At 68.2% G+C, this 53,057-nt stretch carries 66 protein-coding genes and 2 tRNA genes (2 of these 68 only partly in view); 36 read left to right on the forward strand and 32 right to left on the reverse strand.

The window, feature by feature from the left end:
* From rhaI to E0H45_RS12410, 6 genes are all read left to right on the forward strand, one after another.
* Positions 1–616, forward strand: the 3' portion of a protein-coding gene (rhaI, locus tag E0H45_RS12385) for an L-rhamnose isomerase (protein WP_131337159.1). The gene continues 548 nt to the left of window position 1, outside the view; only the last 616 of its 1,164 coding nucleotides appear in the window; its start codon lies off the left edge, out of view; the stop codon is at positions 614–616.
* On the forward strand, positions 613–2,652 hold the full coding sequence (locus tag E0H45_RS12390; RefSeq protein WP_131337161.1) for a bifunctional aldolase/short-chain dehydrogenase: 2,040 nt from the start codon (positions 613–615) through the stop codon (positions 2,650–2,652). The genes rhaI and E0H45_RS12390 overlap by 4 nt, the downstream gene beginning before the upstream one ends.
* 9 nt (positions 2,653–2,661) lie before the next feature.
* A complete protein-coding gene (locus E0H45_RS12395; RefSeq protein WP_131337163.1) occupies positions 2,662–4,062 on the forward strand; it encodes an L-fucose/L-arabinose isomerase family protein in 1,401 nt (466 codons plus the stop codon).
* Positions 4,059–5,483, forward strand: a complete 1,425-nt coding sequence (locus tag E0H45_RS12400; RefSeq protein ID WP_131337165.1) for a rhamnulokinase — start codon at positions 4,059–4,061, stop codon at positions 5,481–5,483. The genes E0H45_RS12395 and E0H45_RS12400 overlap by 4 nt, the downstream gene beginning before the upstream one ends.
* Positions 5,484–5,488: 5 nt before the next feature.
* Entirely contained in the window at positions 5,489–5,731 is a 243-nt protein-coding gene (locus E0H45_RS12405; protein WP_130386717.1) for a helix-turn-helix domain-containing protein, read from the forward strand.
* Positions 5,732–5,794: 63 nt separating this feature from the next.
* On the forward strand, positions 5,795–6,238 hold the full coding sequence (locus tag E0H45_RS12410; RefSeq protein ID WP_131337167.1) for a hypothetical protein: 444 nt from the start codon (positions 5,795–5,797) through the stop codon (positions 6,236–6,238).
* Positions 6,239–6,244: 6 nt separating this feature from the next.
* On the opposite strand, the gene ilvA is transcribed toward E0H45_RS12410, so the two are convergent.
* Positions 6,245–7,528 carry a threonine ammonia-lyase IlvA gene (ilvA, locus tag E0H45_RS12415; RefSeq protein ID WP_131337169.1) on the reverse strand — a complete coding sequence of 428 codons (1,284 nt, stop codon included), beginning with the start codon at positions 7,526–7,528 and terminating at the stop codon, positions 6,245–6,247.
* A gap of 231 nt (positions 7,529–7,759) precedes the next feature.
* On the opposite strand from ilvA, the gene E0H45_RS12420 reads away from it, so the two are divergent.
* Entirely contained in the window at positions 7,760–8,626 is an 867-nt protein-coding gene (locus E0H45_RS12420) for an HIRAN domain-containing protein (protein WP_131337171.1), read from the forward strand.
* Between the two features lie 199 nt (positions 8,627–8,825).
* On the opposite strand, the gene E0H45_RS12425 is transcribed toward E0H45_RS12420, so the two are convergent.
* On the reverse strand, positions 8,826–9,650 hold the full coding sequence (locus E0H45_RS12425; protein ID WP_131337173.1) for an NAD(P)H-binding protein: 825 nt from the start codon (positions 9,648–9,650) through the stop codon (positions 8,826–8,828).
* A 76-nt stretch (positions 9,651–9,726) separates the two neighbouring features.
* On the opposite strand from E0H45_RS12425, the gene E0H45_RS12430 reads away from it, so the two are divergent.
* The 3 genes from E0H45_RS12430 to E0H45_RS12440 are packed head-to-tail and all read left to right on the forward strand — an operon-like array spanning position 9,727 to position 10,981.
* Entirely contained in the window at positions 9,727–10,146 is a 420-nt protein-coding gene (locus E0H45_RS12430; protein WP_131337174.1) for a MarR family winged helix-turn-helix transcriptional regulator, read from the forward strand.
* Positions 10,147–10,160: 14 nt separating this feature from the next.
* Positions 10,161–10,391 (forward strand): hypothetical protein, encoded by a 231-nt coding sequence (locus E0H45_RS12435; RefSeq protein WP_131337175.1) that lies wholly within the window; start codon positions 10,161–10,163, stop codon positions 10,389–10,391.
* An 11-nt stretch (positions 10,392–10,402) separates the two neighbouring features.
* Entirely contained in the window at positions 10,403–10,981 is a 579-nt protein-coding gene (locus tag E0H45_RS12440) for a class I SAM-dependent methyltransferase (protein ID WP_131337176.1), read from the forward strand.
* A gap of 14 nt (positions 10,982–10,995) precedes the next feature.
* Here E0H45_RS12440 and E0H45_RS12445 read toward each other — a convergent pair whose 3' ends face one another.
* From E0H45_RS12445 to E0H45_RS12455, 3 genes are read right to left on the reverse strand one after another with little or no spacing between them, the layout of a single operon-like run.
* Complete coding sequence (locus E0H45_RS12445; protein WP_131337178.1) at positions 10,996–11,388, reverse strand: VOC family protein; 393 nt, start codon at positions 11,386–11,388, stop codon at positions 10,996–10,998.
* Positions 11,381–11,902: an SRPBCC domain-containing protein gene (locus E0H45_RS12450; protein ID WP_131337180.1), complete on the reverse strand. Its 522-nt coding sequence runs from the start codon at positions 11,900–11,902 to the stop codon at positions 11,381–11,383. Before E0H45_RS12450 ends, E0H45_RS12445 begins: the two co-directional genes overlap by 8 nt.
* A complete protein-coding gene (locus tag E0H45_RS12455) occupies positions 11,899–12,216 on the reverse strand; it encodes an ArsR/SmtB family transcription factor (RefSeq protein WP_131337182.1) in 318 nt (105 codons plus the stop codon). The genes E0H45_RS12450 and E0H45_RS12455 overlap by 4 nt, the downstream gene beginning before the upstream one ends.
* A gap of 263 nt (positions 12,217–12,479) precedes the next feature.
* Here E0H45_RS12455 and E0H45_RS12460 point away from each other — a divergent pair, with 263 nt between their 5' ends.
* Complete coding sequence (locus tag E0H45_RS12460) at positions 12,480–12,785, forward strand: hypothetical protein (protein ID WP_131337184.1); 306 nt, start codon at positions 12,480–12,482, stop codon at positions 12,783–12,785.
* On the opposite strand, the gene E0H45_RS12465 is transcribed toward E0H45_RS12460, so the two are convergent.
* The 4 genes from E0H45_RS12465 to E0H45_RS12480 all read right to left on the reverse strand — a co-directional run bounded on the left by E0H45_RS12465 (position 12,782) and on the right by E0H45_RS12480 (position 16,885).
* Positions 12,782–13,741, reverse strand: coding sequence for an acetylxylan esterase (locus E0H45_RS12465; RefSeq protein ID WP_131337186.1), 960 nt, complete (start codon positions 13,739–13,741; stop codon positions 12,782–12,784). The genes E0H45_RS12460 and E0H45_RS12465 overlap by 4 nt on opposite strands.
* Positions 13,742–13,745: 4 nt before the next feature.
* A complete protein-coding gene (locus E0H45_RS12470; RefSeq protein WP_131337187.1) occupies positions 13,746–14,204 on the reverse strand; it encodes a hypothetical protein in 459 nt (152 codons plus the stop codon).
* A gap of 34 nt (positions 14,205–14,238) precedes the next feature.
* A complete protein-coding gene (locus E0H45_RS12475) occupies positions 14,239–15,036 on the reverse strand; it encodes a hypothetical protein (RefSeq protein WP_131337189.1) in 798 nt (265 codons plus the stop codon).
* A 244-nt stretch (positions 15,037–15,280) separates the two neighbouring features.
* Positions 15,281–16,885 (reverse strand): LCP family protein, encoded by a 1,605-nt coding sequence (locus tag E0H45_RS12480; protein ID WP_131337191.1) that lies wholly within the window; start codon positions 16,883–16,885, stop codon positions 15,281–15,283.
* Between the two features lie 266 nt (positions 16,886–17,151).
* Between E0H45_RS12480 and E0H45_RS12485 the strand changes: the two genes are divergently transcribed.
* Positions 17,152–17,241: transfer RNA gene (locus tag E0H45_RS12485), tRNA-Ser, on the forward strand.
* Positions 17,242–17,292: 51 nt separating this feature from the next.
* Here the strand turns inward: E0H45_RS12485 and E0H45_RS12490 are convergent.
* Entirely contained in the window at positions 17,293–18,192 is a 900-nt protein-coding gene (locus E0H45_RS12490; RefSeq protein ID WP_131337193.1) for an LLM class flavin-dependent oxidoreductase, read from the reverse strand.
* 29 nt (positions 18,193–18,221) lie between these two features.
* On the opposite strand from E0H45_RS12490, the gene E0H45_RS12495 reads away from it, so the two are divergent.
* Positions 18,222–18,878, forward strand: a complete 657-nt coding sequence (locus E0H45_RS12495; RefSeq protein WP_238154933.1) for a phosphoribosyltransferase — start codon at positions 18,222–18,224, stop codon at positions 18,876–18,878.
* 58 nt (positions 18,879–18,936) lie between these two features.
* Here E0H45_RS12495 and E0H45_RS12500 read toward each other — a convergent pair whose 3' ends face one another.
* From E0H45_RS12500 to E0H45_RS42845, 4 genes are all read right to left on the reverse strand, one after another.
* Positions 18,937–20,814, reverse strand: coding sequence for a phosphoenolpyruvate carboxykinase (GTP) (locus tag E0H45_RS12500; protein WP_131337197.1), 1,878 nt, complete (start codon positions 20,812–20,814; stop codon positions 18,937–18,939).
* Positions 20,815–21,136: 322 nt separating this feature from the next.
* Positions 21,137–22,363 (reverse strand): hypothetical protein, encoded by a 1,227-nt coding sequence (locus E0H45_RS12505; protein WP_131337199.1) that lies wholly within the window; start codon positions 22,361–22,363, stop codon positions 21,137–21,139.
* The gene (locus E0H45_RS12510; RefSeq protein WP_238154934.1) at positions 22,363–22,956 is read right to left on the reverse strand and encodes a hypothetical protein; all 594 of its coding nucleotides are present in this window, start codon (positions 22,954–22,956) and stop codon (positions 22,363–22,365) included. The genes E0H45_RS12505 and E0H45_RS12510 overlap by 1 nt, the downstream gene beginning before the upstream one ends.
* A gap of 180 nt (positions 22,957–23,136) precedes the next feature.
* A complete protein-coding gene (locus E0H45_RS42845) occupies positions 23,137–23,691 on the reverse strand; it encodes a hypothetical protein (protein ID WP_202872264.1) in 555 nt (184 codons plus the stop codon).
* A gap of 169 nt (positions 23,692–23,860) precedes the next feature.
* On the opposite strand from E0H45_RS42845, the gene E0H45_RS12520 reads away from it, so the two are divergent.
* Positions 23,861–23,933: transfer RNA gene (locus E0H45_RS12520), tRNA-Arg, on the forward strand.
* An 18-nt stretch (positions 23,934–23,951) separates the two neighbouring features.
* Here E0H45_RS12520 and E0H45_RS12525 read toward each other — a convergent pair.
* From E0H45_RS12525 to E0H45_RS12535, 3 genes are all read right to left on the reverse strand, one after another.
* Complete coding sequence (locus E0H45_RS12525) at positions 23,952–24,494, reverse strand: nucleotidyltransferase domain-containing protein (protein ID WP_202872265.1); 543 nt, start codon at positions 24,492–24,494, stop codon at positions 23,952–23,954.
* A gap of 4 nt (positions 24,495–24,498) precedes the next feature.
* A complete protein-coding gene (locus E0H45_RS12530) occupies positions 24,499–25,476 on the reverse strand; it encodes a hypothetical protein (RefSeq protein WP_131337203.1) in 978 nt (325 codons plus the stop codon).
* Positions 25,477–25,569: 93 nt separating this feature from the next.
* Positions 25,570–26,106, reverse strand: coding sequence for a GNAT family N-acetyltransferase (locus E0H45_RS12535; RefSeq protein ID WP_131337205.1), 537 nt, complete (start codon positions 26,104–26,106; stop codon positions 25,570–25,572).
* A gap of 113 nt (positions 26,107–26,219) precedes the next feature.
* Between E0H45_RS12535 and E0H45_RS12540 the strand changes: the two genes are divergently transcribed.
* Entirely contained in the window at positions 26,220–26,885 is a 666-nt protein-coding gene (locus tag E0H45_RS12540) for a Type 1 glutamine amidotransferase-like domain-containing protein (protein ID WP_131337207.1), read from the forward strand.
* Between the two features lie 3 nt (positions 26,886–26,888).
* Here E0H45_RS12540 and E0H45_RS43630 read toward each other — a convergent pair whose 3' ends face one another.
* The 3 genes from E0H45_RS43630 to E0H45_RS12555 form a co-directional block, all read right to left on the reverse strand.
* The gene (locus E0H45_RS43630; RefSeq protein WP_272948962.1) at positions 26,889–27,020 is read right to left on the reverse strand and encodes a hypothetical protein; all 132 of its coding nucleotides are present in this window, start codon (positions 27,018–27,020) and stop codon (positions 26,889–26,891) included.
* Between the two features lie 290 nt (positions 27,021–27,310).
* Complete coding sequence (locus E0H45_RS12550) at positions 27,311–27,787, reverse strand: hypothetical protein (protein ID WP_131337209.1); 477 nt, start codon at positions 27,785–27,787, stop codon at positions 27,311–27,313.
* On the reverse strand, positions 27,784–28,365 hold the full coding sequence (locus E0H45_RS12555; protein WP_131337211.1) for a helix-turn-helix domain-containing protein: 582 nt from the start codon (positions 28,363–28,365) through the stop codon (positions 27,784–27,786). The genes E0H45_RS12550 and E0H45_RS12555 overlap by 4 nt, the downstream gene beginning before the upstream one ends.
* Positions 28,366–28,481: 116 nt before the next feature.
* Between E0H45_RS12555 and E0H45_RS12560 the strand changes: the two genes are divergently transcribed.
* Complete coding sequence (locus E0H45_RS12560; RefSeq protein ID WP_131337213.1) at positions 28,482–28,940, forward strand: nucleotidyltransferase domain-containing protein; 459 nt, start codon at positions 28,482–28,484, stop codon at positions 28,938–28,940.
* On the opposite strand, the gene E0H45_RS12565 is transcribed toward E0H45_RS12560, so the two are convergent.
* Together E0H45_RS12565 and E0H45_RS12570 are read right to left on the reverse strand one after the other, a co-directional pair.
* Positions 28,937–29,626, reverse strand: coding sequence for a hypothetical protein (locus E0H45_RS12565; protein ID WP_131337215.1), 690 nt, complete (start codon positions 29,624–29,626; stop codon positions 28,937–28,939). The genes E0H45_RS12560 and E0H45_RS12565 overlap by 4 nt on opposite strands.
* A 3-nt stretch (positions 29,627–29,629) precedes the next feature.
* Positions 29,630–30,064: a VOC family protein gene (locus E0H45_RS12570; RefSeq protein WP_131337217.1), complete on the reverse strand. Its 435-nt coding sequence runs from the start codon at positions 30,062–30,064 to the stop codon at positions 29,630–29,632.
* A gap of 29 nt (positions 30,065–30,093) precedes the next feature.
* Here E0H45_RS12570 and E0H45_RS12575 point away from each other — a divergent pair, with 29 nt between their 5' ends.
* Both E0H45_RS12575 and E0H45_RS12580 read left to right on the forward strand, forming a co-directional pair.
* A complete protein-coding gene (locus tag E0H45_RS12575; RefSeq protein ID WP_202872266.1) occupies positions 30,094–30,906 on the forward strand; it encodes a phosphotransferase enzyme family protein in 813 nt (270 codons plus the stop codon).
* Positions 30,907–31,170: 264 nt separating this feature from the next.
* Positions 31,171–31,815, forward strand: a complete 645-nt coding sequence (locus E0H45_RS12580; protein WP_131337219.1) for a nucleotidyltransferase domain-containing protein — start codon at positions 31,171–31,173, stop codon at positions 31,813–31,815.
* On the opposite strand, the gene E0H45_RS12585 is transcribed toward E0H45_RS12580, so the two are convergent.
* The gene (locus E0H45_RS12585; RefSeq protein ID WP_131337221.1) at positions 31,801–32,199 is read right to left on the reverse strand and encodes a cytidine deaminase family protein; all 399 of its coding nucleotides are present in this window, start codon (positions 32,197–32,199) and stop codon (positions 31,801–31,803) included. The genes E0H45_RS12580 and E0H45_RS12585 overlap by 15 nt on opposite strands.
* 62 nt (positions 32,200–32,261) lie before the next feature.
* Between E0H45_RS12585 and E0H45_RS12590 the strand changes: the two genes are divergently transcribed.
* Both E0H45_RS12590 and E0H45_RS12595 read left to right on the forward strand, forming a co-directional pair.
* Positions 32,262–33,143 carry an alpha/beta fold hydrolase gene (locus E0H45_RS12590; RefSeq protein WP_131337223.1) on the forward strand — a complete coding sequence of 294 codons (882 nt, stop codon included), beginning with the start codon at positions 32,262–32,264 and terminating at the stop codon, positions 33,141–33,143.
* Between the two features lie 77 nt (positions 33,144–33,220).
* Entirely contained in the window at positions 33,221–34,222 is a 1,002-nt protein-coding gene (locus E0H45_RS12595; RefSeq protein WP_131337225.1) for a hypothetical protein, read from the forward strand.
* 15 nt (positions 34,223–34,237) lie between these two features.
* On the opposite strand, the gene E0H45_RS12600 is transcribed toward E0H45_RS12595, so the two are convergent.
* Both E0H45_RS12600 and E0H45_RS12605 read right to left on the reverse strand, forming a co-directional pair.
* Complete coding sequence (locus E0H45_RS12600; RefSeq protein WP_165546418.1) at positions 34,238–34,822, reverse strand: histidine phosphatase family protein; 585 nt, start codon at positions 34,820–34,822, stop codon at positions 34,238–34,240.
* A 4-nt stretch (positions 34,823–34,826) separates the two neighbouring features.
* Entirely contained in the window at positions 34,827–35,171 is a 345-nt protein-coding gene (locus tag E0H45_RS12605) for a ClpX C4-type zinc finger protein (protein WP_130386756.1), read from the reverse strand.
* 106 nt (positions 35,172–35,277) lie between these two features.
* On the opposite strand from E0H45_RS12605, the gene E0H45_RS12610 reads away from it, so the two are divergent.
* From E0H45_RS12610 to E0H45_RS12635, 6 genes are all read left to right on the forward strand, one after another.
* Positions 35,278–35,685: a hypothetical protein gene (locus E0H45_RS12610; RefSeq protein ID WP_202872268.1), complete on the forward strand. Its 408-nt coding sequence runs from the start codon at positions 35,278–35,280 to the stop codon at positions 35,683–35,685.
* Positions 35,682–36,194 (forward strand): AAA family ATPase, encoded by a 513-nt coding sequence (locus E0H45_RS12615; protein WP_337590405.1) that lies wholly within the window; start codon positions 35,682–35,684, stop codon positions 36,192–36,194. Before E0H45_RS12610 ends, E0H45_RS12615 begins: the two co-directional genes overlap by 4 nt.
* 13 nt (positions 36,195–36,207) lie before the next feature.
* Complete coding sequence (locus E0H45_RS12620; protein WP_131337231.1) at positions 36,208–36,513, forward strand: hypothetical protein; 306 nt, start codon at positions 36,208–36,210, stop codon at positions 36,511–36,513.
* 32 nt (positions 36,514–36,545) lie between these two features.
* Complete coding sequence (locus E0H45_RS12625; protein ID WP_131337233.1) at positions 36,546–36,920, forward strand: hypothetical protein; 375 nt, start codon at positions 36,546–36,548, stop codon at positions 36,918–36,920.
* Between the two features lie 98 nt (positions 36,921–37,018).
* The gene (locus E0H45_RS12630; protein WP_131337235.1) at positions 37,019–37,861 is read left to right on the forward strand and encodes a DUF72 domain-containing protein; all 843 of its coding nucleotides are present in this window, start codon (positions 37,019–37,021) and stop codon (positions 37,859–37,861) included.
* 19 nt (positions 37,862–37,880) lie between these two features.
* Positions 37,881–38,339 (forward strand): hypothetical protein, encoded by a 459-nt coding sequence (locus tag E0H45_RS12635; protein ID WP_131337238.1) that lies wholly within the window; start codon positions 37,881–37,883, stop codon positions 38,337–38,339.
* 11 nt (positions 38,340–38,350) lie between these two features.
* Here the strand turns inward: E0H45_RS12635 and E0H45_RS12640 are convergent, their stop codons facing one another.
* The 3 genes from E0H45_RS12640 to E0H45_RS12650 all read right to left on the reverse strand — a co-directional run bounded on the left by E0H45_RS12640 (position 38,351) and on the right by E0H45_RS12650 (position 40,362).
* The gene (locus E0H45_RS12640; RefSeq protein WP_131337240.1) at positions 38,351–38,842 is read right to left on the reverse strand and encodes a methylated-DNA--[protein]-cysteine S-methyltransferase; all 492 of its coding nucleotides are present in this window, start codon (positions 38,840–38,842) and stop codon (positions 38,351–38,353) included.
* 37 nt (positions 38,843–38,879) lie between these two features.
* Positions 38,880–39,719, reverse strand: coding sequence for a carbon-nitrogen hydrolase family protein (locus tag E0H45_RS12645; protein WP_131337242.1), 840 nt, complete (start codon positions 39,717–39,719; stop codon positions 38,880–38,882).
* Positions 39,720–40,038: 319 nt separating this feature from the next.
* Positions 40,039–40,362: a hypothetical protein gene (locus tag E0H45_RS12650; protein WP_202872269.1), complete on the reverse strand. Its 324-nt coding sequence runs from the start codon at positions 40,360–40,362 to the stop codon at positions 40,039–40,041.
* 92 nt (positions 40,363–40,454) lie between these two features.
* On the opposite strand from E0H45_RS12650, the gene fgd reads away from it, so the two are divergent.
* Positions 40,455–41,459 (forward strand): glucose-6-phosphate dehydrogenase (coenzyme-F420), encoded by a 1,005-nt coding sequence (fgd, locus tag E0H45_RS12655; protein WP_131337246.1) that lies wholly within the window; start codon positions 40,455–40,457, stop codon positions 41,457–41,459.
* A gap of 10 nt (positions 41,460–41,469) precedes the next feature.
* On the forward strand, positions 41,470–42,045 hold the full coding sequence (locus tag E0H45_RS12660; protein WP_131337248.1) for a GNAT family N-acetyltransferase: 576 nt from the start codon (positions 41,470–41,472) through the stop codon (positions 42,043–42,045).
* A 9-nt stretch (positions 42,046–42,054) separates the two neighbouring features.
* On the opposite strand, the gene E0H45_RS12665 is transcribed toward E0H45_RS12660, so the two are convergent.
* Positions 42,055–42,816, reverse strand: a complete 762-nt coding sequence (locus E0H45_RS12665; protein WP_131337251.1) for an IclR family transcriptional regulator — start codon at positions 42,814–42,816, stop codon at positions 42,055–42,057.
* A gap of 112 nt (positions 42,817–42,928) precedes the next feature.
* Here E0H45_RS12665 and E0H45_RS12670 point away from each other — a divergent pair, with 112 nt between their 5' ends.
* The 8 genes from E0H45_RS12670 (at position 42,929) to E0H45_RS12705 (ending at position 49,009) form a co-directional block, all read left to right on the forward strand.
* Positions 42,929–44,134, forward strand: coding sequence for a DUF6986 family protein (locus E0H45_RS12670; protein ID WP_238154935.1), 1,206 nt, complete (start codon positions 42,929–42,931; stop codon positions 44,132–44,134).
* 9 nt (positions 44,135–44,143) lie between these two features.
* Positions 44,144–44,383: a thiamine-binding protein gene (locus E0H45_RS12675; RefSeq protein ID WP_131337255.1), complete on the forward strand. Its 240-nt coding sequence runs from the start codon at positions 44,144–44,146 to the stop codon at positions 44,381–44,383.
* Positions 44,376–44,753, forward strand: coding sequence for a helix-turn-helix domain-containing protein (locus E0H45_RS12680; protein WP_131337257.1), 378 nt, complete (start codon positions 44,376–44,378; stop codon positions 44,751–44,753). The genes E0H45_RS12675 and E0H45_RS12680 overlap by 8 nt, the downstream gene beginning before the upstream one ends.
* 87 nt (positions 44,754–44,840) lie before the next feature.
* On the forward strand, positions 44,841–45,335 hold the full coding sequence (gene uraD / locus E0H45_RS12685) for a 2-oxo-4-hydroxy-4-carboxy-5-ureidoimidazoline decarboxylase (protein WP_131337259.1): 495 nt from the start codon (positions 44,841–44,843) through the stop codon (positions 45,333–45,335).
* Complete coding sequence (gene uraH, locus E0H45_RS12690; protein WP_131337261.1) at positions 45,332–45,649, forward strand: hydroxyisourate hydrolase; 318 nt, start codon at positions 45,332–45,334, stop codon at positions 45,647–45,649. The genes uraD and uraH overlap by 4 nt, the downstream gene beginning before the upstream one ends.
* 6 nt (positions 45,650–45,655) lie before the next feature.
* Positions 45,656–46,561, forward strand: a complete 906-nt coding sequence (gene pucL / locus E0H45_RS12695; protein ID WP_131337263.1) for a factor-independent urate hydroxylase — start codon at positions 45,656–45,658, stop codon at positions 46,559–46,561.
* 2 nt (positions 46,562–46,563) lie between these two features.
* Positions 46,564–47,907 (forward strand): 8-oxoguanine deaminase, encoded by a 1,344-nt coding sequence (locus tag E0H45_RS12700; RefSeq protein ID WP_131337265.1) that lies wholly within the window; start codon positions 46,564–46,566, stop codon positions 47,905–47,907.
* A 118-nt stretch (positions 47,908–48,025) separates the two neighbouring features.
* Entirely contained in the window at positions 48,026–49,009 is a 984-nt protein-coding gene (locus E0H45_RS12705) for a type IV toxin-antitoxin system AbiEi family antitoxin domain-containing protein (protein ID WP_131337267.1), read from the forward strand.
* Here E0H45_RS12705 and guaD read toward each other — a convergent pair whose 3' ends face one another.
* The 3 genes in view from guaD to xdhB are tightly spaced (each overlapping or abutting the next) and all read right to left on the reverse strand, a layout consistent with a single transcriptional unit that may run on beyond the window.
* Entirely contained in the window at positions 49,010–50,287 is a 1,278-nt protein-coding gene (guaD, locus tag E0H45_RS12710) for a guanine deaminase (protein WP_131337269.1), read from the reverse strand.
* The gene (gene xdhC / locus E0H45_RS12715; protein WP_131337271.1) at positions 50,284–51,150 is read right to left on the reverse strand and encodes a xanthine dehydrogenase accessory protein XdhC; all 867 of its coding nucleotides are present in this window, start codon (positions 51,148–51,150) and stop codon (positions 50,284–50,286) included. Before xdhC ends, guaD begins: the two co-directional genes overlap by 4 nt.
* A protein-coding gene (gene xdhB, locus E0H45_RS12720; protein WP_131337273.1) for a xanthine dehydrogenase molybdopterin binding subunit crosses the window boundary here: on the reverse strand, positions 51,138–53,057 show its 3' portion. It continues 420 nt past the right edge of the window; only the last 1,920 of its 2,340 coding nucleotides appear in the window; the start codon falls outside the window, past its right edge; its stop codon occupies positions 51,138–51,140. The genes xdhC and xdhB overlap by 13 nt, the downstream gene beginning before the upstream one ends.

Genomic DNA, 53,057 nt, shown 5'->3' on the forward strand with positions numbered 1-53,057 from the left:
GCCGGCCTTCTACACCACGGATGTGCCGGACTGGGGTACGTCGTACGCGCACTGTCTCGAACTGGGGCCGAAGGCCACGGTCTGTATCGACACCGGGCACCACGCACCGGGGACGAACATCGAGTTCATCGTGGCGTTCCTGCTCCGGACCCAGAAGCTCGGCGCGTTCGACTTCAACAGCCGGTTCTACGCCGACGACGACCTGATGGTCGGGGCCGCGGACCCGTTCCAGCTGTTCCGGATCATGAACGAGATCGTCCGCGGCGACGCGCTCGACCCGGACCGCGGGATCGCGTTCATGCTCGACCAGTGCCACAACATCGAGGAGAAGATCCCCGCGATCATCCGCTCGGTGATGAACGTCCAGGAGGCCACCGCGAAGGCGCTGCTGGTCGACCGCGACGTACTGCGCAAGGCCCAGCAGGAGGGCGACGTACTGGGTGCGAACGCGGCGCTGATGGATGCCTACAACACCGACGTCCGGCCGCTGCTCGCCGAACTGCGCGAGTCGCAGGGCCTGGACGCGGACCCGGTCGCGGCGTACAAGCGCAGCGGCTACTTCGAGCAGATCACCAAGGACCGAGCCGACGGCCAGCAGGCCGGATGGGGAGCATGAGAGTGAGCGACACTGCAGCCGAGCTCGTTGCGCGTAGCAACCGACTGGGTGCCGATCCACGCAACACGAACTACGCCGGCGGAAACACGTCGGCGAAGGGTACGGAGACCGATCCGGTCACCCAGCAACCCGTCGACCTGCTGTGGGTGAAGGGGTCCGGTGGTGATCTGGGCACGTTGACCTCGGCAGGCTTGGCTGTGCTCAGGCTCGACCGGTTGAACTCGCTCGTCGACGTGTACCCGGGCGTGGACCGTGAGGACGAGATGGTCGCCGCGTTCGACTACTGCCTGCACGGCAAGGGCGGAGCGGCGCCGTCGATCGATACCGCGATGCACGGGCTGGTCGATGCCCCTCATGTCGACCATCTGCACCCGGACTCCGGGATCGCGCTGGCGACTGCGGCGGACGGCGAGAAGCTGACCGCGGAATGCTTCGGCGACCGCGTGGTGTGGGTGCCGTGGCGGCGCCCCGGGTTCCAGCTCGGGCTGGACATCGCGGCCGTGAAGCGGGACAACCCGCAGGCCATCGGCTGCATCCTGGGCGGCCACGGCATCACCGCGTGGGGCAACACGTCCGAGGAGTGCGAGGCGAACTCCCTGGAGATCATCCGTACGGCGGAACGCTTCCTGGCCGACCGCGGTGTCGCCGAGCCGTTCGGCGCGGTCGTCTCCGGCTACGAACCCCTGCCGACCGACGAACGTCGCGCCCGGGCCGCCGCACTCGCACCCGTCATCCGTGGGCTCGCGTCGACGGACAAGCCCCAGGTCGGGCACTTCAACGACTCCGACGTCGTGCTCGAGTTCACCGCCCGGGAGAGGCTGGCTGAGCTGGCCGCGCTCGGTACCTCATGCCCTGACCACTTCCTGCGGACGAAGGTGCGCCCGCTGGTGCTGGACCTGCCGGCGACTGCTCCGCTGGAAGATGCGGTCGCGCGGCTGAAGGAGCTGCACGAGGCGTATCGCGAGGACTACGCGGCTTACTACAACCGGCACGCCGAGCCGGACAGCCCGGCGATGCGGGGCGCCGACCCGGCGATCGTGCTCGTCCCTGGCGTCGGGATGTTCAGCTTCGGAAAGGACAAGCAGACCGCGCGGGTGGCCGGCGAGTTCTACGTGAACGCGATCAACGTGATGCGGGGCGCCGAGGCGGTGTCGACGTACGCGCCGATCGACGAGCGGGAGAAGTTCCGGATCGAGTACTGGGCGCTGGAGGAGGCGAAGCTGCAGCGGATGCCGCGGCCGAAGCCGCTCGCTACCCGGGTCGCCTTCGTGACCGGTGGCGGGTCGGGCATCGGGAAGGCGATCGCGCAACGGCTGGCCGCCGAGGGCGCGTGCGTTGTCGTCGCGGACCTCGACCTGGCCGCGGCCGAGGCGGTGGCGAAGGAGATCGGTTCCACCGACGTGGCCGTCGCCGTTGGCGCGGACGTGTCGTCGGCGGACGCGGTCGAGGCCGCGCTGCGCGAGGCGGTGCTGGCCTTCGGTGGTGTCGACCTGATCGTCAACAACGCCGGGCTGTCGATCTCGAAGTCGTTGCTGGAGACAACGGAACGCGACTGGGACCTGCAGCACGACGTGATGGCGAAGGGCTCGTTCCTGGTCTCACGGGCGGCCGCAAAGGTGCTCATCGACCAGGGCATGGGCGGCGACATCGTCTACATCTCCAGCAAGAACTCGGTATTCGCCGGCCCGAACAACGTCGCGTACGGCTCCGCGAAGGCGGACCAGGCGCACCAGGTACGGCTGCTCGCGGCCGAGCTCGGCGAGTACGGGGTCCGGGTCAACGGCGTGAACCCCGACGGCGTCGTCCGCGGATCCGGGATCTTCGCCGGCGGCTGGGGAGCGAAGCGGGCCGCGGTGTACGGCGTACCGGAAGAGGAACTCGGTGCGTACTACGCGCAGCGGACCCTGCTGAAGCGTGAGGTGCTGCCGGAGAACGTCGCGGCCGCGGTGTTCGCGCTGACCGGTGGGGATCTGACTCACACAACCGGCCTGCACGTCCCCGTCGACGCCGGCGTGGCCGCCGCCTTCCTGCGCTAGGGGTGTCTGATGGTCAAGACTCGGATCGGGTTGGTCGCGGGCGGCTTGGGTGCCTACTGGCCGCAGTTCCCGGACCTGCTGCCGCAGCTGCAGGCGTCCGCGCGGCGGGTGTCCGAGCGGTTCTCGGCGCTGGACTGCGAGGTAGTGGACGTCGGGTTCATCTCCGATGCGCAGGAAGGTGCAGCGGCAGCGGAGAAGCTGCGGATGGCGGACTGCGATCTGATCGTCGGCTTCCTCACGACGTACATGACCGCGTCGATGCTGGTCCCGGTTGCCCAGCGGAGCGGGGCGCCGGTGCTGTTGCTGAACCTGCAGCCGACCGAGACGATGGATCACGCGAACTTCGACACCGGCGCCTGGCTCGCGTACTGCGGCGCCTGTCCGCTGCCGGAGATGGCGAACGCGTTCGAGCGGTGTGGGATCGACTTCCGGTCGGTGTCCGGCTACCTGGAGGACGAGCGGGCCTGGGCGCGGATCGACCGGTGGATCCGCGCCGCCGGAGTACGCGCCGCGCTGCGGCACGGGCGGCACGGCCTGCTCGGGCATCTGTACCCGGGGATGATGGACGTGATCACCGATCCGACGCTGGTGTCCGCGCAACTCGGCGGGCATGTGGAGATCCTGGAGATCGACGACCTCCGGGTACGGGTGGAGAAGGTCACCGACGCGGAGACAGCGGCCAGGATGGAGGTCGCCCGGGAGATCTTCACTCTCGACGACTCGGTGAAGGACGAGGACTTCCGGTGGGGCGCCACGGTTTCGGTCGCCCTGGATCGGCTCGTCGAGGACTTTTCCCTTGATTCGTTGGCCTATTACCACCGCGGGCTCGACGGCGAGACGCACGAGCGGGTCGCGGCCGGGATGATCCTCGGTGCTTCGTTGCTGACTGCAAGGGGTGTGCCGGCGGCCGGTGAGTACGAGTTGCGGACGTCGCTGGCAATGCTGGTGATGGACAAGCTCGGGGCCGGTGGATCGTTCACCGAGCTGCAGGCGTTGAACTTCCGCGACAACGTGGTCGAGATGGGGCACGACGGACCGGCGCATCTGGCGATCTCGGCGCGGAAGCCGTTGCTGCGAGGGCTGGGTGTGTACCACGGCAAGCGCGGGTGGGGCGTGTCGGTGGAGTTCGACGTACAGCAGGGGCCGGTGACGCTGTGCGGTCTGGGGCAGCGGCGGGACGGGTCGTTCAATCTGATCGCTTCCGAGGGGACCGTCGTACCTGGACCGCTGCTGCAGATCGGAAACACGACGTCGCGGGTGGACTTCGGGTGTGATCCCGGAGAGTGGACCGACGCGTGGTCGGCCTCCGGGGTCGCGCATCACTGGGCTCTAGGGACGGGGCACCGGGCTGCTGACCTGGCCGCAGTCGCCGATCTGATGCACCTCGACCTCACGGTGGTCGCGCCGTGAAGCGGGTAGCGGCGGTGGATCTCGGGGCCTCGAGCGGGCGGGTGATGCTCGGCGAGGTGGGCGCCGACGTCCTCGAGCTGCGTGAGCTGAACCGCTTCTGGAACGGTCCGGTGCGTGTGAGCGGCCGACTGCACTGGGACGTCCTGCACCTCCACCGCTCGATCCTGGAGGGTTTGCAGGCCGCGGGACCGCTCGACGGCATCGGCATCGACTCCTGGGCAGTCGACTACGGACTGCTCGACGAGAGCGGTCGTCTGCTGGGCAACCCCGTCCACTACCGCGACTCGCGCACAGACGGCGTGATGGAACGCGTCCTGTCGACGATCCCTGCAACAGAGCTGTACGCCGTCACGGGCCTGCAGCAGCTCCCGTTCAACACCATCTACCAACTGGCCGCTGAGAAGCTGCCGGTCGACGCAGCCAGGCTGCTGATGATCCCTGACCTGCTGGCGTATTGGCTGACAGGAGAGATCGGTGTGGAGCGGACGAACGCCTCTACTACGCAGCTGTACGACGTGTTGGCGCGGGACTGGAGCGACTCGCTGATCTCGAGGCTGGGATTGCCTCGCCGGATCCTCCCCGGGCTATTGGAGCCGGGCGATGTGGTCGGGACTGCACTTCCGGACGAGACCGGGTTGGCGCCGGGAATTCCGGTGATCGCTGTCGGGTCGCACGACACGGCTTCGGCTGTGGTCGCGGTGCCTGCGGTGGGTGAGCGGTTCGCATACATCTCCTCAGGGACCTGGTCGCTGGTCGGGCTCGAGCTCGATGCGCCGGTCCTGACGGACGACGCGCGCGAGGCGAACTTCACCAACGAAGGCGGCGTCGACGGGCGGACCCGGTTCCTGCGGAACGTGATGGGGCTGTGGATCCTGCAGGAATGCCAACGGGTCTGGGGCGATGACGACCTGCCCGGGCTGCTGCGAGACGCCGCCGGCGCGCCGCCGTTCGCCGTACTGATCGATCCGGACGCGCCCGAGTTCCTTGCGCCGGGCAACATGCCCGCGCGGATCGAGGAGCAGTGCCGGGCGACCGGTCAGGACGCGCCTCGATCTCGCGGCGCGGTGGTTCGCTGCATCCTGGAGAGCCTCGCGCTCGCCTACCGCCGGACGTTACGTGCCGCGCAGACGATCGCGGACCGAGAGGTCGACGTACTGCATGTGATCGGCGGTGGTTCGCAGAACGAACTGCTCTGCCAGCTCACCGCCGATGCGTGCGGCGTACCGGTCCTCGCCGGGCCCGTCGAGGCCTCCGCGCTGGGCAACGTCCTCGTCCAAGCTCGCGCTCTCGGCGAGCCCTTCCCGGACCTCAGCGCGATGCGCGCCCTGGTCCGGTCCACACACTCCCTGCGGCGCTTCGACCCGCAGGGTAAACCGGCCGACTGGGACGCCGCCGAGTCCCGGGTGTTCGGAACAAGGTGATCAGCATGACCGTCCTCCCCCAGGAACTTCGACCCCTCGCGCGACGGGTGCCGCCGCGCGAGATCAGTCACGACGACCTGCAACTCCTCCGGTTGCTCGCCACCGGCCTCCCGGTCGACGGCGTCGCCCGGCGCCTCGACCTGTCCGAACGCACCGTCCGCCGGCGCACCCGGCTGATCTGCGACCGCCTCGGCTTCAGCACCGCCATCGAAGCCATCGTCTGGGCCGCCCGCCGCGGTCTCGTCTGAGAGGGGATAGGCGGCGACGGCTCCGGGTACCGGGGGTCCTGATCATCGAGCCGAGGAGGACCGATGGACGGAATGACCATCGTCTGGATTGTCGTCGCGATCGCCGTACTGGTCATCGTGGTCGCACTGATCGCGAGCGCGATGTCGCGCAGGTCGCAACACCGGGCCGAGCAGCAGGCGTACGAGCACGAGCAGCAGGCGCGAGCGAGCGCGGCACAGGCCGAGAAGCAGCGCGCTGTGGCCGACGAGGTGGACGCGCGGGCACGCAAGGCGCAGGCTGCCGCCGACGAGAAGACAGCCGAGGCGCGCCGATTGTCGGCCGGTGCCACCGAACGGCGCGATGCCGCCGCCAACGCCCGCGCGGAATCGGACGATCATCGCACCCAGGCCCAGAACCTCTGGCCGGACGACGGCTCCCAGAACCGCGAGGGACAGCCGGTCGATCCGGACTGGGACGACGGCAGGCACCCGCACGACCCGCGGCACCCGAAGCACTCGCAGGGCTGAGAAACGTCAGATCAAGTACCTGAATTCTGGTGAGTTCGGGTTGATGCGTTCGATGTCGAGCGGGGCGGCCTCCATGCGGGACAGCAGCAGTGGGAGGTCGTCCCGGGTACTGATCTCGATGCCGACCAGGGCGACGCCGGTCTCGCGGTTGTTGCGCTTGACGTACTCGAAGAGCGTGATGTCGTCGTCGGGGCCGAGCGTCTCGTCGAGGAACGCGCGGAGGGCACCGGGCTCCTGCGGGAACGTCACCAGGAAGTAGTGCTTCAGGCCCTCGTACACCAGCGAGCGCTCGAGGATCTCGCCGTACCGGCTGACGTCGTTGTTCCCGCCGGACAGCAGACAGACGACGGTCTCGCCCGGGCGTACGTCGAGACCGTTGCCCAGGGCACTTGTCGACAAAGCGCCCGCGGGCTCCGCGATCAGGCCGTCGGTCTGGTAGAGCGCGAGCATCTCCGAGCAGACGAGCCCTTCGGGCACCGACATCAGCTCGACGCCGGCTTGCTGCACCAGCGGGAGGGTCGCGTCACCGACCCGACGTACAGCGGCACCGTCGACGAAGCTGTCCAACTGCGGCAACGTCACCGGCTTACCGGCGGCGACCGCCGCCGCCATGCTTGCCGCGCCACCCGGTTCCACCCCGACGATGCGTACGCCGGGATGCCGCTCGGCGATCCACGTTGCAACCCCTGCAACGAGACCGCCCCCACCGACCGGAACCACGAGTACGTCGGGAGCGTGGCCGAGCTGCTCGACCAACTCGATCGCCACGGTGCCTTGCCCTGCAACGGTTCTTGGATCGTCGAACGCCGGCACCATCGTCGCGCCGGTCGCAGAACCTTCCGCGATCGCGGCGGCGGCTGCGTCGTCGTACGTGTCGCCGGTGACGATCACCTCGATCTGCTTGCCGCCGAGCGCCGCGATCCGGTCCCGCTTCTGGCGCGGCGTCGTCCGCGGCACGTACACCTTGCCGTGGACGCCGAGCATGTGGCACGAATACGCCAGCCCCTGACCGTGGTTACCGGCACTCGCACACACGACGCCGGCGGCCTTGGCCGCGTCGTCGAGCTGCGCGATCAGGTTGTACGCGCCGCGAAGCTTGTAGGAACGGCCGATCTGCAGGTCCTCCCGCTTCAGCCAGACCTGCGCGCCGGTCCGCTCGGAGAGGCGGAGATTGCGCTCCAACGGTGTACGGACGGCGACGCCGTCCAAGCGCCTGATGGCGGCCTCGACGGCCGCCGCATCGACGGTGTCGCGGGTGGTCGATCGAGCGACTGAACCACTGCCCTGCATGACGTTCCTTCCCGTGCATTTGCACGATCTTCGCCGATTCGCTCGCTGCACAAGACGATTCGCGTCCACAGTCCGGACCGGCGGATACCTTTTGCATTCCAGACTCTTGCACCATGCGTGAAACGGCTCTTCACTGGGCAGTCTAGTTTTCATACGCTCACTCGGTGTAACGGCCACGGTCCTGGGAGCGATGAGCCGGGTACAGGCCGGTCAGTGAGGACTGGAGGGCACATGGAACTGATTCCGTTCAGTCTGTGGGGCGACGCTTTGTGGTGCGGTCAGGAAGTCGTGCGGGAGGCCCCGCACGAGCAGGCGATCAGAAGCCTGTTCCCGGACCCCATCCCGGCGCGCGGCGCAGATCTGGACACCGAGGCGGACCTCGTCCCGGAACCGCACAACCGTTTCGACCCGCGGTCGATCGCCGTCCGGGTGCATGGCAAGGTTGTCGGCTATCTGCCGAGGGACGACGCGCACCGGTACCACCCGGTGCTGTCAGATCTGGTGGCGCAAGGCCTGCAACCGCAGGTCCCGTGCCACCTGTGGGTCAGCGAATGGGAACCGGCGGACTGGGACGGCAAGGGCGCCCAGGGCACCGAGTTCCACGCCAGTGTCGCGGTCGCCCTCGGGCAGCCGCACATGTTGATGCCGGTGAACCTGCCCCCGCCAGGCAGTTTTCACCTGCTACCGCCCGGCAGCGGCATCGTCGTACCGGGCAGCGAGGTGCATCCCGACGTACTGGCGCCGTTCTTCCGCGCGGAAGGCGAGTGCTGGGCGTACGCCACCATGCACGCGATCGAGGAGGAGGACAGCTTTCAGGACCGGCACCGGATCGTGGTCGAGATCCGGCTCGACGACGAACCCGTCGGTCGGCTCAGCCCGCGGCTGAGCGCCGAGTTCCTGCCCGCGATCCATTACCTCGCCGACATGCGGGCCGAGACAGCTGCCCGCGTCGCCGTCCGCGGCGACCGTTGCGCATCGGAGGTGACGCTCTACGCGGCGCGGAGTCACGACCTGCCGGCTACCTGGCCGGACGGGCTGGCCCGCTCCCCAGTCGCTTCCCCGCAATGGCACTACTGGGCCACCAAAGAGGCCAACTAGGCGGCTGCGCAGTACTGACCATGCCTCACCAGGCCGGTACTGCGGAGCTACTTTTCAAAGGCGCCGGGCAGCTTCCCTTGGAGAGCTGCCCGGCACCGAACGCGCGGCAGACGTTGGTCCGCACACCCGCCCACGGGGTCCGAGTCCCCGCACCTATGAGACGGTTGCGCCGGGCAATCATGACGCCACTTTCCGGGGGCTACTTCAAGCGCGGCGCGTTCTCCTTGCACCACGCGGAAAACGTGTTCGGCGACCGCCCGGTAAGACGCCGTACGACGTCGGTTCGCACCCCGATCGTGTCGGCGCGCATCAGGGTCAGTCCCTCGATCAGAGCGGCCGCCAATTCCGCCGGAGCCCCGTCTGGATAACGGAATCGAACCGCCTCCGCAGGCGTCGCGATCGGCTGTACGTCGAGTGCGCGCCCGATCGCCGCACCGAGGATCGCGACCTGCTCGGCGACCGTGAACGACTCGGGTCCGGTCACTGTGTACGCCTGTTTCTCGTGACCGTCCTCGATCAGCATTGTCGCCGCGACCGCCGCGATGTCCGCCGGGTCGATCGGCGCGGCCCGCCCTGGCCCGATGGGGTCCAGCACGTACCCGCCGGCGCGGATCGTCGGCAGCCAGTCGAACGCGTTCGTCATGAACCCGGTCGGCCGCAGGAAGGTTCCCGCGATCCCCGAATCCGCGATCAACCGCTCCCGTTCGTGATGCCACCGGCCCATCGCGGGGATCGGGTCCCCGAGCACGGCGTACGACGACAGGTACACGATCTGCCGGACGCCGGCGCGACGCGCTGCCGCGACGACGTTTGCGGTGTGGTCGAGGCCGGTGCCGGGCACGACCAGGAACACCTTGTCGACGCCGCGGAGATCGAGTGGCCCGTCGAGGTCTCCGACGATCTGCTCGGCGGGCAGCTCCGGCCGCGGGCTGCGAACGAGCGCGCGGAACACGGCGCCACGCCGGTTGAGTTCCTCGACGAGCGCGCGACCGACGTGTCCGGTGGCGCCGGTGATGAACAACATGACAGACTCCTTTACCGGTTAACGATTCGCTGGGAACGTTAACCGGTAAACGATCTGCTGGTCAAGGAGTCTGCCGATGCCCGAGTTCCTGGAGCTGCACAGCAAGACGTCCAAGGTGCTGCGGGCGGCCGCGGACGCCGCCGTACAGCGGCACGGACTGCGGCTCGGGCAGGACCATCTGCTCGCCGCACTGTGGGCGGAGGACGGCCGTACGCCGGGCGAGATCGCCGCCGCGGTGAACGTCACCACACCCGCCGTCACCAAACTCGCCACCCGGTTGGCCGAGGCAGGCCTCCTCGAGCGCCGGCCCGATCCGCGCGACAACCGCCTCGTCCGGCTGTGGCTGACACCTGCCGGGCGCGCGCTCCAGGTGCCCATCGAGGCCGAGCGTCAGCAGCTCGAGGACCGCATCACCGCGACGCTCACGAAGACCGAACGCGCGCACCTGCTGAAGGCGCTCGGGAAGATTCATCAGGCGTTGGTGGACGGGCCGTGAAGTACCTTGGCGGTATGGCGAACGTACCGGTCTGCCCCGTTTGCGGCGAACGAGCAGTGCCGATCCTGTACGGCCTGCCCACCCCGGTCGCGCGCGAAGCCGCCGCGGCCGGCAAGGTCCGCCTTTTCGGCTGCGTCATCCCGGCCGAACCAGACAACTGGACCTGCCCGCAGGACCACACCTGGCAAGCAGATGACGACCAGGTCCTAGGCGCCGCAATCGACGCCGCCCTGCACCGGGACTGACTGCGCACCGGATGAGGCAGCCGTGGAACCACAACATTCACTACCACCCGCAGATCCTGGACGCTGTTCCGCACAGTGCTGAGCGGGCGCTCGATATCGGTTGCGGTGAGGGCATGCTCGCCCGGAAGCTGCGCCGCGTCGTACCGAAGGTCACCGGGATCGACCTCGACACGCCCAGTCTCGAGTTGGCGCGTAGTCATGGTGACGACATCGAGTACGTCCACGGGGACTTTCTGGAGCATCCGCTCGAACCTGCGTCGTACGACGTGATCGGGTCCGTCGCCACGCTCCACCACGTCGACGCCCGCACCGGCCTGCTCCGGATGCGCGAGCTGCTACGTCCGGGCGGGGTGTTGGTGGTGGTCGGTCTGGCGCGTACGACGCCACGCGACCTCCCGTACAGCGCAGCGGGCCTCGCCGCGGCGTACGCACACCGCGCGGTAAAGGGCCACTGGGAGCACCCGTCTCCCACCGTATGGCCGCCGCCCGTCACCTTCCCGGAAATGCGCGACCTAGCCACAGAACTCCTGCCCGGCTCGACCTACCGCCGCCACCTCCTCTTCCGCTACTCAATCACCTGGCGAAAGTGAATGGACGTTGTCGGTCAACTACTCGTTCCTGCTGTAGCTGTTTCGGTGGTCCAGGTTGAGAGGCAGAACGGGTGGCCGGCGGGGTCGGCGTACACGTAGCAGTGGTCGGAGTTGGGCTGGAAGTCGAGCAGGGTGGCGCCGGCCGCGAGGACCCGTGCGCCGGTTGCCTCGAGGTCGTCGACCAGGAAATCGAGGTGCATCTGCATCGGTACGTCGTTGCCGGGCCACTGTGGTGGCCGGAAGTCCTCGACCTGCTGGAAGGCGATGACCCCGTTGGCGCCCGAGACGGACGCCCAGTGCGACGTACCGCTGACGACTCCACCGGTGATCTCGGCGTAGAACTGTGCCAGGACGAGGGCATCGGGCGCGTTCACGGTGATCCCTTCCAGCCTGATCTGGTCAGACATCGGTCCTCCGGTACGCCGGGGTGAGTTCGGTCCAGCGCGCGTGCCAGGCCGGGGCGGGCGCCTCCGCCGACCAGCCGCCGTCGTGTGCTGGGCCGTCGTTCGCCAGCGAACGACCTAGATCCTCGAGGTGCACCTGCCACCCGGCTCCGTAGAAATGCAACGAGCCGATCGGCAGGCCGCGCTCCTCAACCACCAGCTTGGTCTGCGAGCCCATGGGGGTGAGCCAGGCCTCGAGCTGGGACTCGTCCGCGGTGCCCGGCTCCGTGGTGAGCAGTAGATGGTGTGGCGCGTCGCAGACCTCGATCCTGGCCGGACCACTCCAGGTGCTGGTGAAGACGGCGTGGACCGTCCCGCCTTCGTGCAGCGCGCCCGACACATCAGCGATCCAGCGCGCGAGTCGCTCCGGCCTGGTGCAGGCCGCCCAGAGGTCGTCGATGTCCGTGTCGTACACGTCCTCGACGCGCACCGCGCCGCGGGTCTCGTCGAGGGCCCGCATCGTCCCGAGGATCTTCACGACTGCGCCTTCTTTCCGCGAGCGACCTCCGTGTGTAGCGCGTCCAGCCGGTTCCGCCACAGCGCGCGGTACCCCTCCAGCCACTCGTCCACCTCGACGAGCGCCTCCGGCCGCAGGCTGTAGATCCGCCGCTGCGCCTCCTGCCGTACGTCGACCAGCCCGGCCTCCCGCAGCACCCGAAGGTGCCGGGACACACCCGGCCGCGCAATCGGCAGCGCGTCGGCCAACTCACCGGCCGTCGCAGGATGATCCCGCAAGATCTCCAGCACCGTCCGCCGGCTCTGATCCGCCAACGCCTGCAAGACCACGTCCATACCGCCGAAGGTACCCAACCAGGTACGTAACCACAAGGGTACGCACGATCAGATGTCCGATCACCCGGCGGGCAGCCTCGGCGAGCCCGCCGGCCGGTCACCACTGGCGGGATACGTCACCGCTGGCCTCCTACATCCCGCCATCGGACACATAACCCGCTAGCGCGCAAACGACAACGTTGGTTGGAGCGGTACTAGCATCGCGCGTCCTCACCGTCCGCCTGGTCGGCGCTGTCGACGGCTCCGAACCCGAGGTGGAGGCAGTGAAGCAGACAGTCCTGGCTCAGCCGGCCGATTTCACCGTCGAGTTCGAGTCGGTCCGGTACTCCCGCGAGGAACTGCTCGAACTCGCCGACGACATCTTCCCCAACGCCCACGAATGGGGGCCAGCTGAAGGTGGGCCGGCAGGAGGATGGGACACCCTCCGGAACCGGGTCGTGGTTCTCGTCGGCGACGAGCCCGAGGACCTGTCCCGAGCGTGGATCGGAGCCATCGAACGCCGGCAGGACGAACGCATTGTCCACGAGATCGTCCGGCACTCGATGAACGAGCCATGGATCCAGCCCTAGAGTTTGGCGCCGATCAACTGGTAGATGTCGTCGAGGGCGCCGGGGAGGTCGTCGTGGCCGAAGTCGGGGTACGTGCGGACTTCCTTGGGTGACTGGATCTTGTTGTAGGCGGCGAACTGCGTCGACGGCGGGCAGATCTGGTCCTCGAGGCCGGTGAAGAGGGTGACTTCGGCCTGGATCCGGGGCGCCAGGTGCTGGATGTCGATGTAGCCGAGCGTCGTGAAGACCTCCTCCTGGCGGAGGTGCCGCGGGTCGCGTTTGCGGAACCACGTGACGATCTCGTCGTACGGCGATGTTTCCAGGTTCAGGTCCCACGTCCGCTGGTAGTCGGACAGGAACGGGAACACGCTCGCCACGTACTTGATCGACGGCGTCAGCGCCGCCGCCACCAGCGACAGTCCACCGCCCTGGCTCCAGCCGGTCGTCGCGATCCGGGCTGCGTCGACCTCCGGCAGCCCGCCGATGAGGTCCGCCAGGCGCCGCGTGTCCAGGAAGACGTGCTTGTAGAGCAGCCCGTCCGGCCCGTCATCGAGCCCGTGCACCAAGTGGTGGTGCAGGGAGAAGCTGTTCGATGCCTGCGACGGCGTACGGAAACCGACCTGCTCGCGGACGTCCAGTGCCGCGACGGTGAACCCGCGAGCGGCGTACGGCAGCAGATCGACCCAGGCAGGCTGCTCACCGCCGTACCCGTGGAACAGCAGCACGGCCGGTCCGGTCGGCTCGGCGGGACGCAGTACCTTCGCGTGCACCCGGTAGCCGCCGGTCCCGGTGAAGTACAGGTGCTGCGCGGTCGCCGTCGTCAGCGGGAAGTCGACGGCGTCGACGAACTCCGCCTCGGCCGGCAACGAGTCGAGATCGAGTAGCGCCTTGTCCCAGAACGCGTCGAAGTCCGCGGGCCGCGGGTTCGTGCCCTGGTATGTGAGGAGTTCGTCGTACGACAGCTCGAAGGAAAGCACCGCATCATTCTGCGCTGTCGGTGTCCCCGGGGGCAGTCCCGTCCCAGATCGTGTACCCGTGGGCCGCGTTCAATTTGTCCCGCAGCGCGGTCTCCAGGCTTTCGGCCTTCCCGGGCGCCAGCCACGAGATCGGCAGCAGGATCGGGTGGTCGGGGTTCTTGGTGCGCAGCACGATCGCCTCGCCGTGGGTGGTCTCGACCCGGCCGACCTCGGTGATGTCGGTCCAGGGCGTGCGGAGGCCGCGCACTTCGAGATCGCCGTCCCGGAGCCGGGCGACCTTCGGCGGCCGGGCCAGGATCCATACGCCGGCCAGCGAGATCATGCCGCCGAGCGTGACGAACACCGATACGGCGACGCCCGGCAGCCCCAGTGCCCAGAGCACCGCGGCCACCCCGAGAATGATCAGACCGGCAGCCAGGATCCCGAGGAACCGTCCCGCCCGCATCCGGTACGTCGTACGCATCGCCACAGGATCTCATCCGCCCGGGGTGACCGGGTCAGAAGGCTTCCGTCTCGGACTCCGAGGTGTTGCCGGCCACCGACTTCAGCGTGAGCGACCACGAGAACGACCCGTCCAGGAACCGCTCGAGCTTCGCGTACGAGCAGTTCTCGGTGAACCGGTTGTTCTTCGCGTCCCAGTTCGTCCCGGTCTTGTAGTAGACCCAGTAGTCGCCGCGGATTCCGTTCAGCGTCGCCGACTTGTTCGCCCGGACGTAGATCGACGCCTGCGGCTTGCGTGGGCTGCTCGGCGTGACCACGACCACGATGTCCGATCCGGCGTTGGTGATCCGGAGCGAGCCGGAGCCGCGCGAGCCGGACCGCTGGAAGACGTCGCCGTTCTCACCCCGGCCACCGAACACGGCCGGCTGGGCGAGCTTCGCCGGCACCGACAGCGCACCGAACTTCACACCCTTGCCGATCGACTTCTGCACGCCCTGCGCGAGCTCGGCGAAGGCGAACCGGACGCCGCTCTTCGCCTCGTACAGCCGGACGTCCAGCGCCTTCGGCAGACCGCAGCCGGTCTTCGTCGCGCCGGCCTTGGTCAGCTCCGTGGCCACGTTCCCGGCGTACGCATCGAAGGCGTCCAGGACCTGGGGATGTGCTGACACCAGGCCGCGCGGCGGCGTGATCTTCACGAGCTCGGTGCGTTCGAGTACGACGACACCCGCGAGCTGGGCGCGGGACGCGTCGAACGCGGCGATCGTCTGCGCGTTCATCACGCGCCCGACGTACGGCTTGAGGACCTTCTCGACATTGGTCAGCGCCCGCTGGTACATCGGCACCGAGAGCGCCACGGGAGTCGGTGTCGGCTTCGGGGCCGGCTTGGGCGCCGCCGACGAGGGCGGTGGCGCGCTCGTGCTGGTCGTCGTACCCCCTGCCGAGGGCGCGTCCGCACTGTCCGACTTGCCACTGCAACCTGCGCAGGCCAGGACCGCAATCCCGACCACAACCGCCAACGAACGCCTCACAGTCACCCCCAGGTGTGACCAATCTTCACTTTGGTCCAATACTTCCCTGCGAGGGGTTCACCAATCCGGATCAGTTACCGCCGGTGCCGGTCTCGCTCGGGTCGTACGCGCAGGCGTCGTTCAGGTTCTCCGCGGCGCCCGGAGCGGTGGTCGTCTTCGACGGAGTGGTCGGCCGCTTCGTGGAGCCGGAGGTCGGCGCCTTGGTCGGGCTCTTGGTCGGCTTCACCGTCGGCGTGGACGCGGCCGGGGCGGTCTTCGGGGCGATCGCCTTCTGGATGATCTCCTGCATCGCCGTGTAGTCCGGGTTCTTGCCGGTCGGGAAGTTCTTGTTCTTGTCCAGGTCGATGTTGGTGACCTTCGCGTTCTTCACCTTCAGCCCGAGCTGGATGAAGGCCTGCAGGATGTCCTGCGGGATGTCGGTGCGCAGCAGCTGCTTCCCGGCCTTGGCGATCTGCTGGTACGACGTCACGAGCGCCTGCGGGTTCGCGCTGTTCACCAGCGCGTGGATCGTGCACCGCTGCCGCTCCTGCCGGGACGGGTCGCTCAGGCCGAAGCGGCCGCGGGCGAACCAGAGCGCGTGGTAGCCGTCGAGCTTCTGGTTCGGACCCGGCTCGATGTACCCACTCGGCTTCTTCTCGGTGTTCGACCCGGGGCCGGCGCCGTAGTCGCCGCCGATCGGCACCCGGTAGTTGACGTTCACGGTGATGCCGCCGAGCGCGTCGATGATCTGCCGGAACCCGGCCAGGTTGACCTGCATGTAGTAGTCGATGTCCAGGCCGAGCGCGGCGCTCGCGGCCAGCTTGACCGCGTCCGCGCCCTCGTTGTCGGTCTGGCCGAGGATCCCCGGGTGCTGCTTGGGGATGTTCTCGTACATCGCGTCCAGATAGAACTCCGGCTGCTCGACGTTGCCCTTGCTCGGGTCCCAGAAGCCGTCCGGGTACACCTTGTGCAGCGGCGAGTCCTCCGGGAACGGCATCCGCATCCAGTTCCGGCTGAGCGAGATCAGCGCGGTGTCACCGGTCTTGGTGTCGATGCTCGCCACGATCACCGTGTCGGTGCGCGTGCCGGTCCGGCCGACGCCGTCGTCCGCGCCGAGCAGCAGCAGGTTCAGCCGCGGGGTGTTCGCCCACGGGTCCTTCGCGTTGCTGACCTTCGGCCGGGTCGCGCTCTTCGAGTTCCCCTCGGACTGGAACACGCTGCCGATCAGGTCGCGCTGCGCCATCACGGTCTGCGCCGCGACGGTCGTCGGTACGGCGATCGCGAAGCAGAGCAACCCGACGAACATCGAGCCGGCCAGCCGGCCGGTGTAGGTCATGCTGACCGGGCGGAGCAGCTTGTGCGACGCGACCACGGTCCAGATCCAGCCGACCCCGAGCAGTACGACGGCGCCGGTCGCGATCAGCAGCTGTCGCGGGGAGACGAGCAGGGCGAGCACCGAGTCGCGGTGGGTGAGACCGACGTACGCGGCGATCAGCAGCAGGCCGACGCTGATCGTCAGGATGAACGCGCCGAGCTTCTTCCGGCCGCCCATCAGCAACCCCGTGCCGGGGACCAGAGCGCTGAGCAGCGTCAGGCTGATCGCCTTCGACGCCGTCCGGGCACGGTGCGTTCGAGCACGGGACCGGGTGGCACGCGGTGCGGCCCTCCGACCGGCTGCGCGAGTACTCCGCGACATGGCTCCGTTCCCTGATCGACGACGTCACGACCCTTCCGTCGGCCGCGCGAGGCGGCCCACGGTACTTCAGACGCCCACGACACCCGGTTGGTTGACGTGATGCTGGCGACCCCCGTCGATGCTCGCCAGCGTACAGGGGCTCCGGGCTACTACCGCAACGTGCCGTGTCAGCGACCGAGCGTGCCCGGCGACCCACTTTGCTCACGGACCGGTCGAGCGGATACTCTTGGCCGTCGTCGTGTCCGCTCCTCGAGTGGACCGTCGGAGGAGGCGTCGCCTAGTCCGGTCGATGGCGCCCGCCTGCTAAGCGGGTTGAGGGTAATCCCCTCTCGCGGGTTCAAATCCCGCCGCCTCCGCTCTTGGAGCTCCCTGTCTGCGAAAGCGCAGACCAGGGAGCTCCGGCCGTTTCACTGGGTGAGTTGTTGTTTTGCCTCGGCGATGCGTTCTATCGAGCGTGGGGTCATGGGTTCGGGGGAGATGATCAGGTGGTTGACGCCTAGTTTCTGGTAGGCCGCTGATACCTCGGGGAGGTCCTGGACCGGGATTGCCTGCGGGCTGGGGTCGGCGACGGATTGGTCTGGGTCGCGGACGATGATGCCTGCTGTCCGGGCTACTGCTTCTGGGGGGCGGTTGGCGGTTTCCAGGGCCTGGCGGAGGGTTTCCAGGCGCTCCTCGACCTGCAGATTCGGGGCGCCGTACCAAGCCGTGTTCCAGGCGTCGGCCCACTGGGCGATCAGTTGCATCATGCGGGGGCGGTGGCCGGCCACGAGGATCGGGATCTGGCGGAGTGGAGCCGGGTCCAGGTTGGCTTCGTGGACCTTGTAGTACTTGCCTTCGTAGGTGACCGTTTCGCCACGGATCAGGCGGGCTACGATCTCCAGCCATTCTGTGAAGCGGCCGACGCGGTGGTCGGTGGGTAGGCCGAACGCCTCGTACTCGGGGTCGTGCCAGCCGGCGCCGACGCCGAGGGTCAGGCGGCCGCCGGAGACCTCGTCGAGGGTCGCGGCCATCTTCGCGGTCAGACCGGGATCGCGGAACGACGCGCAGAGCACCATGTTGCCGAGCTCGACCCGGGACGTGACCGCGGCGACCGCGCTCAGCAGGGTCCAGCTGTCGTGCATGCCGAAGACCTGCCCCTCCGGATCCCGGTAGAGGAAGTGGTCCGCGAGCCAGACCGAGTCCAGCCCGCTCTGGTCGGCCGCCTCAGCGACCGCCCGCACGTCCTTCCAGCCGGCCATCCCGCCATCGGGTCCGTCCCCGGCGCCGAGCGGAAGCATCACACCGATCTTCATGTCCACGGTTCGCATGCGGTCAACGTACGTGGATCATGGGCGCTATGAGGAGGCCGTACCCGGATCGGGCGGCCGCGGGCCGCGTGCTGGCCGACGAGCTCGGATCGGTCGGCGGTTCCGTACTGGTCCTCGGGCTGGCGCGGGGCGGCGTACCCGTCGCGGCTCCGGTCGCGGAGGTCCTGGACGCGGAGCTCGACGTACTGATCGTGCGCAAGCTCGGGCTGCCCGGTCAGCCGGAGCTGGCGATGGGCGCGATCGCCGGCGTCGGCGACGAGTTGCACGTGGTCCGCAACGAGCCGATCGCGGCGGAGGTCGACGCGGAGACGCTGGAGGCCGTACGCCGGCAGGAGGTCCGGGAGCTGCGCCGGCGCGAGCAGGCGTACCGCGGCGACCGGCCGCCGATCGACGTCCGGGATCGCGTGGTGATCCTGATCGACGACGGCCTCGCGACCGGCGCGACGATGCGGGCCGCGGTAGAAGCAGTACGACGCCATCGCCCGGCGCGCGTCGTCGTCGCCGTACCCGTCGGTGGCATCGAGAGCTGCCGGCGGCTGTCGCGGGTCGCGGATCAGGTGGTGTGCGCGTGGATCCCGCAGTACTTCACCGCGGTCGGGCAGGCGTACCGGGACTTCTCACCGGTGAGTGACGACGCGGTACGGCGGGTGCTCGCGGAAAGCACAGCGCGGCGCCCCGGCGGATGATCCAGGGCACCGCGCTGTTGGTCCGGCCGCCGGCTTCCGAATCGGCGGCCGGCGTTCGTCAGGCCAGCCGGGCCTTCAGGTGGTCGAGCTCGACCTTGAGCTCGGTCGGGACAGTGTCGCCGAGCTTCGCGAACCACTCCTCGATCAGCGGGATCTCGGCCTTCCACTCCTCGACGTCGACGTCGAGCGCGATCTCGAGGTCGTGCGCGGTCATGTCCAGACCGCTGACGTCGAGCGCGTCCGCGGCCGGCACCCGGCCGATCGGGGTCTCGACCGCGTCCGCCTGACCCTCGATCCGCTCGATGACCCACTTCAGCACGCGGCTGTTCTCACCGAAGCCCGGCCAGACGAACTTGCCGGCCTCGTCCTTGCGGAACCAGTTCACGTAGAAGATCTTCGGCAGCTGCGCCGCGTCGTGCTGCTTGCCGACGGTCAGCCAGTGGTCGAAGTACTGGCCAGCGTCGTAGCCGAGGAACGGCAGCATCGCCATCGGGTCCCGCCGTACGACGCCCACCTGGCCGACCGCCGCGGCGGTGGTCTCCGAGGACAGCGTCGCGCCCATGAAGACGCCGTGCGCCCAGTCGCGGGACTCGGTCACCAGCGGGACCGTGCTGGCGCGGCGGCCGCCGAAGATGATCGCGGAGATCGGTACGCCGTTCGGGTCGTCGTACTCGTCGGCGATGATCGGGCACTGCTTGATCGGCGTGCAGAACCGGCTGTTCGGGTGGCTGGACAGCTCGCCGGAGTCCGGCGTCCACTCACGGCCCTTCCAGTCGGTCAGGTGGTCCGGCGGGGTCGGCGAGTAGCCCTCCCACCAGACGTCACCGTCATCGGTGAGCGCGACGTTGGTGAAGACCGAGTTGCCCTTCTCGATCGTGCGCATCGCGTTCGGGTTGGTCTTCCAGCCGGTGCCGGGGGCCACGCCGAACAGGCCGAACTCCGGGTTCACGGCGTACAGCCGGCCGTCCTTCCCGAAGCGCATCCAGGCAATGTCGTCGCCCAGCGTCTCGACCTCCCACCCCTCCAGAGTCGGGTCGAGCATCGCCAGGTTCGTCTTGCCGCATGCGCTCGGGAAGGCGGCCGCGATGTAGTGCACCTGCTTCTCCGGCGAGATCAGCTTCAGGATCAGCATGTGCTCGGCGAGCCAGCCCTCGTCGCGAGCCATCGCCGACGCGATCCGCAGCGAGTAGCACTTCTTGCCGAGCAGCGAGTTACCGCCGTACCCGGAGCCGTAGGACCAGATCGCCCGCTCCTCGGGGAACTGGACGATGTACTTCTCGTCGTTGCACGGCCACGGCACGTCCTGCTGGCCGGGCGCGAGCGGCGCGCCGACCGAGTGCAGGCAGGGGACGTACGACGCGTCGGTGCCGAGCTTCTCGAGGACGTCGGCGCCGCTGCGGCACATGATCCGCATCGACGCGACGACGTACGCCGAGTCGGTGATCTCGACGCCGAACATCGGCTTGTCCGCCGTCAGCGGGCCCATGCAGAACGGGACGACGTACATCGTCCGGCCGCGCATCGAGCCGCGGTACAGCTCCGTCAGCGTCGCCTTCATCTCGGCCGGGGCGACCCAGTTGTTGGTCGGACCCGCGTCCTTCTCGTCGACCGAGCAGATGAACGTGCGCTGCTCGACCCGGGCGACGTCCGACGGGTCGGTGCGGACCCAGAACGAGTTCGGCTTCTTCTCGTCGTTCAGCCGGACCATGGTGCCGGCCGCGATCAGTTCGTCGGTGAGCTTGGCGTACTCCGCGTCCGAGCCGTCGACCCAGTGGATCCGGTCGGGCTGCGTGAGTGCGGCGACCTCGGCCACCCAGGCCAGCAGGCCGGCGTGGCGGGTCGGTGCGTCGGTCAGGTCGTACGGCGCCGGGAGGGGGTCCGTTGCGGCTGGCGAGGTGGCGGTATCGGTATGGGTCGGGCTGGCGGTGGTCGTCATCGGCGGCTCATTCCCTCTCGGCTGTCGGTCCCGGCGGCCGCGCGACCCCTCGACGCTGAGGGGGTACGGCTCCGGCCGCCGGGGTCTCCGGCGGTTCGATTCAGCTGGCTGGCGGTGTGATCTCTCGCATACCAGTGCATCCAGTGGGCATATACCAGTGTGCAAGTGGTACTACGGTACGGGATCGGCACAAGTGCTGAGAACCCCTAGAACGTGAACCCGGTCACAAAGTTTTCGCGACAATCGCTTTCCGGTTCGGCTTGTGAAAATGAGAACGGCCCGCGCTGTTCGCGCGGGCCGTTCCAGGAGATTTTTCGGTGCGTCAGCTGGTCTGCCGCCAGATGTCGTTCACGAGCTGCTGGATGACCGCGGCCTCCGCCTGTGGGCCGTAGACCATCGCGCCGACCAGCCACCACTGCCCGCCGCTCTGGAACGCGCGCGTCATCGTGATCGTGTACGGCGTCGTCGTCGACACCGTCAGCCAGGTCCGCGCGTCCTTCGCGGTCGCCGGCGCGACGGTCCGGTAGATCTTCGTCCACTGCTGGTCGAACGTCGGCCGGTCGGACAGGCACTTGGCCAGGCTCGCGCACGGATGCAGCGCGAACTGCGCCTGCATCGCGTTCTTCAGTCCGCCCGGGGCGTAGTCGTTCTTGGTCACGACCCGCCGCAGGATCAGCTGCGACGACTCACCGAGGAAACTCACCTGCGGCGGCCGCGGCCAGCCGATCGCGAACGGAAGCTCGGCGTTCGCGACGACCTGTACGTCGGCACCGGCCGGGTAGGTCGCGCCGAAGACACCCGGCGATCCGTCGGACCGCTTGTACGGCGCGGTCGTCACGCGGTTGATCGGCGGGATCAGGACGCTCGACGCGATCGGCTCCGGGCTGACGGCCGGCGGCGGGGCGGCCTCGGCCGGGTCCTTCTTGACGCTGCCGCCGATCGCGGTGCCGATCGAGTAGGCGATGCTGAACACGATCAGCACGACGACCGCGACGACGGCGTAGATCCAGGCGCCGATCTTGCGGCGGTACTGCCGAGCGACATCGATCTTCGACTGCGGCTGCTGTTCCTGTACTTGTTCCTGCGGCGTCGCGGTCTGCTCGGGGCGGTCGACGTACGACGGGATGCTGCCGCGCGACGCGGTGTCGCCGGGCGGGAGGATCGGCGGCGTCGCGCCGTACCCGACGAGCTGGTTGCGGACCGCCTGCAGCGACTCGTCGTCGTTCCCGAGTACGCCGTCGAGCGGGTCGACCAGGCGCTCGGCGCCGGTCTCGCCGTGGACGAGCTGCGTGATCGCGTACGGGCGGCCCGAGGTGAAGTTGGCGGCCCAGAGCGGGGTCTCCTGCTGGCCGGGTTCGAGTGCGGCGTCACGGCTCGCCCTGGTGAGGCGGTCGACCACAGTCGGGTTCTGGGCGCCTTCCTCACTGAGGACGAGCGCGATCACGTCCGTCCCGGTGAACGTGCGGCCGTGCCACAACTCCGCCAGCGGGTGCAGCAGGATCCGCTGATCGAACTGGTAGCCCGGGATCTCCGGCGTGCTGTTGGTCATCACTGTTTGCTTTCCCAGATCGCCCGATCCGCGAGGGCCAGCGCCGCCTTCTGCGCCGTGTCCGCGTCCACGGGGTTGGCTTTGTAGTCCACCAGTACGGTGATGTCCGCGCGCTGCACCAGCGTGTGCACACTCCAGGACTCACCGGCCAGTCCGCTGGCGGTCCGGCCGACCTTGGTCGGGTACGGGCGGTTCTCGTCGTACTTCTTCAACGTCGAGCGGCTGAACGTCCGGTTCGCGACCTGGGACGGCGTGAACGGCGCGTTCCCCGCGCCCGCGTCCAGCCCGCCGTACGCCGTGATCGTGACGTTCACGCTCGCCGACGTGTACGCCCGCACCTTCGCGCGCGAGCTGGCCGCCGTGCAGCTGATCGTCGTCGTCCCGCCCTGGGTCATCGTCACCGGACCGGACGATGCCTTGGGCAACAGGTTCGCCACGTCCCCGATCCGCGCGCACAGATCCGCCGGCAGCGCCCGCGCCGGCAGGATGTCCTTCGGCGTCACCGGCTCCCCGACCGCGAACCCGACGCCACCCCCGACCAGCGCGGCCACACCACACCCGATCGCCGTACCCCGCACCAGTCGACTACCCATGCCCGCGACCTTAACCACGCGAAGGTCCTCCCCGCGCCAACACCCCGCCGCCCGCCGGTGCCTGTGCACAAGAACCGGTGGCTGTGAACAGGAAATAGCCTGTCCACAGCCACCGCCGCGCCGGTCACGCCCCGCCGCGGATGTGGCCCGGCGCGCGGCGGACCGGAGTTGCCTGCTTGGTCAGCTGAGGAGGGTTTTCACCGAGCCGCCGGACTCGGTGAGTTTCGTGCCGAGCCCGTTCAGCGCCTCGCCGACCGTCGCGAGAATGCCGGAGAGATCCTGCAGGTTCCCGGCCAGGGCCTCGACCTCGGTCGCGACGCCGCCGATCTGGCCGCTTCCGTCGTTCAGCTTCTTCGCCGCGGCGTCGCCGATCCCGGGGATCTTGTCGAGCTCACCCGCGAGCCCGGCCAGCATCCCGGCCGCGTCGTGCAGCTTGTCCTTCGCCGCGTTCATCGTCCCGGCGCTCCCGGCCAGCGCCTTCCGCGCGCCGCCCTCGCCGTCGTCCCCGACCAGCGCCCCGGCCGCCTTCGCCGCCTGCTCGCCGGCCTCCGCCAGCCCCGACCCGATCGTTTTCAGCAGCTCCGGCAGCTTCCCGATCAGCCCGAGCGCATCGTCCGGCAACCCGCGCACCAGATCCAGCACCTTCTGGAAGTCGTCCGAGTTCTCCATCACGAACCCGACCGCCTTCTTCACATCCCCCAGATCCCGCCCACCGAGCAAGTCCTCAATACCCATGCGCGGATCGTAGAGCCCACACCTCGCGTCCCCACGTGCGCCGCACCGAGCCCTCGCCGGACCGCCCCCGGACCTCCGCCGTACCCCCGAATTCGCCCCCGGAGACCTCCCTCCGGAGCCGATTGGCCTCCACCCGCCCCCTCCATGTATCGTTACTCGACGTTGTCCAGCGCTCGTAGCTCAACGGATAGAGCATCTGACTACGGATCAGAAGGTTGGGGGTTCGAATCCCTCCGAGCGCGCTTCGTGAAAGCCCAGGATCAGTCCGCTGACCTGGGCTTTTGTGTGCGGTTCTCGGGCGGTTGGAGTCCGAAGCGCTCGCAGAGCACCGCGATGTCGTGTCGGTCGCTCGCTCGCAACTCGTAGCCGGTGTGGTTCTGCAAGGCGAACTCAGGACGTTCGCAGCGAACCGAGAGGCCGGCGATCTCACCCGCACCCGAGAGGTCCTCGGCGGTGAACATGAACGGCACGTTGACACTGCCGTAGTGGAGCCGGCCGTCGCTCAGGGTCTCGTAGAGGTGAAGATCTACGCGACGACTGTGGCCGTCATGCAGGACGAAGTTCCAAGGACGGTCGCCGGGCCACGGGTAGAGCCGGTCGACTCCTTGGTCGGCGAAGGATGCGACGAGACCTTCGAAGTCAACCGCGTCGACCCAGATGTCGAGATCCCCATGTTTCCGGGTCTGCTTCCCCACCAGTGCATCGACAGCCCAACCTCCGCCGACGCATGCTGCGACTCCGCGCGCCTGCAGGGCCGCAATTAATGTGCGCGCCGCTTCTGGCGGCATCACGTATTCCGTCACGCCCTCAGACTCTCAGAGCGGCGACTGTGGCCAGGTAGTGCCGGGGGATCTCGGCGCGGGCGTGGAGCTCGAGCGGGTCGGCGTACGGGACGAGGCGTAGCCACGAGACGAGCTTGTGTACGCCGACCAGCGCCTCGGACGCGGTGAGGTCGTGTCGCAGAACCTGTGGGTCGGCGTCGAGATGATCACGCCATACGGCCAGATAGACGTCGAACAGGGCATCTCTGTGTACGCGCGACAGTGGCGCGCCGGTCCACTCCACCACCGAGTCGAGGAAGCCGTGCAGCGACACGAACGGATGACCCCAGATCGCGTTGCCGAAGTCGAAGAACCGCGGCCGCAGTACGCCGGTTGAACGGTCCGCGAAGATGTTCGCGGGGTACACGTCGTTGATTTCCAGGTCGAGCGGAACGTCCTCGCTGAGGGACTCGGTCAGTCGATCGAGTACGTCGGCCGCCCGCGCAGCTCGTGCGAGCAGATCCGGCTCGGCTTGCAGCGGATGCCCGGGCCGTAGGGCCGCCCACTCCTGCGCTACGGCGCGCACTCGATCGCCGGCCGAGGTGGGCGCCTGTTCGATCATGCCCGGATGCTCGGTCGCATCGACGCGGCCAAGGAGCGTGCACTGAAGACGGGCCAGGGCCTGTACGACGGTGCGCCGCGTCGCCTGATCGGCAACGTCCGGATGCGTCAGCGTCGACCCTTGATCGTCCGTGAGCAGCCGGCTGCGTTCGCGGTCCACTGCGATCGGCACGATCACGTCATCCGGCGCGAACTGTGCCAACGCCGCGACGAGACCGGCCTCGAACCGATGCCCCGGATTGTTCTCCTTGAACCACACCAGGCCTTCGACGGTGGGATAACAGCGGACCACGGACCAGAAGCGGGCCCGGTAGGTGACCGGTTCACCACTGATCCGGCGACCGTACTCCGCGAGCCGGGCACTCACCCAGGCGTCCGCGGTCTGCGTCCACTCCGGCGACATCCAACGCTGAACCCACTGGCCCTGGGCATCTGGCCCTAGTGGTCTCGCAGACAGCATCCGGTGACGCTAACGCCCGGCTCCGACAGTTCTGTCTCAAGTGGACTGCGTGGCCGGGGACCGCATACCGAGCCACTGCTCAGCACCCCACGCCTCGAACCGCTCCACCTCGGTGAACCCCAGCTTCGCCGCGAGACGCATCGAGCCGACGTTGGCGGTCTGGGTAGCGAGCACCACGGGCTCACCGGGAAGGACGCCGTCGAACCAGTCGAGGGCCGCCGCGCACGCCTCGGCGGCGTACCCGAATCCCCACGCCTGCGGCAGGAACAGGTAGCCGAGATCGGCCTTCCCCACCGCAGCCGGGCGGTGCTTGGTTGCTCTCCTGAGCAGGATCTGGCCGATCATCGTCCCGTCGAGCTCAACGACGAAACTCCCGGGCCACCGCTCGGGCACCTCAGGCGTCTCGCGCTCGACCTCGTCACGTGGGCGGGGACCGCCGAGGTACGTGTTCACCTCCGGCGAGGCGAGCAGCTCGACGAACGCCGTACGATCCCGCGCCTCGGACTCACGAAGCACGAGCCGCTCGGTCTTGATCGGCTCCGGCGGCCACGCCACGCCTCCCAGAGGTTCCATCCGCGCACGCTAACAGGGGCCGTATTTCTGACAGAGTGTCGGATCTGGAACGCGGCGTTCGTAGACCAGGTGAACGGCGGCCGGTCGAGGTCGCCAGGACAAGGAGTGAGGGTATGCATCTTCTTCTTACCTCCGGGGGCATTACGAACCCGAGCATCAGCGACGCGCTCGTCGAGCTGCTGGGCAAGCCGATCGCCGAGTCCCGCGCGCTGCTCATCCCGACGGCGATGTGGGGCCATCCGAAATGCGGGCCTACCTTTGTCCGGGGCTCCGTCACCGGCGCACCTCCCTGGCACATGCCCAGCCTGGGTTGGGAATCCGTCGGCGTCCTCGAACTCACCGCGTTGCCCAGCATCGGCGAGGAGCGGTGGGTGCCGTGGGTCCGCGAGGCCGACGTACTGCTGGTGGACGGCGGCGATGCGACGTACCTGTGCCACTGGATGCGGGAGTCAGGCCTGGCCGACCTCATGCCGTCGCTGCCCGACACGGTCTGGGTGGGCGTGAGCGCCGGCAGCATGGTGATGACACCGCGGATCGGCGACGACTTCGTCTCCTGGCCGTCCGCGCCGGACGACCGCACACTCGGCGTCGTCGACTTCTCGATCTTCCCGCACCTGGACCACGAGAGCATGCCGGAGAACACCCTGGCCAACGCGGAGAGGTGGGCGGCCGGCATCGAGGGTCCGTCGTACGCGATCGACGAGCAGACCGCCATCAAGGTGACCAACGGCACCACAGAAGTCATCTCCGAAGGCCACTGGAAGGCCTTCCCCGCCTAACCCTCAGACACGCGGGGTGGGCCGGTAGGTGAGTTCTTGGGTACGGTCGTCGAACGTCTGGCTCTCGATCAGCTCGAGGTCGAAGTCCGCCGCGCCCTGGAAGATCGGCTCCACCCCGGTCCGACCGGCGATCACCGGGCAGACCGTCACCTGGACCCCGGTCGACCAGGCCGGCGGCTATCAGCGCCCGGTTCAGCGACAGGCTGCCGTGCGAGCGGTTCAAGGAGTCCCGGCGGCCCTCCGACTAACTCCGCTCGCGGGAGGTCGGGCGATCCGGGCGACGTACGGCTGGAGTTTCCGCACGATCAGTTGGTGTTGCGGGCGCGTCGGTCTGGCTATTTGCCAGTAGCCGCTCGGCCCTGACTGCGAGGAGATGTATCTCGCGATCGATGTCGTTGCCGCCAAGGATGAATTCGAGCGAATCCTCATCGGTGTAGTAACGGTGGATCACCTGTTCGAGGTCGGCAGCCGATGCGTTCCCCATGTCGAGGCGCCTGGCGAGGGCGACGATGTCCCCGGCCCTTGCGGCGCTGCGCAACCAACTTGGTAGCCAACAGGAACTCGTCGGCGGCGTACGCAATATGCAGACCGGGCGCAGCGCCGCGTTGCAACGCGCCTTCGGGCAGCGGCGGCATCCACGGGCTGGCCCGGGTGTTCAGCCAGTCTTCAGGGAGCTTGCGTTGGCTTGCCATCGCGCGGGCTTCGTCGACTACGGCCTGGTCACGTGTGATGGCGTCAATATCTTCCGTACGGCGTGGATCGTCGTTCGAGGTGACGGCAATTGCGGCGCCTCCCACGACGAAGATCGATGTAGAGATGCCACGTGTTTTCAGGCGCTTGTCGAGTTCGGAGAGGAGGTCGACGATTTCACTGGCCCTGAATTCGTTGCGGTTGTCGTTCATGCGGTCGCCAAGTCGCGGGCGGGGACGAAGATGTTGGCCTGTGCGAGGTAGGCCGGGGTTTGCTCGATGATCTCGTCGCGGTCCAGGAACGGATGTTCAGGAATCCAGCGGTCGGGGAGTGGGTTGACCTTGGTCCACTCGGGCGGGTCCTCGCCGGCTGCTTCGAATTCGCGCGCTGTGAGGACGGCGAGGAGCGCGTCGAATCCTGCATGGCCGGTCGTGCCCGGCGCTGCCTCCCAGGCAGCTTCGGAACCATCGTGACGTCGCAGCAGTAAGCGCAGGTGATCGCGGCCCTGAAGCAGCATCCGCCACGCCCACTCGTCGTCGCTCGCCTCGCGGACAGCCGTCGCGGTGGCCGGGGCCGTCATGATCCGATACTCACGCGCCGCCTGCAGGGCATGCGCAATCCGTCCAGCCCGCAGGAAGAACTGCGCCGTCGGCTTGGTCCTGCCGGAACGGTAAGTGGAGAAGCGGGAAGCGGAAGTGCCGAGGGCAGTGGCGAACGCAGCCTGAGACAGCCCGCTCTCGGCGAGAGCGCGATTGAGCAGTTCGCTTACTGCCTGACTGTCCTTGTCCATGTCGGCACTCCTGAGTCCGTTATCTAATCAGATAATAGCCTCGTTGTCTGGCTGGGCCAACGTCAAGCAGCTCCAATCGCCGTCGGAGCGGCCTGGGGGTGCTTTACGGTTCGGGGATGGTTCGAAGGAGTGACCTGGAACTTGTTCGGTACGTCGTTGGGCGGCTGGAGGATGCTGGGGTCAGGGCCTGGGTGTTTGGGGGATGGGCGGCGGAGTTGCTGGGGCTGAGTGCACCGCGGGCGCATGGGGACGTTGATCTGTTGTATCCGGCTGATGATTTCGGGGCCGTGGACGGGTTTCTTGCGCGTGGCGACGTACAGGAGATTGAGGCGAAGCGGTTTCCGCACAAGCGGGCGTTCGAGGTCGACGGGGTCATGGTCGAGCTGTTTCTGGTGCAGGCTGACGAGGCTGGTTTGTTCACCGACTTCTGGGGTGTTGCGCGGCACGACTGGCCTGCGGACGTGTTCGAGGTCGAAGCCGGCGGTCTCCGGGTGGCCAGCGCGAGGGCCGTGACTGGCTATCGGGCGGGTTGGGACGAGTTGCAGGCAAAACTGCAGGGCCGGAGATCCGGCTAGTGGTCGTACGGGAAGGTGTGGGGCCAGTTCTCGGGGGCGGTTGAGAGTAGTTGCTGGGCCATGTCGTTGGCTGCGCGCGTGGGGTCTGTTTCGGTGCTGTTGAGGCGGAGTAGTTGCTGGCGGTTGTGGCGGTCGAAGGACAGCGTGATCCCGTCTTCGCGCCAGTCCGGACTCACCCATTGCAGGTGCGGTACCAGCTCCAGCGGCCGGAGGAGCTCCTCGAGGAGGCGGGCGGTTTGGCGTCGGGGTGTTTCCCAGGAGCGGTCGCTGGTGATGCGGCGAACCTCTGCGAGGTACTGCTCCCGGTCGAAATGGATGTCCGGCAGTTCCCAAGGCCGGCCTTCGTAGTTGGTGGCGCTGGGTGAGAGTGGACGCATGAAGACGCCGGTGTAGTCGCGGAAGTCGACCCAGGAGATGCGTGTGCGGTCCGGGGAGGGGACGACGTACGGCGCGATGACGCCGCAGCCTGCTTCGCCGCAGGAGCACCGGTACACGGCCACGCGGTGGCCGGCGTCATCGGGCACGAGCGGCGAGTCCCGCCCGAGAATCTCGCCGGGATCGAACCCCCGCCACTCGTTCGAGACGTGCGCGAAAGGGTTCTTACCGTCGACCGAGATGCTCAGAACCGGCCAGTCAGGCCTGTTGTCGAGGACCTCGAATCCCAAGGTGAGAACGGCGATACGCATCGCTCAGTCGAGGCAGAATTCGTTGCCTTCGATGTCCTGCATGTTGAGGCAGGACTCGTTTTCCTCGTCGGCGACGAGGAGTTGGCCGCGGACCGCGCCGAGGGGGAGCAGGCGGGCGCATTCGGCTTCGAGTGCTGCCAGGCGTTCTTCGCCCACGAGGCCGGTGCCGACGCGTACGTCGAGATGGACCCGATTCTTGACGACCTTGCCCTCGGGAACGCGCTGGAAGAACAGCCGCGGGCCGACGCCGGTGGGATCGACGCAGGCGAACGCGGACCCCTGACGCTCAGGCGGTTGCGCGCGGTCGAACTCGTCCCAGCTCGCGAACCCCGGCGGTGGCGGCGGTACGACGTACCCCAGCACCTCGCACCAGAAACGAGCGACGCGCTCAGGATCCGCGCAGTCGAAAGTGACCTGAACCTGCCTGACCGTTGCCATGCGACCACCGTAAAGGGTGTGCCGCGCAAATGTCTGTCGAGATAATGCGGCCGACCGGGCATCATGTCGGCGTGGAAGAGGTGCTGACCGGAGGAAACGTCGCGGATCGGGTCGTGCGGGTCGGCGCGACGGTGCGGAAGCCCGCTCTCGTTCAGACGGCCGGGGTTGAGGCGGTGCTCACCCATCTCGCCGACTTCGACGGATCGCCGCGCACGCTGGGGCGGGACGAGCAGGGGCGCCATGTCCTCGAATTCATCCCGGGCGCGTTGGCCGACACACTGCCGCCGTTCTCGCTGGACGAGTTGGCTCGGATCGGTCGGCTGATTCGTGAACTCCATGACGCGATGGAGAGCTTTCAACCGCCGCCCGGCACCGTGTGGGACGCGGTGGTCCCCGACCCGGCCGGCGGCGATCTGATCTGTCACAACGATCTCGCTCCGTGGAATCTGGTGCGCGACGGTGAACGCTGGGTGTTCATCGACTGGGACAACGCGGGGCCGGCGTCGCGGTTGTGGGACCTCGGGTACGCCGCGCACGGGTTCGTACCGTTTGTGGCGCGAGGCAACGTCGACGTCGACGGACCGCGGTTGCGTGCGTTGGCCGACGGGTACGGGCTCGATCCGGAGCAGCGCCGTGCCTTCCCGGCGCAGATCGCGGCGCACACTCGGGGCATGTACGACCTGCTGGTCCACGGCCACCGCACCGGCGAGCAGCCCTGGGCCCGCCTCTATGCGGAAGGCCACGCCGACCACTGGGGACCGACCGCCGAGTACATCGAAGCCCACCACGACGCATGGGTCACAGCACTGCTCTCGGATCACTCCCATTCGGAGCTGCCGTAACGCTTTCCGGACGGCGCCCGATCTAGCGGGTAGGGGGTGGGGGAATGACTGTGCTGCGGACGTTGCTTGCTGCGTTCTTCGTTCTCGCCGGACTTGGGGGCATCGTCTCGGCAGTTCGCCGAGGCAATCTGTTCGACCTCGCCGTAGCCGTGGCGCTCTTCGCGATTGCTGCCGCGTTGTGGCCACGGAGAGCCCGAAGCCGCGTTTAGGACACTCCCCGAAATGCGTTTGCCGCGCTGGGTGCGTGGCGGAATTGTTGCGGGCATGAATCCTGAGCCGGTGGTGCGGTCGGCGGCCGAAGCCGCGGAGGCCCAGTACTGGGCTCGCCTTTACGGGCGTTGGGAGCCGTTCGATCTGGCTGGAGCGGCTGAGTTCATGGACGGGTTCGATCGGCCGTGGTGGGTGGTCGGCGGCTGGGCTGTGGATGCGTTCACCGGCGTACGTCGTGAGCACGATGACGTCGACGTGTCGATCCTCGCGTCCGACGTACCTGCTCTGCGGGAGCACGTAGGAGATCGATGGCATCTGTGGAACCTGGCCGGTGGCGACATGCGGCCGTTGACGCGACAGCACCCCGATGTGTTCAATCCGGCGAGTCAGCTGTGGGTACGCGAACACGGCGATGCTCCGTGGGTACTCGATCTGCCGCTGACTCCGGATCGCGACGGGCTGTGGACGAACAAGTTCCTGCCGCATCACACCGGCACGATCGACGAGGTCACGTGGGTGGCGGATGACCACATCCGCTACCTGAACCCCGAGATCGTCCTGCTGTTCAAGGCGCGGAAACGGCGTACGAAGGACGAGAAGGACTTCGCTCGCGTGTGGCCGATGCTTGCGGAGGGCAAGCAGATCTGGTTACGCGAGATGATCCCCGAGCACCCTTGGTTGCGTTCAGTCGAGCGGTGACGCCCAGTCGGTTTCGGGCAGGAGGGTGCGGAGGGGCGCCGTACGGTGTTTGCCGAGGATCACCTCGGCGTCGAGGTTCGACGGGTCGATCTGGCGGATGAACTCCCGGCACCGGCCGCACGGAGCGACGACGTGCAGCGGGCCGTCGCCGCGCCAGACGGCGACGATCTTCGCGATCTTGTACTCGCGCGCCGTCACCATCGCAGCGATGGCGGCGTGCTCGGCGCAGAACCCCGTCCCGGACGCGGTGTCGATGCACACGCCGACGTACACGTTGCCGGCGTCGGTGAGTAGCGCCGACGCCACATCGCCGAAGAGCCGATCGTCGACGTGATACGGATGCAGCACGGCCGCGGCCGCATCGATGAGCTCGTCGTTGATCACCCACGAGAACCTAGCAACGCTAGCAACGGTGAAACCACCGATTTGCGTGTGAGACTGCGGTGATGGCCGAGTCGTACGTGGTGCTCAACGAAGTAAGGCACTGGGTGCGCGTGGTCGGTGATCCACAGGTGGGTAGGCCGATCGTCGTCGTTCATGGCGGGCCCGGCGGATTCATCTACGACTTCGAGCGGCTGACGGGACCGTTGCTCGAGGAGCTCGGGCCGGTTGTGTACTACGAGCAGCGCGGCTCCGGCCGCAGCGATCAGGACGGGCGGTACGCCGTACCGCTGCTGGTCGACGATTTAGAACAGCTGAGGCGGCATCTCGAGCTACCGCGGATCACGCTGCTCGGCATCTCGTTCGGCGGGGACCTCGCGGCCGAGTACACCGTCGCGCATCCGGACCGGGTCGACCGGCTGATTCTCCAAGGCACCGCGCTGGCCGGCCCGCTCACCCCGTCGCCGTGGGGATCCGGTTTCGAGGCGGTCGCCACCAGCGACGAGATGCGGGCCGCGATCCGTACGGCGGTTGCGGAATCGGGGCCGCGCGCCGTCTGGGACGTCGTCGACCGGCCGACCATCGATCGCTTCCTGTTCCACCAGCCAACGTCGGCCAGGCGGGTCCGCGAACTGTGGGAGGAGAGCGGCCTGATCAACACCGGCGAGATGGCGGCCGCGCTGGCGAAGGAACCGCCGCGGCCGGTGCCACTCGTCGACGAGCTCGCCGCGCTCGACGTACGCGTCCTGGTTCTGATCGGCTTCTGGGATCGCAACGCCGGAGTCGACGCCTGCCGCGACCTGGCCACTCGCCTCCCGCACGCGCACCTTCGCGTCTTCGACGAGAGCGCCCACTTCCCGAACGTCGAGGAGCCCGAGCGGTACGTCGCCGCGATCGCCGCCTTCCGTCACGCGGACCGACGCGGCGGCAACTGCTTCACGTACTGACCACTGCGGTTCCCACGGACGCGTCCCGCCCGTCGCGATCAGGCTCGCGGTCCACATCACAAGCTATGCTGCCGCGAATGAGTTCGGCCGGGTGTGATCACGTCCTCTACGTCGACGACCGCGCTCCGCACGCGGAGCTGCATCTCACCCTCGAGTGTGGTCGGGCCGGTGCTGCGACGAGGCACGACGTCGATGAGGATCATTGCGCGGCGGCGCTCGACGGCTGGTTGCGCGCGAACCCCGGACGGACCGTCGCCGAGCTCCTCGTGACGACGAGCCGGGTTCATCACGGCTCGCTCGGCCCGGTCGTAGACGTCCTCGCCAACCATCGGCCGGAGATCCTTCACCTGGGGCTGGGCGCCCTCACTTTTCCGAGCTTCGACCGCGGCGACTACATCCCGACGGATCTGTCGCGCGACGGGTCCTCGTGGAACCTGTCGGTGCCGCTCAGACGTGTGCTCGAAGCATTGCCGTCTCTCCACGAACTGGTGGTGCAGTGCAACGACATCAACCTGGTGCACGACATCTTCAGCTCGACGCCCCCGCCTCCGTTCCCGGAGATGACACGTCTGCGTTGGCTGGCGTTGCGTGATACGGCCCTCAGTCCAGCCGTGGTCTCCGCACTGGGTGCGAGTTCCTTTCCACAGCTCGAGTCTCTCGAGCTGTGGCTCGGACGGTTCGGGTACAGCTGGGGCGGCTCGGCGCGGGACCTGATCCCGCTGCTGAACGGCACCGGATTCGGGAACCTTCGGCACCTGACGCTTGTCAGCGACCTGGAAGACGCGCTGGTCGACGTGCTCGCCGAGAGCGAGCTCATCGCACGGTTGGAGACGCTCAGGCTGCCGTTCGGCATCCTCGGCGCATCCGGGGCGTTGCGTCTGCGCGACCGCTGGTCCGCATTCAGCAACCTGCGCCGGTTCGACGTCACGGGGAACGCGATGACCGCCGCCGCGGCTCGTGCACTCCGCGAGACCGCGCCCGATGTCGTGTCTTTGGGGGACCAACGGATCCGGGTCGACGAGGAGCCGTACTTCGCGCCGCCGCTGGTCGGCCTCTTCGATTCCTGGCGTGGTCGCTGACGCGCGCGGCACTGATCACGCGGGTTGACGTGGCAGGAACGGCTCTGCGGGATCGGGCTGTACGGCGTCCTGCAGGTTGATCTCATGTACGCCGCAGAACTCGACGCGGCGCGCGTCCGTGAGTGCCTCGATCACCATGCTGTGGCAGACGGCAACGAACGGTTCGTCGTCGACGGCGGCCTGTCGATGGAGCGCTCCGAGCGCGCGTCGACGTACCGAGGACTGCGGCTCCCACGTACGCGTCTCGCCCGGCGGCCACTCACCGTCGTGACGGTGGAAGTCTTCGGTCGCCGCGATCGCCTCCGCCGACCGCCAGGAAAGCGTCGCATCCGGAAGCCACTCGCGAAGATCGAACTCGACCGCCGTCAACGGAAGCCGTGTCTCCGCCGCGATCAGGCTCGCGGTCTGCATCGCCCGCGTCATCGGCGAAGCAACAATGCGCCGCGCCCCGCAGTCCCGCAGCCGACGCCCGGCCGCCTTCGCCTGCTCGATCCCCGCCGCGGACAACGGCGAAAGGTCGCGCGCCGGCCCCCACCAGCCCTCCGCGTTCAACTGACTGCCGTCGACCTCGCCGTGCCGAAGGAGCAACACCCGAGTCACTCGCTCACTCCTCACCCGAGAAGCGTTCCCAGGCGGACTGCCGGCTGATGCCGAGGGCCTCGCCGATCCGGGCCCAGGTGACCGAGCGGGAGCGCAGACGCAGTACCCGATCCTGTACGGCGGCCTCGACCTGCCCGCGCGACTTGTCGAGCCGAACCATGTCGGCCAGCAACTCCTCGTCACTCTTCCCGTCCAGCGGCGGGAACGACGGAATCGGCTGCTCGTTGATCACCTGCACCGACAGGTCGACGCACTCGTTGCAGATGAACACCCCAGGACCGGCGATCAACCGCTCGATCTCGTCCTTGGTCTTCCCGCAGAACGAGCACCGCAACACGTTGTCCGGCATCCCCAACCTCCTCATGTGTCAGGGCTTCCCTGACACATTTGTCAGGCTAAACCTGACAAGCACATGGGTCAACCGGCGAGGCAGAATCTGCGGGGTGGATTTGTTCGTGCGGTATCAGAGTCCGGTGCCGGATCGGCGCGGGCGGCGGATCGGGATCTTCGGGTTGGTGAACATGCTCGGCAATCGCGGGTATCTGAGTGCGGAGGAGGAACGGTTCCGGCGTACGACGAACGACTGGTACGACGCGACGTACACGAATCCGACGACCGTCGACCCGACCGTCTACGAGGACAATCTGCTGGCGGCCGCGTGGTTCAAGACGTCGGCCGCGTTCCTGACGGAGCCGATCCCCGGATACCTGGCGATCCTTGCCGCGCACAACCTCCCGTGCGAACGGTACGAGTCGGCCGCGCCGGGGCGGGTGCTCTACGAGGATGAGCACCAGGTGGTCGTCGTACCGCACGAGGACCTCGCCTTCACCTCGATGATGTGGCTCCGCCCCAAGCTGCCATGAGGTTGGTGTATCTGACGGGCTCCTCCGGGGTTGGGAAGACGGCCGTGGGCGAGGAGCTGCGGCGGCGGGGGTACGCCGTGTATGACGTCGACGCGGACGGGTTGGCGCGCTGGTTCGAGAACGGGACAGGGGTCGAGGTGCGGATGCCGTCGTACCGCGACGATGCGTGGTTCGCCGAGAACACGTACCGGCTGCCGGTCGAGACCGTGCGGCGCATCGCGGACGCCGGTGGGCTCGCGTTCATCTGCGGGACGGTCGGCAACGACAACGAGATCTGGGACCTGTTCGACACGGTCATCAGCCTCAGCGTCGACGCCGCCACCTTGCGCCGACGGCTCGTGGGTCGGCGTGGTGCATTCGGATCGAGCGGCCCGGAGTTGGAGCGCGTGCTCGCGTGGCATGCGCAGGTCGACGCCGACAACAGCCGGTACGGCGCTCTGTTGGTCGACGCGAACGCCTCAATCCCTGAAGTCGCCGACCACGTACTCGACGCACTCGGCATTCGCTGATAGTTGTCGGCGCATGACAGATGACTGGGAACAGTCGGAATTGCCGCGACGGATCGTGGGGCTGCTGGCGGAGCTGCAGTCCTTGGGTGCGCTGGCGGATGCGCTCGACGTGACGGATGCTCGCGTGCTCTGGTACCTCGGGAAGCTGCGCACGTCCGGGCGCGTGGTGGAGGACGCCGGCGTCTGGCGGCGTACGGAGACCGGCGCAGCGTTGGCCGAGAGCCCAGGCAAGGTCGATCGCGCCGCAACCCCGAAGTACGGCTTCCGGTGGGTCCTCACTCCCGTCGACCTTCACCCCCTGGACGACGTCTCGGGGTGAAGTCGGCTGGTGGATCACTTACCGTGATCCTCATGGCGTTTGGTGCGAAGGGGAGCAAGGGGGAGTCGTTCCTTGCGGTGGTGGTTGGTGGTGGGGCGGCGTTCGGGCTGGTGGTGCTCACGTCGCGGGCGTGGAAGGCGTGCCACGTGGACGTCACCGGGAGCGTGCCGAACGGGCTGACGCTGCTGTTCCTCGGCGTACCGATCGCGCTGATCGTCAACCTGGTGCTGTTCACCCTCGTCTTCCGGTACGCCGGGAAGGCGTTCCTGTTCTCGCTGATCGCCGCCGCCATCGCGATCGCGATCGCCGACCTCGCCCTGTTCTCCTGGCAAGGCACCCCAGCCGCCTCCCCCGGCACCTGCCCCGGCAACGTCCCACCGTGGTGGCCAACCTGGATCCCCACCTGACCGCCAGCCCATCCCAATCACGCCGCCACCGACGCCGTCAGGCGTGAGCGCGCACGATCGCCGCAATTGTGATGGCCTGGCGGGACCATAATCGAGGGATGACGCGCTGGTCGGACTCTCCGTACCGAGTAGGGATCTCGGGGTGGCGCTATCCGCCGTGGCGGAAGGTCTACTACCCGGACGGGCTGCCGCAGCGTGCCGAGCTCGAGTACGCGTCTTCCCGGCTGAACTCGATCGAGCTGAACGGCTCGTTCTACGCCCTCCAGCGCCCGGAGTCGTACCAGCGCTGGTACGCCGAGACGCCCGACGGCTTCGTGTTCTCGGTCAAGGGCCCGCGGTTCGTCACGCACCTGAAGCGACTGGCCGACGTCGACGCGCCGCTGGCGAACTTCTTCGCGTCCGGGGTCCTTGCATTAGGCAACAAGCTCGGTCCGGTGCTCTGGCAGCTGCCGCCGAACTTCCGGTACGACGCGGAGCGGTGTGCGAACTTCTTTGCCCAGTTGCCGCGCACCACAGCCGAAGCGGCCGAACATGCCAAGCGTCACGACGAACGGATGGAGGGTCGCGCGCTGCTCGAGCCGGCCGTCGACGGGCCGCTTCGGTACGCGATCGAAGTACGGCACGAGAGCTTCAAGACCGAAGGGTTCGTCGAGCTCGCACGGGAGCACGACATCGCGGTGGTCTGCGCGGACACCGCGGGCAAGTGGCCGATGTTCGACGACGTCACGGCCGACTTCGCGTACGTCCGGTTGCACGGCGCCGAGGAGCTCTACGTGAGCGGGTACGACGACAAGTCGCTCGACCACTGGGCGCGCAAGGTCCGCTCCTGGAAGTGCGACACGTTCGTGTACTTCGACAACGACGCCAAGGTGCATGCGCCGTACGACGCCGAGCGGCTGTCCGAGCGCCTCGGGATCAGTTCGCCCGCCGCCGAAGTGTGAGGGCCTTAGCGTCGGCCACATGACACAGAACCCCGGAGAACTCGTCGAGCAAGCCGTCGAGCGGTCTCTCAAACTGATCGTCACCTGGCCGGCCTGGGACGGCGAACCGCGGACGTCCGACGACGACCGCATCTTCACGCCGCACAAGGCGGTTCGCCGGATCGCCGACCACCTGATCGATCACCTGGCCGAGGTCGAGGCGCTGCTGGCCGGCGTACCGACGCAGCCCGACGAGTGGCACGCGAGCGCACTCACGTCAGCCGCGGACCTCGCGCCGTTCACCGAGGAGGACGTCCGCGAGGCCGAGCAGCGACTGCAGCGGCTCGGGCGGACCTTCGCACTGCGGTACGCCGCCCTCGACCCGGCCGAGTGGGACAAGGACCGCACCCCCAACTGGACCCTCCGCCAGATCACCGAACACCTCACCGAACTCGACTGGTACGCCGCCCAGGTCGGCGACCTGTCACAAAAGGACTAGTTACAAAGCAACTAGAACAATCGAGCGCCGACCGGCTCCTCCAGGTTCAGGAGGAACTGCTTCCGCCTGAGACCCCCGGCGTACCCGGTGAGCGATCCGTCCTTCCCGATCACCCGATGGCACGGGACGACGATCGACAACGGGTTCTGCCCGACCGCCTTGCCCACCGCCTGCGCCGGCTCCCCGAGCCGCGCCGCGATCTCGCCGTACGTCGTCGTCTCGCCGAACGGGATCTCCTCGAGCACCGACCAGACCCGGCGCTGGAACTCATCGCCCTCCAGTCGACTCGGCAGGTCGAAGGTGCGCCGCGAGCCGCCGAAGTACTCCTCCAACTGCTCGACGACGACGGCGATGAGCGGGTCGGACGCCTCGACCCGCTCACCCAGCGTCTCCGCCGTCGGCTTCACCCAGTGGTGCGGAAAGTAGACGCCGACCAGCACGTCCTCCGACACCACCACCGTGAGCTCCCCGATCCGGGTACTGACCACCGCATGCCTGTTCATGCCTATGGAACGCGCCAGCACCCGGACCTGTGAGGGCTTACGAGTTGATGCGCTCCCGCGTACGACGACGGAACTCCCGGCCGACCTGCGTCGTCTCGGCGTGGTGCACGTCGGTCACCGCAAGTGCCGGCGATCCATCCAGTGGGGCCTGCGCTACCCACTCGCCCCGGGGATCGACAACCCCCGCCGCCAGCCCGGCCTCGGGGCTCGCCGGCACGGCGAGGCTGATCCAGGACGTGTTGTTCACCGCGCACCCACGCGCCTGCACCGCGATGTGCTCATGTCCCGAGACGCGGTGTGTCGCGTACGACACCAGGACGCCGTCGGCGCCGAGCCCGTCGTACTCCACGAAGAGCTCCGGGAACAGAACATCCAGTCCGAGCGCAAGCCCGAACCGGAACCCGTCCACGTCGAACGTCACCGGCTGCTTCCCCGGCGTGTACATCCACTTCACCTTGGTGGTCGACAGCGTGCGCTCGTCGTACCGGGCGACAACCTTTCCCTCGTCGGACACGACGTACATGCTGTTGTGCGGGCGCCCCTCCGGCAGCTGGTGCACCGAGGGGATCACCACCCAGATCCCGAGCTCCCGCGCGAGTGCGTTGATCTGGTCGAGCTCGGACTGCAGCACCGACCACTGTGCCTTGGTCCAATCGGAGGCGCCCACTTCGTCCGGGCCGAGCGACGACATGATGCTTTTGCTCGGGAAGCAGATCGCGCCCTCGGTGAAGTGCACCAGGCGGGCGCCGGCTGCGGCCGCCTGCCTCATGAAGTCGCGGAGTTCGGCACCGCCCGCGCGCAGCTCGTCGGCGTTCGTCGGGTCGTGGCGCATCGTCGACTGGACGACGGCGAACCGCAGTGTGGTTTCTTCCGGCATGTCTGGTTCTCCTTGTGGAGTCGGACGGAAGTGCCGGAGGGCAGTCGTGTAGGACTCGCCGGTTTTCGCGGCGCGGGCTCGTACCCGCTGTTTGAAGTTCCTGTGCGCTGTCATCTGGCCTTCCACGCACTCGCACGCGATCCCCCAGCGATCCCGTCGAGGCGGCAGACCAGGACGAGCGGCCCGAGACAGGAAGTCCCTTTGCCTTCTCACTGTGACCGCGCTGGGGCCGGTCGACGAAGGTGAGGCGCGGGCCGCGCCGGACCAACATCCTCGCCGACCGCCACCAGCAGAGTCAACCAAGCGCGACGGCGTGCCGTCAGCGCAGGTGTAGGTCGTCGGCAGCGTCCATCGCGACCCCGACGAGCTCCGGGCTGAGGTCGACGACGGTGTTCCCGTCGGCGTCGACCTGCCCGCGTTTGGCGATCGTGAGACCGATCAGTGCGAGCGTTCCGGCGCGTTGGCGACGTACCCGATCTTCCGGGCGCTCCGGCTCCGGTACGGCGTCCTCGGCGTCCCGCTGCCACGCGGCGACAGCCCGCTCGGCGAGTGCCGCCGGCACTGTCACCTGGATCGTCGGCAGCTGCGCTGCGCGGAACGTCGTACCGATCAGACCTAACACTCGGGCTTCACTTGCATTCACGATTCTGGATGTTAGCGACCTCGGGCGGCATAAAGTCGGACCGGGGCGCGGTTGTGTTCCGGAGTACGCGCAGACGACGTTTGGAGCAGAGGGTGAGCATTCGGGTCGGGTACAAGGCTTCGGCGGAGCAGTTCGGGCCGCGGGATCTGGTGGAGTACTCCGTTCGGGCCGAGGAGCTCGGGCTCGACAGTGTGACCGTGTCGGACCATTTCCTGCCGTGGCGGCACGAGGGCGGCCACGCGCCGTTCGCGCTCGCCTGGCTGGCGGCGGTCGGCGAGCGGACCAACCGGGTGCTGCTCGGTACGTCGGTGCTCACGCCGACGTTCCGGTACAACCCGGCGGTGATCGCGCAGGCGTTCGCGACGCTTGGCGAGCTGTACCCGGGGCGTGTGATGCTCGGCGTCGGCACCGGCGAGGCGCTGAACGAGATCGCGGTGTCGGGGCGGGAGTGGCCCGAGTTCAAGGAGCGGTTCGCCCGGCTGCGGGAGGCCGTGCAGCTGATCCGCGACCTGTGGACGAAGGACGGTGTCAGCTCCGAGGGTCCGTACTACAAGACCGTCGACGCGTTCATCTACGACCGCCCGGAGACCCCGCTGAAGGTGTACGTCGCCGCGGGCGGTCCGCTCGTCGCGCGGTACGCCGGGCGCGCCGGTGACGGGTTCATCGCGACGTCCGGCAAGGGGATGGAGCTCTACACGGAGCAGCTGATTCCCGCCGTACGCGAAGGGGCCGAGAAGGCCGGGAAGAAGTTCGAGGACGTCGACCGGATGCTCGAGGTCAAGCTCTCGTACGACCGCGACCCGGCATTGGCGCTGGAGAACACCCGGTTCTGGGCGCCGCTGTCGTTGACCGCGGAGCAGAAGCACAGCGTCACCAGCGCGACCGAGATGGAGCGGCTCGCCGACGAGCTGCCGATCGAGCAGGTCGCGAAGCGGTGGATCGTGGCGTCGGACCCGGAGGAGGCCGTGAAGCAGCTCCAGCCGTACCTGGACGCCGGCTTCAACCACTTCGTCGTACACGGTCCGGGGAACGACCAGGAGCGCTTCCTCACGCAGTTCACCGAGGATGTCCTTCCGCTGCTGCGCAAGCTGGGCTGACAATCACCCCGTGGCCGAATACGAGATCGTTCAGGAAGGTGACCCGCGGTGCGCCGAGCTCGAAGCAGCCGGGTACCGCGTGGTCGCCGAGTCCTGGGCGGTCCGGCTGTTCGACCCGGACCGTGAGCTGCTGGAGACCGCCGTACGCCGGGCGACCGCCGGCGGACTGACGCTCCGCGAACTCGGGTCCGAGTCAGCCGCGGATCTGCACGCGCTGGAGAAGACGAACGAGTCGGACTATCCCTACACGCCCGCGACCAACCGCATGGTCGGGGAGCTCGCCGATGTCGCGGGCTTGTGGCCGGAGCATCGGGTCTTCGGCGCCTTCGACGGTAACCGCCTGGTCGGCGCGACGGTGATGCGCGAGAAGGACGGCTTCGGCGACACCGCCTTCACGTCGGTCCTAGCCACCCACCGCCGCCGCGGCGTAGCCCAGGCCGTCAAGGCCGCCTCGATCCTCGCCTTCCTGGACATCGGCATCAGCCGCTTCAGCACCGGCGGAGCCGCCGCCAACCAAGCCAGCCTCCAGGCCAACCAGTCCCTCGGCTACCAACTAACCGAACAATGGCGCACCTACGCCCCCTGACCCCTCGTTTCAGTGGAGGTCGTCGGAGAGGGATTTGGCGGCTTGGGTCAGGAGGGGGATGGCTTGTTCTACCAGGGATTCGGTCATGCGGCCGGCCGGGCCGGAGATGGAGATGGCTAGCGGGGTGGGGGCGTCGGGGACGGCTACTGCGACGCAGCGGACGCCGACTTCCTGTTCGCCTTCGTCCATCGCGTAGCCGGCGTCGGAGGCCTGGTGGAGCTGGGTGGTGAAGGCGTCGGGCGTGATGATCGTGTTGTCGGTGTGTCTCGGCATGCCGGTGCGGTGCAGGAGGTCGCGGACCGCGGCGTCGGGGAACTGGGCGAGGATCGCCTTGCCGACCGCGGTGCAGTGCGGCAGGACGCGGCGGCCGACCTCGGTGAACATGCGCATCGAGTGCCGCGACGGCACCTGCGCGAGGTACACGATCTGGTCGCCGTCGAGCATCGCCATGTTGGCGGACTCGCCGAGCTCGTCGACGAGCCGGGCCAGATGCGGCCGGGCGAACACACTCAGCATGTGCGACGAACTCTCCCCGAGCCGGATCAGCTTCGGTCCGAGCACGTACTGCCGCGACGGCTCTTGACGCAGGTAGCCGAGGTCGACCAAGGTGCGAACCAGCCGGTGGATCGTCGGCAGCGGCAGGCCGGAGGCCGCGGCCAGCTGGGACAGGCCCATCATCCCGCCCGCGTCAGCCATCGTCTCGAGCAGCCCGAAGGCCCGCTCGATGGACTGCACGCTGCCGGTGCGTCCCTTGCCGTTCGTCTCCGCCATGACAACCACCTTTCCGGATCACGGAAGTTTAGCGCCAGATCCCGGAAGCGCGACTGCTTGTATCTTCCGCAAGGTAGATATTAGTCTCCACAATACGGAAAAGGAGGCGGCAGTGAGCCTGGATGATCTGGTGACCGAGCTTGACCGGCGGCTGGTGGCCGCGGATGCGGCGCTGACCGCGGACTATCGCGGCGATCGCGGGGTCCGGCAGCCGGTCCACACCGTGTACGTTCCGGCCGACCGGTACGACGTACGCACAGTGGAGGACTGGGGTGCGCAGGCACGCGCGGCCCTCGACAAGTACGGCGGATCCGCGGCGGAGCTCGCGACGGTGCTGGATCTGCCCGACGAACTCGCGGACGACGTGTACGACCGCGTGCGGGCCAAGCTCGAGCGCGAGCCGATCGAGGACCTCCGCATCGACTTCGAGGACGGCTACGGCAACCGGCCGGACGACGAGGAGGACGCCGCGGCGATCGCGGCCGCCCAGGTCTTCGCAGCCGGCAAGCAGACGCCGTACCAAGGCTTGCGGATCAAGTCGCTCGAAGCGCCGACCAGGCGTCGTAGTGTGCGGACGCTCGACCTCTTCCTCAAGCACCTGGGCGCGATCGACGACGGCTTCGTCATCACGCTCCCGAAGGTGACGTCGGTCGAGCAGGTCGAAGCGATGGTGCTCGTCCTCGAGACGCTCGAGCGCCAAGGCTCGTTGCCGCCGCTGAAGTTCGAGATCCAGGTCGAGACGCCGCAGGCGATCCTCGGCGCGGACGGCACCGCGCTGATCGCCCGGATGATCAAGGCCGGCGGTGAGCGCGTGACCGGTCTGCACTACGGCACCTACGACTACTCCGCCTCGCTCGGCGTCGCGGCGGCGTACCAGAGCATGGAGCATCCGGTCGCCGACCACGCGAAGGACGTCATGCAGTTGGCCGCGGCCGGCACCGGCGTGTTCGTATCCGATGGTTCGACCAACGTTCTTCCGGTCGGCGACGCGGTCCACGACGCCTGGCGCCTGCATTTCCGGCTGGTACGTCGTTCGCTCGCACGCGGCATCTACCAGGGCTGGGACATGCACCCTGCCCAACTCCCGACTCGCTTCGCGGCGACGTACCTGTTCTACCGGGAAGGCTTCGACCAGGCCGCGCAACGTCTCCGCGCGTACCTAGGCGAGGGCGAGTCCGGCTACCTCGACGAGCCCGCAACGGCCGCCGCCCTCGCTGGTTTCGTCCTGCGCGGCATCGAGTGCGGCGCGATCGAGACGTCGGAGTTCGACACCACCGACCTCGCCAAACTGGCGCGCCGAGCAGTCCCGGAGAGCTAGCCTCGCGACATGCGACTCGTTGCGGAGTTCACCACGGAACCCTTCGATGTGGAGGGGTCGCCGCCTGCGCACGCCACTGAGGCGTTGCGGGCGGCGGAGGCAGCCGGGCTCGACTGCGAGTTCGGCCCACTCGGTACGCAGGTCAGCGGCGAGCAGCATCTTCTGCTGCCGGCGCTCCCGAAGGTGCTCGAGGCAGCGTTCGCCGGCGGCGCGAGCCAGGTGACCTTGCAGGTACGGCGCGATGCCTGAACAGCACCCGCTGGTGCAGGCGATCACGCCGCTCGTCGAGCGGCTGAACGCACAACTCGTCGACGCTGCGGAGGCCCGCGCGGACGACGTGACCCTCGCCTGGGACGGCAAGCCCGTGGTCGCCGTACGCCTGCCCTCCAAGACTCCCAAGCCGTCCGAGAAGGAAGGTGGCGTGCAGAGTCTGCTGGCCGGTGTCGCCGACGAACTGGGCGGACCGTTGCGCGACCTGTCGCGGCATGACAAGCAGCAGGCCGTGCTGCTGCTGGAGGCGCGCGGAGCCTTCGAGTACCGCAAGTCGGCCGAGATCGTCGCCGAGGCGCTCGGCGTCACGCGCTTCACCGTCTACAACTACCTGAACCGCGCTCGCTGATTTTCAACAAACTGTTGACGACAAGCCTGCTGCCTGCCACTCTCGTCATACGGAAAGTCGATTTCGGGATTCGAGAAGGTGTGATCCGTGGACCTGCAGGAGTTCAACTCCGCTCCGACCGGCCGGCTCCGGCCGGCGCTGGCGGCCTGCTGTGACGTGCCCCGCTGGGTCGACGCGATCCTGGCCAAGCGGCCGTACGGCGATCTCGCCGCGCTGACCGCGGTCGCCGACCAGTCGTTGCGGGAGCTCGACGACAACGAGGTCGATCGCGCGCTGCAGGCGCACCCGCGGATCGGTGACCGGCCGCAGGGGGCGGGCACCGAGGCCGCCTGGTCGCGGAACGAGCAGGCGGGTGTCGGCGACGACGCCGGCGTCCGGCAGGAGCTTGCCGATGGCAACCGTCAGTACGAGGTGCGGTTCGGCCGGGTGTTCCTGATCTGCGCCACGGGGTTGTCGGCGGCGCAGATGCTGGACAGCCTGCGGACCCGCCTCACGCACGACGACGCGACCGAGGCAACCGTCGTACACGAGGAGCTGCGCAAGATCGCGCTGCTCCGGCTGAGCAAGGTGGTGGCGGCATGAGTTCTCTGTCCACGCACGTCCTGGACACCGCGCTGGGGCGACCGGCGCAGGGTGTTCCGGTCCGGCTGTACGACGGTGACGCCGTCCTCGCGACCGGTACGACGGACGCCGACGGGCGGATCGGGGAGCTCGCACCGGCGTTGGAGCACGCGACGTACCGGCTCTGGTTCGACGTCGCGGCGTACGCGGAAGCCACCGGCCAGGACATCTTCTTTCCCGAGGTCTCCGTGACCTTCACGGTCGCCGACGAGCGGCACTACCACGTCCCGTTGCTGCTCAGCCCGTTCGCGTTTTCCACCTACCGAGGGAGCTGACCTCAGATGGCCATCCACCTGGGAGCCAACCAGTACGGCAAAGCCGAGAACCGCGTCGTCCGCATCTACCGTGACACGCCCCGCCACCAGATCCGCGACCTGAACGTGTCGACCGCGCTCCGCGGCAACTTCGAGGACGCGCACACGACCGGCGACCAGTCCGACGTACTGCCGACCGACACGCAGAAGAACACCGCGTTCGCGTTCGCCAAGGAGAAGGGCATCGGTGCGATCGAGGACTACGCGCTGACGCTCGGCGCGCGCTTCCTGGACGCGTCGCCGGCCGCGGAGGGTGCTCGGATCGAGGTCGAGGAGTACGCCTGGGAGCGGATCCAGGTCGACGGTCAGGATCACGACCACTCGTTCGTCCGGACCGGCGGCGGCGTGCGGAACACGGTCGTCAACGTGGAGGGCCGGGGCGCGGAGCGGAAGTCTTACGTCGTGTCAGGGATCAGCGATCTCGTCGTACTGAAGTCGACCGGGTCGGAGTTCCACGGGTTCCTGAAGGACGAGTACACGACGCTGCCGGAGACGAACGACCGGATCCTGGCGACGTCGCTGGTCGCGCGGTGGCGCTACGACCACACAGAGGTCGACTGGGACAAGTCGTACGACGAGATCAAGGGACTGCTGCTCTCGCGCTTCGCCACGATCCACAGTCTTGCGTTGCAGCAGACGTTGTACGGCATGGGCGAGGCGGTGCTGGAGCAGCACCCGGAGGTTGCCGAGATCAAGTTCTCGGCGCCGAACAAGCACCACTTCCTGGTCGACCTGTCCCCGTTCGGCGTCGAGAATCCCGGTGAGGTGTTCATCGCCGCCGATCGCCCGTACGGCCTGATCGAGGCGACCGTGACGCGCGACGACGCCAGCGACGCCGGCAGTGCCTGGCACGCGACACCCGGGTTCTGCTGACCATGTCGAGGATCGTGGTCGAGGGCGCCTACGTGGCGACCCTCGATCCGGCCCGCCGCGAGTTCACCGGCCACGTAGTTGTCGAGGGCAACCGTATCGTCGCGGCCGGTCCAGGGTCTGCTCCGGCGTACGACGATGCTCGCGTCGTGGACGGACGCGGCTGCCTGGTCACGCCGGGGTTCGTGAACACGCACCAGCACCTGTACCAATGGGTCACGCGAGGTCTCGCCGCAGACTCGACCCTCTTCGAGTGGCTGACGACGCTGTACCCGGTGTGGGCGCGGATCTCTGAGGAGACCGTGTACGTCGCGGCGCGGGCGGCACTCGCCCAACTCGCGCGCACCGGCTGCACGACTGTCGCCGATCACCACTACGTCTTTCCCCGCGACGGTGGCGATCTGCTCGCCGCGGAGATCGCCGCGGCGAGTGAGATCGGGCTGCGGTTCCATCCGGCCCGTGGGTCGATGGACCGAGGTCAGAAGGACGGCGGGTTGCCGCCCGACTCCGTGGTCGAGAACCGCGACGAGATCCTGATCGCAACCGAGGCCGCGATCGACCGCTGGCACGATCCGGCCCCCGACTCGATGCTGCAGATCGTGGTCGCGCCGTGCTCTCCGTTCAGCGTGAGCGGCGAGCTGATGCGCGAGTCCGCGGAGCTGGCGCGACGGCGCGGGGTGCGGATGCACACCCATCTCGCCGAGACCACGGACGAGACGGACTGGTGCCGGGAGACGTTCAACTGCACGCCTCTCGAGTACGCCGACCGTCTCGGGTGGACCGGTCCGGACGTCTGGTTCGCGCACGGGATCCACTTCGACGACGCGGAGATCAAGCACCTGGGCAGCACCGGCACCGGCGTCGCCCACTGCCCGAGCTCGAACGCCCGCCTCGGCGCCGGCATCGCCCGTACGGCGGACCTCCGCGCGGCCGGCTCTCCTGTCGGCCTGGGGGTAGACGGTGCCGCGAGCAACGAATCCGGCAGCCTGGTGGAGGAACTGCGCCACGCCCTGCTCTTCGCCCGCGCCCGCGGCGGCCCGCAGGCACTGACCGTCCGCGCCGCCCTGGAGATGGCGACCCTGGACGGCGCCCGCATCCTGGGCCGCTCCGACGACATCGGCTCGATCGAACCCGGCAAACAAGCCGACCTAGCCGTGTGGAACCTGAACACCCTCCCGCACGCCGGCATCCCCGACCCGATCGCGGCGCTGGCCCTCTCTACGCCCCCGCCCCTAGCCCTCCTCCTCGCCAACGGCCGCCCCGTCGTAGAGCACGACGTACTCCAAACCGCCGACGAGGTCACCCTCGCGACCCAAGTCGCCCGTACCCAAGCCGCCCTCCTCGCCTGACTCGCGATAACCCCCGGGGACTGGGAACTAGCAATAGCCAGTTCCCAGTCCCCGGGGGTTATCCACAGTTGTGCGATCGCCGGTCCACGCGGCGCGCGAGACGTGCACCTTCTTGGGCATGAACAGGCGATTGGAAGTGATCGCGGCGGCGCGGGGCGGGTGGTTCACGCGCCCGGATGCACTCGCCGCCGGCTACAGCGACAGCGAGCTACGGCAACGGGTGCGCAGCGGGCAGTGGCTCAGGTTGAGCTTCAACTCGTACGTCGACCCGCGGGCCTGGCCCTCGGACGAACCTCCTTGGGAGCACGCGACGAGGCTTCACCTACTGAACGTGCGGATGGCGAGTGAGCGGCTTCGCGGCGTCGTCGTGAGTCATCAGTCCGCGGCCATGCTCCACGGGTTGCCCGTCTGGGGGACCGATCTGTCGAGGGCGCACTTCACGCGCGTGGCGTCCGGTGGGGCTCGCACCGGGCGAGGGGTTCGGGTGCATCGCGGTACGACGTCCGCCGACGAGATCGTCGAGTTGGGCGGCCTGAAGGTCACGAGCGTCGAGCGAGCGATCGTGGAGACCGCCTGTACGACGTCGTACGAGGTCGGCGTGGTCCTGGCCGACGCCGCCCTCCGTAAGCCACCGACGACCCGTGAGCAGTTGGTCGCGGCTGTGCGCCGGCATCGCCACTGGCGTGGGTTGCCGGCGGCGCAGGCTGCTGTGCTGTTTGCGGACGGCCGGAGTGAGTCGGTAGGCGAGTCGCGCCTCCGCGTACTGATGGCGAACCACGGTCTACCCGAGCCAGAGCTGCAGGTGGAGATCCGGGACGAAGCCGGCGGGCTGATCGGAAGGGTCGACTTCCTGCTCGCGGGCGTCCTGATCGTCGAGTTCGACGGCGCGATGAAGTACGCCGAGAACGCGGCAGACGCCGTACTGGCGGAGAAATGGCGCGAGGACCGCCTCCGCGAGCGCGGGTACGGCGTAGCCCGCGTCAAGTGGGCCGACCTGGACCGCCCCCACGAAACCGCCGCTCGGTTGGGGCGGGCGTTGTCGGCATATGCCGCGGGGACTGGGAATAGGCAATTGCTAGTTCCCGGTCCCCGGCGGGGGTGATCAGTGGAGGAGGTCGCCGTTGATCCAGACGGCTTGGACGTCGGCGGGGGTGCCTAGGGTGAAGATTCGGGCCAGGGCTTCTTCGGTGTCTTCGGCGTGGGCGAGGCCTACGGCCAGGGGGGAGCCTTCGGCGGGGCGGAGGAGTTGGGCGTCGAAGTGGTGGCCCACCGAGAGGTGGCCGACCTGGGGGAGGTCGAGGGCCTCGGCGCCGGCGGTTGTGGCGAGGTAGAGCAGGTGGGCGGCCGAGAGCGGGCGGCCCTGGTCGCCTTGGAGTTGCTGGCAGAAGTAGGCCTGGAGACCCTCCTTCAGGAGCGAGAAGCCGGTGCCCGCGCCGACATCCGATCCGAGCGCCACGCGGACGCCGAACTGCAGGTGTCGCGTCAGCGGGAACAACCCGCTGCCGAGCGCCGCGTTGCTCGTGGGGCAGTGCGCAACCGTCGCGCCGCTGGTCGCCAAGGTCTTCAGCTCCACGTCCGTCGGGTGGACGTTGTGCGCGAGCACGGTACGCCGGTCCACCAGGCCGTGCCGGTCGTACGTCGTCACGTAGTCGCTGCCCCCGAACAGGTCGGCGACGCTCGCGATCTCCGCCTCGTTCTCGTTCACGTGTGAGGTGAACAGCGCGCCCGGGATGGCGTCCATCAGTTCACGGCACGTCGCGAGCAGCTCGTCCGTGCAGGAGAGCGAGAAGCGCGGTGTCACGGCGTACCGGTTGCGGCCGACGCCGTGCCAGCGGTTCGCGAGGGCGAGCGACTCGGCGTACGCGCGGACCGGGGTGGTGAGCAGCTCCGGCCGGAGCAGGCGGTCGCTGAGCACGAGCCCGGAAGTGATGCGGAGGCCGACCTTGGACGCGGCGTCGAACAGCGTGTCGACGGCGTCGGCGTAGTGCGCGCCGAAGACGAGCGCCGACGTCGTACCGGCCGCTGCCAGTCCGCGGACGAACTCGTTGGCCACGCCTGCCGCATAGTCGACGTCGGCCATCCGCGCCTCCTCGGGGAGGGCGTACCGGTCGAGCCATTCGAGCAGCGGCAACCCGAGGCCGCCGACGGCGCGGATCTGCGGGAAGTGCACGTGGGTGTCGACGAATCCGGGCAGTACGACGCCGTCTCGCAGATCCACGACCTGCTCGGCGGGATGCGCCTGGCGGATCTCCGCGAACGGGCCACGGGCAACGATCATCCCGTCCTCGACCAGCAGCCCCGCGTCGCTGTCGACCCGCAGGCCGCCGCCGTCGAACGGGTTCTCCGGCGTGTCGATGAACGTGCCACGATAAAGAGTCATGCCTTTGCCTCACGCTGAGCCGGCGGGGGGCGACGCACGGCAGTATGGGCCGACGCGGGATGCCGCTCGGCGACGAATTGCTGCAGGAGCCAGGCCGCGACGCTCACCGCGATCACGGCCGGCTCCTTGCCGGGAAGATCGGACAGACCGATCGGCGTGGTGATCCGCGCGATCGCGTCAGCCGAATTGCCGTCCTCAGCGAGCTTCCGCTGGAATCGGGTCCACTTCGCACTGGAGCCGATCAACCCGATGGTCGCCAGCTCCTCGTTCCGAATCGCCGCGTCGCAGAGCGCGGCATCCTCGGCATGATCGTGCGTCATGATCAAAACGTGCGTGCCGGGCGGAAGCTCACCGACGACGAGCTCCGGCAACACCGGCACGTTGTGGACATGGACGTGCGCGACCGCATCATCTAGCACTGCTAGCCGATCAGGCGTCAACTGGTCGGCCCGCGAGTCGATCAGATGCAGCTCGAGATCGTGCCGCGCAAGAACCCGCGCCAACTCCAGCCCCACATGCCCGACCCCGAAGATCGCCACCGACGGCACCACAGGCAACGGCTCCAGCAACAACTTCACCTCACCACCGCAACACTGCACTCCGTGCTGGTACGGCGCCTTGTCGGACAACGCCGCCGTCAACACCTCAGGCGCCGCGACACCGTCAGCGATCATCGCCCGCGAACGCTCGACGCCCAGGGCCTCCAGGTTCCCGCCACCCACCGTCCCCCAGACGTTGTCGGCGGCAACAACCATCTTCGCCCCGGCCTCCCGAGGCGCATGCCCCCGAACGGACATCACGGTGACGAGAACTCCAGGACGGCGGGCCGATCGCAATCGCTGAACCGCCTTCACCCACTCCACGAGACACCTCCCCGAACCCGATCGACCGCCCAGTAGACAGCCTCAGGTGTGGCCGGTGACGGGAGGTCGACGCTGGTGCCAGCCGATCCGAAGGCTGCCGCTGCGTGGCGCAGCGCCTCGCGGACGGAGAACGCCAGCATGAGCGGCGGTTCGCCGACGGCCTTGGAGCCGTAGACGGCACCGTCCTCATGGGCCTTCTCCAGCAGCGTGACGTTGAAGACCTCCGGCATCTCGGAGAAGCTCGGGAGCTTGTACGTGCTCGCCGCCTGGGTGGACAAACGCCCGCGGCGATCACCGGAGCTCTCGTCCCAGCGGAGGTCTTCGAGCGTCAACCACCCGGTGCCCTGCACGAAACCGCCTTCGATCTGGCCGATGTCGATCAACGGGCTGAGGCTGTCCCCGACGTCGTGCACGATGTCGACGCGGCGCAGGGTGTACGACCCGGTGAACCCGTCGACCTCGACCTCGGACGCCGCAACGCCGTACGCGAAGTACTTGAAAGGCTCGCCCCGCATCGCGTTGGCGTCCCAGTGCAGGCCCTCGGTCCGGTAGAAGCCGGCCGCCCAGAGCTGCACCCGCTGGTGGTAGGCGAGATTCACCAGCTCGTTCCAGTCCACGCCGTCGCCGGACAGGCCGCGTGCGACACCGTCCACGAAGCGCACGTCCGACGGGCTGATCCCGAGCCGTCCGCCGGCGACCTGCGCCAGCCGTTCCCGGATCTGCTCGCACGCGTTCTTGATCGCCGCGCCGTTGAGATCAGCACCCGAGGACGCCGCGGTCGCCGACGTGTTCGGCACCTTGTCGGTCCGCGTCGGCGCCAGCCGTACCCGCGCCAACGGCAAACCGAGCGTGGTCGCCGCGACCTGCAGCATCTTCGTGTGCAGGCCCTGCCCCATCTCGGTGCCGCCGTGGTTGATCAGCACCGAGCCGTCCTTGTAGACGTGCACCAGCGCCCCGGCCTGGTTGAACGCAGTCAGGTTGAACGAGATCCCGAACTTCACCGGAGTCATCGCCAGCCCGCGCTTCACATGCTCGTGCGTCGCATTGAACGCCGCAATCTCAACCTGTCGCTCCCCCACATCCCCAGCAGTAAGAACCTGGCTCCAGCAAGACTCCAGCCGGTCCGCGTGCCTGACGGGCTGCCCGTACGGCGTGGAATCGCCCGTCTGGTAGAGGTTCCGCCGACGCAGCTCCAATGCGTCGTACCCGAGCAGCGGGGCGCACCGTCCGAGGATGTCCTCGATCACGAGCATCCCCTGCGGCCCGCCGAACCCGCGGAACGCGGTCTGCGACGTCTTGTTCGTCTGAGCGATCCGCCCGTCCACGCGCACATGCGGAATCTCGTACGCGTTGTCGATGTGGCACATCGCCCGCGCCAGCACCGGTTCCGACAGGTCGAGACTCCACCCTCCGTCGGCCGTCAATGTGGCATCCAGCGCGACGAGCTTGCCGTCGGCCCCGAACCCGACGGTCCACGAGCTGTGGAACCCGTGCCGCTTCCCCGACATCGTCATGTCCTGCGTCCGGTTCAGCCGCAACCGCACCGGCCGCCCGGTCAGCGTCGCGCCCAGCGCGGCGATCGCGGCAAACCCGTGCGGCTGCATCTCCTTGCCGCCGAAGCCCCCGCCCATCCGCAGGCACTGCACCGTCACCGAGTGACTGGCCAGCCCGAGGACATGCGCGACGATCTCCTGCGTCTCCGACGGGTGCTGCGTGCTCGACTGCACGAAGATCTGCCCGTACTCGTCCACCAACGCCAACGCCGCATGCGTCTCGAGGTAGAAGTGCTCCTGCCCAGCGAACTCGAACTCCCCGCTGAACACATGCGATGCCCCGGCCAACGCGTCCTCGACATCACCACGCTCCAGGTGCCGCCCGATGCCCTGGAAGCTCCCCGCCTCGATCGC

Origin of the sequence: Kribbella soli (genome assembly GCF_004331345.1) — a bacterium.
In the GTDB taxonomy this organism is placed as follows: Bacteria; Actinomycetota; Actinomycetes; order Propionibacteriales; family Kribbellaceae; genus Kribbella; species Kribbella soli.

What these genes read in the sequence shown, in the direction of transcription:
- E0H45_RS12390 (WP_131337161.1), top strand. Translation starts at nt 613, where the DNA reads ATGAGAGTGAGCGACACTGCAGCCGAGCTCGTTGCGCGTAGCAACCGA.
- E0H45_RS12395 (WP_131337163.1), top strand. Translation starts at nt 2,662, where the DNA reads ATGGTCAAGACTCGGATCGGGTTGGTCGCGGGCGGCTTGGGTGCCTAC.
- E0H45_RS12405 (WP_130386717.1), top strand. Translation starts at nt 5,489, where the DNA reads ATGACCGTCCTCCCCCAGGAACTTCGACCCCTCGCGCGACGGGTGCCG.
- E0H45_RS12410 (WP_131337167.1), top strand. Translation starts at nt 5,795, where the DNA reads ATGGACGGAATGACCATCGTCTGGATTGTCGTCGCGATCGCCGTACTG.
- ilvA (WP_131337169.1), bottom strand. Translation starts at nt 7,528, where the DNA reads ATGCAGGGCAGTGGTTCAGTCGCTCGATCGACCACCCGCGACACCGTC.
- E0H45_RS12420 (WP_131337171.1), top strand. Translation starts at nt 7,760, where the DNA reads ATGGAACTGATTCCGTTCAGTCTGTGGGGCGACGCTTTGTGGTGCGGT.
- E0H45_RS12425 (WP_131337173.1), bottom strand. Translation starts at nt 9,650, where the DNA reads ATGTTGTTCATCACCGGCGCCACCGGACACGTCGGTCGCGCGCTCGTC.
- E0H45_RS12430 (WP_131337174.1), top strand. Translation starts at nt 9,727, where the DNA reads ATGCCCGAGTTCCTGGAGCTGCACAGCAAGACGTCCAAGGTGCTGCGG.
- E0H45_RS12435 (WP_131337175.1), top strand. Translation starts at nt 10,161, where the DNA reads ATGGCGAACGTACCGGTCTGCCCCGTTTGCGGCGAACGAGCAGTGCCG.
- E0H45_RS12440 (WP_131337176.1), top strand. Translation starts at nt 10,403, where the DNA reads ATGAGGCAGCCGTGGAACCACAACATTCACTACCACCCGCAGATCCTG.
- E0H45_RS12445 (WP_131337178.1), bottom strand. Translation starts at nt 11,388, where the DNA reads ATGTCTGACCAGATCAGGCTGGAAGGGATCACCGTGAACGCGCCCGAT.
- E0H45_RS12455 (WP_131337182.1), bottom strand. Translation starts at nt 12,216, where the DNA reads ATGGACGTGGTCTTGCAGGCGTTGGCGGATCAGAGCCGGCGGACGGTG.
- E0H45_RS12470 (WP_131337187.1), bottom strand. Translation starts at nt 14,204, where the DNA reads ATGCGTACGACGTACCGGATGCGGGCGGGACGGTTCCTCGGGATCCTG.
- E0H45_RS12480 (WP_131337191.1), bottom strand. Translation starts at nt 16,885, where the DNA reads ATGTCGCGGAGTACTCGCGCAGCCGGTCGGAGGGCCGCACCGCGTGCC.
- E0H45_RS12490 (WP_131337193.1), bottom strand. Translation starts at nt 18,192, where the DNA reads ATGCGAACCGTGGACATGAAGATCGGTGTGATGCTTCCGCTCGGCGCC.
- E0H45_RS12495 (WP_238154933.1), top strand. Translation starts at nt 18,222, where the DNA reads ATGAGGAGGCCGTACCCGGATCGGGCGGCCGCGGGCCGCGTGCTGGCC.
- E0H45_RS12500 (WP_131337197.1), bottom strand. Translation starts at nt 20,814, where the DNA reads ATGACGACCACCGCCAGCCCGACCCATACCGATACCGCCACCTCGCCA.
- E0H45_RS12505 (WP_131337199.1), bottom strand. Translation starts at nt 22,363, where the DNA reads ATGACCAACAGCACGCCGGAGATCCCGGGCTACCAGTTCGATCAGCGG.
- E0H45_RS12510 (WP_238154934.1), bottom strand. Translation starts at nt 22,956, where the DNA reads ATGGGTAGTCGACTGGTGCGGGGTACGGCGATCGGGTGTGGTGTGGCC.
- E0H45_RS42845 (WP_202872264.1), bottom strand. Translation starts at nt 23,691, where the DNA reads ATGGGTATTGAGGACTTGCTCGGTGGGCGGGATCTGGGGGATGTGAAG.
- E0H45_RS12530 (WP_131337203.1), bottom strand. Translation starts at nt 25,476, where the DNA reads ATGTCGCCGGAGTGGACGCAGACCGCGGACGCCTGGGTGAGTGCCCGG.
- E0H45_RS12535 (WP_131337205.1), bottom strand. Translation starts at nt 26,106, where the DNA reads ATGGAACCTCTGGGAGGCGTGGCGTGGCCGCCGGAGCCGATCAAGACC.
- E0H45_RS12540 (WP_131337207.1), top strand. Translation starts at nt 26,220, where the DNA reads ATGCATCTTCTTCTTACCTCCGGGGGCATTACGAACCCGAGCATCAGC.
- E0H45_RS12550 (WP_131337209.1), bottom strand. Translation starts at nt 27,787, where the DNA reads ATGAACGACAACCGCAACGAATTCAGGGCCAGTGAAATCGTCGACCTC.
- E0H45_RS12555 (WP_131337211.1), bottom strand. Translation starts at nt 28,365, where the DNA reads ATGGACAAGGACAGTCAGGCAGTAAGCGAACTGCTCAATCGCGCTCTC.
- E0H45_RS12560 (WP_131337213.1), top strand. Translation starts at nt 28,482, where the DNA reads ATGGTTCGAAGGAGTGACCTGGAACTTGTTCGGTACGTCGTTGGGCGG.
- E0H45_RS12565 (WP_131337215.1), bottom strand. Translation starts at nt 29,626, where the DNA reads ATGCGTATCGCCGTTCTCACCTTGGGATTCGAGGTCCTCGACAACAGG.
- E0H45_RS12570 (WP_131337217.1), bottom strand. Translation starts at nt 30,064, where the DNA reads ATGGCAACGGTCAGGCAGGTTCAGGTCACTTTCGACTGCGCGGATCCT.
- E0H45_RS12575 (WP_202872266.1), top strand. Translation starts at nt 30,094, where the DNA reads ATGTCTGTCGAGATAATGCGGCCGACCGGGCATCATGTCGGCGTGGAA.
- E0H45_RS12580 (WP_131337219.1), top strand. Translation starts at nt 31,171, where the DNA reads ATGAATCCTGAGCCGGTGGTGCGGTCGGCGGCCGAAGCCGCGGAGGCC.
- E0H45_RS12590 (WP_131337223.1), top strand. Translation starts at nt 32,262, where the DNA reads ATGGCCGAGTCGTACGTGGTGCTCAACGAAGTAAGGCACTGGGTGCGC.
- E0H45_RS12595 (WP_131337225.1), top strand. Translation starts at nt 33,221, where the DNA reads ATGAGTTCGGCCGGGTGTGATCACGTCCTCTACGTCGACGACCGCGCT.
- E0H45_RS12605 (WP_130386756.1), bottom strand. Translation starts at nt 35,171, where the DNA reads ATGCCGGACAACGTGTTGCGGTGCTCGTTCTGCGGGAAGACCAAGGAC.
- E0H45_RS12615 (WP_337590405.1), top strand. Translation starts at nt 35,682, where the DNA reads ATGAGGTTGGTGTATCTGACGGGCTCCTCCGGGGTTGGGAAGACGGCC.
- E0H45_RS12620 (WP_131337231.1), top strand. Translation starts at nt 36,208, where the DNA reads ATGACAGATGACTGGGAACAGTCGGAATTGCCGCGACGGATCGTGGGG.
- E0H45_RS12625 (WP_131337233.1), top strand. Translation starts at nt 36,546, where the DNA reads ATGGCGTTTGGTGCGAAGGGGAGCAAGGGGGAGTCGTTCCTTGCGGTG.
- E0H45_RS12630 (WP_131337235.1), top strand. Translation starts at nt 37,019, where the DNA reads ATGACGCGCTGGTCGGACTCTCCGTACCGAGTAGGGATCTCGGGGTGG.
- E0H45_RS12635 (WP_131337238.1), top strand. Translation starts at nt 37,881, where the DNA reads ATGACACAGAACCCCGGAGAACTCGTCGAGCAAGCCGTCGAGCGGTCT.
- E0H45_RS12640 (WP_131337240.1), bottom strand. Translation starts at nt 38,842, where the DNA reads ATGAACAGGCATGCGGTGGTCAGTACCCGGATCGGGGAGCTCACGGTG.
- E0H45_RS12645 (WP_131337242.1), bottom strand. Translation starts at nt 39,719, where the DNA reads ATGCCGGAAGAAACCACACTGCGGTTCGCCGTCGTCCAGTCGACGATG.
- E0H45_RS12665 (WP_131337251.1), bottom strand. Translation starts at nt 42,816, where the DNA reads ATGGCGGAGACGAACGGCAAGGGACGCACCGGCAGCGTGCAGTCCATC.
- E0H45_RS12675 (WP_131337255.1), top strand. Translation starts at nt 44,144, where the DNA reads ATGCGACTCGTTGCGGAGTTCACCACGGAACCCTTCGATGTGGAGGGG.
- E0H45_RS12680 (WP_131337257.1), top strand. Translation starts at nt 44,376, where the DNA reads ATGCCTGAACAGCACCCGCTGGTGCAGGCGATCACGCCGCTCGTCGAG.
- uraH (WP_131337261.1), top strand. Translation starts at nt 45,332, where the DNA reads ATGAGTTCTCTGTCCACGCACGTCCTGGACACCGCGCTGGGGCGACCG.
- pucL (WP_131337263.1), top strand. Translation starts at nt 45,656, where the DNA reads ATGGCCATCCACCTGGGAGCCAACCAGTACGGCAAAGCCGAGAACCGC.
- E0H45_RS12700 (WP_131337265.1), top strand. Translation starts at nt 46,564, where the DNA reads ATGTCGAGGATCGTGGTCGAGGGCGCCTACGTGGCGACCCTCGATCCG.
- E0H45_RS12705 (WP_131337267.1), top strand. Translation starts at nt 48,026, where the DNA reads ATGAACAGGCGATTGGAAGTGATCGCGGCGGCGCGGGGCGGGTGGTTC.
- guaD (WP_131337269.1), bottom strand. Translation starts at nt 50,287, where the DNA reads ATGACTCTTTATCGTGGCACGTTCATCGACACGCCGGAGAACCCGTTC.